We start from the raw sequence: 57,671 nt of genomic DNA, 5'->3' as shown, positions 1-57,671 counted from the left end.
CTGGTTGGGTGGAACACTTACGAACTTTGAAACAATTCAAAAGCGTATTAACCGCCTGAAGAGTCTTGAGAAGATGCAAGAAGACGGCACTTTCGAAGTACTACCTAAGAAAGAAGTTATGCTTCTTAAAAAAGAAATGGATCGCCTTGAAAGATTCCTTGGTGGTATTAAAGATATGAACGGCGTTCCAGACGCATTGTTCGTAATCGACCCTCGTAAAGAGCGTATCGCTATTGCCGAGGCTCGTAAGCTTAATATCCCAATCGTTGCGATCGTGGATACAAACTGTGATCCAGATGAGATCGACTATATTATCCCTGGTAACGACGATGCAATCCGCGCTGTGAAACTTCTTACTGCTAAAATGGCTGACGCTATTATCGAAGTTAGCAAAGTAGAAGAAGAAGCAGAAGTTGAAGCGGTAGAAACTGAAGAAACATCTGTATAAGAACACAAAGGGGTGATAAAGGGGAACTCAAACCCCTTTATCACCTTTTTTTAACCCAAAAGGGTATGATTACATATCATAATTCAAGGAGGAATTACTAATGGCAGTAACAGCTCAAATGGTAAAAGAATTGCGCGCACAAACTGGTGCGGGTATGATGGATTGTAAAAAAGCTCTAACAGAAAACGACGGTGATATGGACAAAGCGATCGATTGGCTTCGTGAGAAAGGTATTTCTAAAGCAGCTAAAAAAGCTGACCGCGTAGCAGCAGAAGGTCTTGCAACAATCGCAGTTGAAGGAAACAAAGCAGTAATCGCTGAAATCAACTCTGAAACTGACTTCGTTGCAAAAAACGAGAGCTTCACTTCACTAATCAATGATATTTCTCAACACCTTCTTAAAGCTACTCCTGAGTCTGTTGACGCAGCTCTTGAAAGCAAAATGGAAAACGGACAAACAGTTACTGAATTCCTAAACGAAAAGATTGCTAAAATCGGTGAGAAAATCTCTCTTCGTCGCTTCCAAATCGTTGAGAAAACTGATGCAGACGCATTCGGTGCTTACCTTCACATGGGTGGACGTATTGGTGTTCTAACACTTCTTGAAGGAACAACAGACGAAGAAGTAGCAAAAGACGTAGCAATGCACACAGCTGCAGTTAACCCTCGTTTCGTATCTCGTGACGCTGTTCCAGCTGAAGAAGTTGAGCGCGAGCGCGAAGTACTTAAGCAACAAGCTCTTAATGAAGGAAAGCCTGAGAAAATTGTTGAGAAGATGGTAGAAGGTCGCATCAACAAGTTCTTCGAAGAAATCTCTCTTGTCGATCAGCCGTTTGTTAAAGACACTGATCAAAAAGTTGGAAAGTATGTTGAATCTAAAGGCGCTACTGTTAAAGGCTTTATCCGTTATGAAGTTGGAGAAGGCATGGAAAAGCGTGAAGACAACTTCGCCGATGAAGTTATGTCTCAAGTGAAGAAGTAAAACAATGATAGGGAACACGTTGTGTTCCCTATTTTTCAAGAACAAATAATGATTACATGCTGGAGGGTTAAAATGAGCGGAGCCAAGTATGAACGCGTTGTGTTAAAATTAAGCGGAGAAGCATTGTCTGGTGGAGAAGGTCAAGGTATTTCACCAACAATTGTTCAGTCTATTGCATCACAAGTGAAAGAAATTCATGAAATGGGTGTTGAAGTAGCCGTTGTTGTTGGTGGTGGAAACATCTGGCGTGGTAAAGTAGGCAGTGAGATGGGAATGGACCGAGCTACAGCTGATTATATGGGCATGCTTGCAACAGTTATGAACTCACTTGCAATGCAGGATAGCCTTGAAAGCATTGGGGTTGAAACGCGTGTTCAAACTTCAATTGAAATGAGGCAGGTAGCAGAACCTTACATCCGCCGTAAAGCAATTCGACACCTGGAGAAAAAACGCGTTGTTATTTTTGCTGCAGGAACGGGTAACCCTTACTTCTCAACAGATACGACGGCAGCACTTCGTGCGGCTGAAATTGAAGCTGACGTTATTTTGATGGCGAAGAATAACGTAGACGGAGTATACACAGCAGATCCATCAATCGATGCAACAGCGAAGAAGTATGATACGCTTTCATACCTTGATGTACTTAAGGAAGGTCTAGCAGTTATGGATTCCACTGCTTCTTCACTTTGTATGGATAATGATATCCCGCTCGTTGTCTTCTCAATTATGGAAGAAGGTAACATTAAACGTGCCGTTCAAGGCGAAGAAATCGGAACAGTTGTAAAAGGGAGAGATTAAGAATGCCAAAAGAAATTTTGAAAAATGCTGAAGAACGTATGCAGAACGGAATAACAAGCTTTAAGAAAGAGTTAGCTACATTAAGAGCTGGAAGAGCAAACGCTTCTCTTCTAGATAAAATTCAAGTAGACTACTACGGCGCACCAACTCCTGTTAACCAGCTTGCTGGTATTACAGTGCCGGAAGCTCGTATGCTTTTAATTCAACCATACGATAAGTCATCTGTAGGCGATATCGAGAAAGCAATCCTTAAATCAGATCTTGGCCTAACACCTTCAAACGATGGTAACGTGATTCGTCTTACAATTCCAGCTCTTACGGAAGAGCGTCGTAAAGATCTAGTGAAGCTCGTTAAGAAGTACGCTGAGGAAAGCAAGGTTGTTATCCGTAACATCCGTCGCGATGCTAATGATGATCTTAAGAAGAAAGAAAAAGATGGCGATATTACAGAGGACGAACTTCGTCGTGGCAATGATGATGTACAGAAGCTAACGGATAAATTTGTAGCTGAAGCGGATGCCATTGCAGCAGATAAAGAAAAAGAAATCATGGCAGTCTAATTCAATAACATGTAAAATAAGATAATAAAAGGACCCTCTTTTCCCACAGGGGGTTTTTTTGTTAAGTAAGCGACACAATGGAGGATTTGCAATGCTTGGGAAGTTCTCGAACTGGATGAGAAAGAATGAAGATGAGGAACATTTTGAAATAAACACATCTGCTAATATCCCAGGACATATTGCGATCATTATGGATGGCAATGGACGCTGGGCGAAGAAGCGAGGTCTCCCGCGTGTGGCTGGCCATCGTGAAGGTGTGAAAGTCGTTAAGAAGATTGTAAGAAAAGCTAACGATCTTGGGGTAAATTACCTAACGCTTTATGCCTTTTCAACAGAAAATTGGAAGCGGCCGAAAGAGGAAGTAGACTTTTTAATGAAACTCCCTGAACAGTTTCTGCTTAGTCATCTGCCAGAGTTAATCGAGCAGAATGTACAAGTTAGAATAATGGGAGAACGAGAGCAGCTACCCCCCCACACGTTCAAAGCCATTAGCAAGGCAGTTAAAGACACGAAAGACAATACCGGACTCATTCTTAATTTTGCGCTGAACTATGGAAGTCGACACGAAATGAAAATGGCGATGCAAAGGTTATTAAGTGACGTTAGAAAGGGGATACTGACTGAGGAAGATATTACTGAAGAGAGGATTTCTTCGTATTTACTCAGTAGTCAATACCCTGATCCTGACCTATTAATACGGACAAGCGGCGAAATTCGCTTAAGTAACTTTATGCTCTGGCAACTAGCTTATACTGAACTGTGGTTTACTGAAGTGCTGTGGCCAGATTTTACAGAACATCATTTTCTTGAGGCCGTACAGGAGTATCAGCGACGAGGAAGACGTTACGGTGGGGTGTAAGTGTAGGAGGACATTGACGTAATGAAACAACGTGTTATTACGGGTGTGATTTTTGGCGCCCTATTGTTAGGTATGATCATTTTAGGAGACTGGCCGTTCATTATTCTCATGGCACTTGTAGCTACAATTGGCATGATAGAACTGCTGTTAATGAAGAAAATTACTTTAGTTTCACTTCCAGGATTACTTGCCATTACAGGAACCTGGGTTCTAGTAATGCCTGATGCTTGGATTGCTTCTCTTACATCATCTGTCTTTACTAAAATTGATTTGTTATTCTTTGGTTTGCTCATTTTGCTAGCTATGACTGTTCTTACTAAGAACAAATATAGCTTTGATGAAAGTTCATTTATCATGATGGCATCCCTTTATGTTGGTCTAGGTTTCTATTATTTTACCGCCACCCGTTATTTAGGAGATACCGATTTGAGTGGTATGGTGCACCTGTTTTTTATCATTTTTCTAATTTGGGCATCTGATTCAGGTGCGTACTTTGTGGGACGCTCTTTAGGAAAGAAGAAACTTTGGCCCCATATATCTCCTAATAAGACGGTAGAAGGTGCAATCGGCGGAGTTGTGATGGCTTTAGTGGTAGGTGTTGTTTTTCAACTAATCTACCCTGTTTATGAATCAATGATTATTGTCATTGTCGTATCTGTTCTAACGTCTGTTTTTGGTCAGATTGGTGACCTCGTTGAATCTGCTTTTAAACGCCACTATGGTGTGAAAGATTCTGGCAGCATTTTACCTGGACACGGAGGGATCCTTGATCGATTTGATAGTCTTATTTTCGTTCTCCCCCTTCTTCATTTACTTAACTTAGTTTAAAACTAAGTGGATTGGAGGAACAGGTCGATTGAAGAAAATCAGCTTACTAGGAGCATCTGGTTCCATAGGAATCCAGACTCTTGATATTGTGAGAATGCACCCTGACTTGTTTTCCCTAGTTGCCGTTTCGGTAGGAAAAAACGTTGAAAAAGCCGTTGAAATTGTAGAAGAATTTCACCCAAAGTTACTATCGGTTCAGCATAGGGAAGATGCGGAATCACTAAGAAGAATTATTTCAAGAAAAACAAAGATTGTTTATGGCGAAGAAGGTTTGTTAGAAGTAGCCTGTCATCCTGATACAACAGTCCTTGTTAACGCCATTTTAGGTAGCATTGGTCTTTCGCCAACACTTTCTGCTATAGAACAAGGCAAAACCATCGCAATTGCTAACAAAGAAACACTCGTTACAGCAGGCCACTTAGTAACTGATGCTGCAAAGCGACATGGATCAGCATTAATTCCTGTAGACAGTGAACATTCAGCTCTTTTTCAATGCTTGAATGGAGAAAAGCAAGATCAAATGGAGCGGTTGATTTTAACAGCTTCTGGTGGTAGTTTTCGCGATAAAAAACGTGATGAGTTGGTAGGCGTAAGCGTTCATGATGCGCTAAATCATCCTAACTGGTCAATGGGAGCAAAAATTACAATTGATTCAGCAACGATGATGAATAAAGGCCTTGAAGTGATTGAAGCACATTGGTTATTTGGAACCCCATATGATCAGATTGATGTTCTTCTTCACAAAGAAAGTATTATCCACTCAATGGTAGAGTACATAGACGGTAGTGTTATGGCCCATCTAGGTACTCCGGATATGCGAATTCCGATTCAATATGCACTAAGCTATCCTGATCGACTTGAAATCAGAAATGCAAAACGGTTAAACTTATGGGAAGTTGGCAAGCTCCACTTTGAGAAAGTGGATTTCAACCGATTTCGTGCGTTAAAACTTGCCTACGAAGCCGGCCGAATTGGTGGTTCATTACCTGCTGTCCTTAATGCAGCGAATGAGACTGCTGTTGCAGCATTTCTCGAGGGTAAAATTGATTTCTTAACGATCGAAGAACTCGTAGAACAAGCGATGGAGAACCATACTAGCATTCAACATGCTTCGCTTGACGATATTCTTGAAATTGATTCAGAAACAAGATTGCGAGTTCAGTCATTAATTAAATAAAGGTGGTACGTGGGTATGAATACTGTGATTTCGATCATTATCATATTCGGAGCGCTTGTCTTTTTCCATGAATTGGGTCATTTGCTCCTAGCAAAGCGCGCAGGAATCCTGTGCCGAGAATTCGCAATAGGCTTCGGACCAAAGTTATTTACAATCAAGAAAGGCGAAACGGTTTATACAATTCGATTATTGCCTCTCGGTGGCTTTGTTCGCATGGCTGGAGAAGATCCGGAAATGATCGAACTGAAACCCGGACAGCGTGTCGGGCTTTTGTTCAATAACGCTAATAAAGTTGAGAAGATTGTTATCAATCAAAAATCAGCTTACACAAATTTAAAAGAAGTAACAGTAGAAGAAGCAGATTTAGAGCGCGGACTTTATATTAAAGGCTATGAAGGTGAAGATGAGCCAGCAGTGACGTATGAGATCGATGAAATTTCTCACTATGTGATGGATGGATCTGAATTTCAAATCGCACCAATTGATCGTCAGTTTGGTTCGAAGTCACTCTGGGATCGCTTCTTAGCTATTTTTGCTGGACCAGTCATGAACTTCTTATTGGCAATCGTTATTTTCATTGCTCTAGGCCTTTTACAAGGAACGCCAACAAACCAGGTTAGTGAGGTTGTTGAGGGCAGCCCGGCTGAACAAGCTGGAATGATGAATGGTGATGTCATTACTGAAATTAATGGCACTGAAATAACGAGCTGGGACAAAATGACGTCAATTATCCAAGATAATGCGAACAACCAGCTTGGATTTAAAGTGGATCGAGAAGGAGAAGCCGTTACGCTATCGATAACACCTGAGAAACAGGAGCTTACAGAAAATCAATCTGTTGGTAGAATTGGTGTTGCTCCTTCATATGAAGTGAATTTCTTAGATTCAATCGCATTTGGATTTACATCCACTATAGAATTCTCAAAAGCGATTTTTGTTGGTTTAGGGCAATTGGTTACAGGTCAGCTTTCGATTGATGCGTTCAGTGGGCCTGTTGGGATCTACAGTTATACAGAAGAAGCTGCATCTGGTGGATTTTATGTTCTAATGAGATGGGCAGCCTTCTTAAGTATTAACCTTGGTATCTTTAACTTGCTCCCGCTACCTGCACTCGACGGAGGAAGACTTCTGTTTATAGGTGTTGAAGCATTAAGAGGTAAGCCAATTGATCCACAAAAAGAAAGTCTTGTTCACTTTATAGGGTTTTCGTTCCTCATGTTACTCATGCTTGTCGTAACATGGAATGATATCCAACGCTTCTTTCTATAAGGAGCAAAACCCGTTTTGAAGAATGAAATGAGGTGCAGATTATGAAACAATCTAAATACTTTAATCCAACCCTTCGAGACAATCCAGCTGATGCAGAAATTAAAAGTCATCAGCTCCTTGTCCGAGCGGGTTTTATCCGTCAAAATGCGTCAGGCATTTATTCATATTTACCGCTTGGTAAAAAAGTATTATCAAAAATTGAACAAGTCATTAGAAAAGAGTTAGATGAAGCAGGGGCTCAAGAGTTGTTAATGCCTGCCATTCAGCCAGCTGAGCTTTGGCAAGAAACAGGTCGTTGGGACGTGTATGGTCCAGAATTAATGAGGCTAAAAGATCGTCACGGGCGTCCATTTGCCCTTGGTGCTACTCATGAGGAGCTTATAACAAGCCTTGTGCGAGATGAACTAAGTTCTTATAAACAATTACCTGTGACGCTGTATCAAATCCAGACGAAGTATCGTGATGAACGACGTCCTCGTTTTGGGTTGTTACGCGGAAGAGAGTTTATTATGAAGGATGCTTACTCTTTTCATTCTTCAGAAGAGCAGCTCGATGATGCATACAAACTTATGCACAAGACTTATAGCAAAATTTTCACTTCACTTGGACTGGACTTTAGGCCAGTCGTTGCGGATTCAGGTGCAATAGGTGGGAAAGATACAGAAGAGTTTATGGCTCTTTCCAGTGTAGGTGAAGATACAATTGCGTATAGCGACTCTTCTGACTACGCTGCTAATATTGAAATGGCAGAAGTTCACGTTCAATACGAGAAGTCGGATGAAGAAGAGTTACCATTTGCAAAAGGTGAGGTTGAAACGAGTTTAGATCATCAAATTCATACAACTGTTATGAAAGTTGAAGATGAAATGATTGCTGTCCTTGTAAGAGGGGATCATGAGCTAAACGAGATTAAGGTGAAAAACCTTTACGGTACGAATATGGTTGAGGTTCAGAACGAAGAAGTAGATTTAAAAGAGTTCAAGGGTACGGTTATTGCAGATACTGCAGTTAAGGCTATAGCGAATGGATCAATCATTGGTGCATATGCCTATCACAATGTAAATCCTGACCGTGACCTTTCTATTGAACGTTACGAAGATCTTCGCTTTATTCAAGAAGGAGATCCTTCACCAGATGGAAACGGTACAATCGTATTCGCTGAAGGTATTGAGATTGGACAAGTGTTCAAGCTCGGTCAAACGTATAGTGAAACGATGGGAGCCAAGTTCCTAGACGAAGGTGGTAAAGCTCAGCCACTAATCATGGGTTGTTATGGTATCGGTGTATCAAGAACGCTAGCTGCTATTGCGGAGCAAAATGCCGATGACAACGGTTTACGTTGGCCACTTGCTGTCACGCCGTATCACGTTCATCTTATTACGATTAATGTGAAGGATGCCGATCAAAGTGACTTATCTGATCGTCTTTATGACTCACTTAAAGATGAACATGACGTGCTCTACGATGATCGCAAAGAACGCGCTGGTGTGAAGTTTAAAGATGCTGATTTGATTGGATTACCATTACGCGTTGTTGTTGGTAAGAAAGCAAATGAAGGTATTGTAGAAGTAAAGCGCAGAGATACAGGGGAATCAATTGAAGTGCCTGTAGATAACTTGAACTCGACACTTCAGCAACTTTTAGAACAAATGAACTAAAATTGTGGATAGGTGCCAGTGGTACCTTCCACCTTTTTTTTTCGTTCATGTATTGGTTAAGAAGGAGGTAGAATTGCATGGACCAGGATTTAACGATAAGAAAAGAACGTCTTCAGCTGCTCCTTCAGCAAATATCATTTCCAGATAAGTTTGAGGAATATTTTAAAGAGGGCTATATTTCAAAGCTAACTGTTTATAAAGAGACGAGAAAATGGCATTTTGATTTTCACCTTCCTGATGTTCTTCCGTTTCATGTGTATGAGCTTTTTCAAAGCCGAATAGTTGACGGATTACGTCACATTGCTTCCGTTTCTTACACGATTTCAACTGATGGTGGAGGAACAGAGGAGCTTGCAGCTGCTTATTGGGAAAATGTTGTTGAACTCATGCAGGATCATTCCGCATCGCTTACGGCACTTTTGAAAAATCAAGCACCTAAAATCAGCGGAAATAAACTGATTGTTACCGTGCGTAATGAAACGGAAGCTGCTATTGCGAAACGGAAGCTTTCTGGACCGCTTACAGACTGTTACGTCGCAGCTGGGTTTCCGAAATATATGCTTGAGGTTGAAGTAAAAGAATCTAAGCAGGATTATCAAAAGTTTGTGGAGCAGAAGCAACAAGAAGATCAGTCTAAGATGATGGAAGCGTTGATTGAGAAACAAAAAGCGGATAATGCTTCAAGTAAAGGTCAAATCCCTGACTCACTTGTTATTGGTTATAAAATTAAAGAAGATCCTGTTCCAATTGAAACGATTCAAGATGAAGAGCGCCGCATTGCTGTTCAAGGATATGTTTTCCACGCGGAAACAAAAGAGTTACGAAGTGGTCGTACGCTACTCACTTTCAAAATTACGGATTATACAGATTCCATTCTTGTGAAAATGTTCTCTCGTGATAAAGAAGATGTGCCGATTCTTGAAGCCGTTCGTAAAGGTATCTGGGTTAAAGTGAGGGGCGGCATTCAGAACGATACGTTTGTTCGAGATCTCGTTATGATAGGAAATGATTTAACAGAGATTAAACCAGACCTTAGAATTGATGAAGCTCCTGAAGATGAGAAAAGGATTGAACTGCATGCTCATACGCAGATGAGTCAAATGGATTCAGTTAGCACCGCTGGAAGTTTAATTGCTCAAGCTGCTAAGTGGGGGCATCCTGCCATTGCAATCACAGATCATAACGTTGTTCAATCGTTCCCTGATGCGTACGCTGCAGGCCAGAAAAACGGTATTAAAGTGATCTACGGACTTGAAGCGGATCTCGTCGATGATGGTGTACCTATGGCGTATAACGAAGCAGATCGAGATCTTGAAACAGGAACCTACATCGTATTTGACGTTGAGACGACAGGACTATCAGCTGTTTATAATAAAATCATTGAGCTTGCTGCTGTAAAAATGAAGGATGGCGAAATCGTTGATAAATTCGAACGGTTTGCGAATCCTCACCATGCTCTATCATCGACTACCATTGAGCTTACGGGTATTACAGATGATATGGTAATGAATGCGCCAGAAATCGATGATGTTATTAAAGATTTCTACGAATTTATCGGTGATGATATTCTTGTTGCTCATAACGCCAGCTTTGATATGGGCTTTCTAAATGTTGGATTACGTAAAATTGGTGTAGGTGAGGCAACCAACCCTGTTATTGATACGTTGGAACTCGCGCGTTTTCTTTATCCAGAAATGCGAAACCATCGATTAAATACGTTATGTAAAAAGTTTGATATTAATTTAACTCAGCACCATAGAGCCATTTACGATGCTGAAGCAACTGGCTATCTTTTATGGAAGCTTGTGAAAGATGCGCTTGAACGTGAAATTACAAATCACAACATGTTAAATGATAATATGGGTCAGACTGGTTTCCAACGTACTCGACCATCGCATGCTATTATTCTTGCGAAAAATGATGTTGGTTTAAAAAACCTATTCAAACTTGTTTCTCTTTCACATATAGATTATTTCTATCGTACGGCTCGTATACCAAGGTCAAAGCTCGAGAAATACCGGGAAGGATTACTCATCGGTTCAGGCTGCGATAAAGGTGAAGTATTCGAAGGCATGATGCAAAAGTCGCCAGAAGAAGTAGAAGAAATTGCGAAATTCTATGATTACTTGGAAGTGCAGCCGCCACAGAACTACATGCATCTAATTGAAAGGGAGTTAGTGCAAGATGAAATGGCTCTAAGAGAAATCATCGGAAAGATCGTGAAGCTTGGTGAGAAACTCGATAAACCGATTGTTGCGACAGGTAACGTTCATTACCTTGAACCTGAAGATCACATTTACCGTAAAATACTGATTAAGGCTCAGGCAGGTAATCCTTTGAATCGCCAAACGCTCCCACAAGTTCATTTCCGTACAACAAATGAAATGCTGGATTGCTTCCATTTCTTAGGTTCAGATAAGGCCAAAGAAATTGTCGTGCATCATCCTCAGAAAGTAACAGACTTAATCGATGACATTAAACCGATTAAAGATGATTTATTTACGCCTAGAATTGAAGGCGCAGATGAGGAAATGAGAGAAATGAGCTACAACATGGCTCGGAGTATTTATGGAGATGAATTGCCGACTATCGTTGAAGAACGACTTGAAAAAGAGCTTAAAAGTATTATTGGACATGGCTTTGCCGTTATTTATTTGATTTCCCATAAACTTGTTAAGAAATCCCTTAATGACGGCTATCTAGTAGGATCGCGTGGTTCAGTAGGTTCATCTTTCGTCGCAACAATGACGGAGATTACCGAAGTTAACCCTCTCCCACCGCATTATGTTTGTCCATCTTGTAAGAAGTCAGAGTTCTTTAATGACGGATCAGTGGGATCTGGATTTGATCTTCCAGACAAATCATGCGAAGACTGTGGTGTTGCATTGATTAAAGATGGTCACGATATTCCATTTGAGACGTTCCTTGGCTTTAAAGGGGACAAAGTTCCAGATATCGATTTGAACTTCTCAGGAGAATATCAACCTCGTGCTCATAACTATACAAAAGAGCTTTTTGGTGAAGATAACGTATTTCGTGCAGGTACGATCGGAACTGTAGCTGAAAAAACAGCTTATGGATATGTGAAAGGTTATATGGGAGATCATGACCTTCATTATCGCGGGGCGGAAATTGATCGTCTTGTATCAGGATGTACTGGTGTTAAACGAACGTCAGGACAGCATCCTGGTGGTATTATCGTTGTACCTGACTATATGGACATATACGACTTTTCACCAATACAGTTCCCGGCAGATGACAAAACATCAGCATGGAAAACAACGCACTTCGATTTCCATTCAATCCATGATAATCTACTTAAACTAGATATTCTTGGACACGATGATCCAACAGTCATTCGTATGCTGCAAGATTTAAGTGGAATTGATCCAAAAACGATTCCAACCGATGATGAGGGTGTAATGAAGCTCTTTAGTGGAACAGATTCTCTTGGTGTTTCACAGGATCAAATCATGTGTAAGACAGGAACTTACGGCATCCCGGAATTTGGTACCCGTTTCGTTCGTCAAATGCTTGAAGACACAAAGCCAAGCACATTCTCAGAACTTGTTCAGATCTCAGGTCTTTCACACGGAACTGATGTATGGCTCGGAAACGCACAAGAGTTAATTCAAGCAGGGACGTGTAACCTTAGTGAAGTAATCGGTTGTCGTGATGACATTATGGTTTACTTAATCTACAAAGGTCTTGAGCCATCACTTGCTTTTAAAATCATGGAGTTTGTGCGTAAAGGGAAAGGGCTACAAGAAGAATGGGTAGCTGAGATGAAGAAGCATGATGTACCTGATTGGTATATTGACTCTTGTTTAAAAATTAAGTACATGTTCCCTAAAGCTCACGCTGCGGCATATGTGTTGATGGCCGTTCGTATTGCATACTTCAAAGTGCATCATCCGATTCTTTTCTACGCTGCATATTTTACGGTAAGAGCTGATGACTTTGATATCGACACAATGTCGAAAGGGTCGAATCCGATTCGAGCAAAAATCGAGGAAATCAATGAAAAAGGATTAGATGCTTCTCCGAAAGAGAAGAACCTTCTGACTGTTATGGAGATTGCGCTAGAAATGTCAGAGCGCGGTTACCGTATGCAGAAGGTAGACTTGTATCGATCTAAAGCGGCAGAGTTCGTTGTTGATGGAGATACGCTCATTCCACCTTTTAACTCCCTACCTGGAGTTGGAACGAATGCTGCACTTAATATCGTTAGCGCAAAAGACGGTGGTGAATTCCTTTCTAAGGAAGATCTACAGCAACGTAGTAAGATCTCGAAGACTGTTCTTGAGTATCTTGATGACCATGGCTGTCTTGAAGGCTTACCAGATGCGAACCAGCTCAGTTTGTTCTAGAGGAGCACGTTCTCTTCTCTGTTGAATTGGTGATATGAGTATGGTATAGTAATTGTGGAAATACTAGTGAATAAACACGCGACGGAAGAGTGGGGCTAACCCACTCTTTCGTTTTCGATTGGGACCCTGCTGTACAGGATCAGAAAGGAGGACAACCAATGACTGAAAATGTAATTACGGTAACTGAAGAACTAGTAAAACCAATAGTAGATGAAATGAACCTGGAACTCGTAGATATAGAATTTACGCAGGAAGGAAAGAACTGGTTTCTCCGTGTCTATATCGATTCTCCTCAGGGCGTTGATATCGAGGAGTGCGGTACAATAAGCGAAAAATTAAGCGAACAGCTTGATAAAAATGACCCAATTACGCAACCTTACTTCCTTGAAGTCTCCTCACCTGGTGCTGAGCGCCCGCTTAAAAAGCGGATTGACTTTGAAAAAGCAGTAGGTAAACATGTCTATATGACAACCTACGAACCCATTAATGGGGAAAAAAGCTTTGAAGGTAAGCTTTCCGACTTCAATGGTGAAACGGTTGTCATTGAACAGAAAGTGAAAACGAGAATTAAGAAGGTTGAATTACCTTTTGAAAAAGTTGCAAGCGCAAGGCTTGCTGTTGTTTTTTAGTTAAAGGGGAGAATGAAAATGAAGAGTAGTGATTTATTAGATGCGCTGACCGTTCTTGAAAAGGAAAAGGGCATTAGCAAGGATATTATTGTTGAGGCGATCGAAGCTGCGCTTATCTCTGCATATAAGCGAAATTTTCATCAGGCTCAAAATGTTAGAGTTGACTTCAATCAAGATACAGGCTCAATTCGCGTATTTGCTCGTAAAGACGTTGTGGAAGAAGTTGAAGATGTTCGTCTTGAGATCTCTCTTGATGACGCAAAGGACATCGATCCACAATATGAATTAGAGGATATCGTCGAGATTGAAGTTACACCTCGTAATTTTGGTCGAATTGCAGCTCAAACAGCTAAACAAGTTGTTACCCAGCGCGTACGAGAAGCTGAAAGAGGCATTATTTTTAGTGAATTTATTGATCGTGAAGACGATATCATGACTGGAATTGTGCAGCGTCAAGATCATCGTTTTATTTACGTTGACCTTGGTCGTATTGAAGCTCTCCTCCCAGCAGGCGAACAAATGCCGAATGAAACGTATCACTCACATGACCGCATCAAGGTTTATGTTACAAAGGTTGAGAAAACAACTAAAGGACCACAGGTGATGGTTTCACGTACTCATCCTGGTCTTCTTAAGCGTTTATTTGAACTTGAAGTGCCTGAAATTTTTGACGGTACAGTAGAAGTGAAATCCATATCTCGTGAAGCTGGTGATCGTTCAAAGATTGCCGTTCATGCAGAAGATCCTGAAGTAGATCCAGTTGGATCATGTGTTGGACAGCGCGGACAGCGTGTACAAGCCATTGTGAATGAGCTAAAAGGCGAGAAGATCGATATTGTAAGCTGGTCTGAAGACATCGTCGAATATGTGGCTAATGCGCTTAGTCCTTCAAAAGTACTTAAGGTAAATGTTGATGAAGAAAATAAAATGACTCAGGTTATCGTACCTGATTATCAGCTTTCACTTGCCATTGGGAAGCGTGGCCAAAATGCACGTCTTGCAGCAAAGCTGACAGGCTGGAAGATCGATATTAAGAGTCAATCAGAAGCGGAAGAGCAAGGAATCTACAGTCCTGACGAAGCACCGCTTTTTGAAGAGAACGAATCAGAAGACTCTGAGCTAGATTAAGCAACGGAAAGATCAAGAGAGGTGTCCATCGTGCAAAAACGTAAAATTCCGATGAGGAAATGTGTCGCCTGTCAGGAAATGAAGCCAAAGAAGGAGCTCGTTCGTATCGTTCGATCACCTGAAGGTGTTATATCGATCGACGAAACGGGTAAAAAGAATGGAAGAGGAGCTTACCTTTGCAATAGTGAAGAGTGCTTCGCGCTTGCCAAGAAGAGAAATTCATTAGCGGCTCATCTTAAAACAGAAGTGACAGAAGATATCTATGCTGACCTACAAGAATCGCGGTCAACTTAAATGAAGAGTAAGAATTGGGAGTCACTTCTAGGACTTGCTCAACGCGCTGGTAAAGTCGTATCTGGAGAAGAACTTGTCGTAAAAGAAATTCAACGCAAGAGTGCCAGATTGGTTTTAATAGCGAATGATGCATCTGACAACACAAGAAAGAAAATTACTGATAAAGCAACTACTTATAAAGTCCCTGTATGTACCGTTACAGGACGATATGAACTTGGCCATGCGATAGGGAAAGTTCAGCGAGTCACGATAGCCGTTACTGACGCAGGTTTTGCGAAGAAACTCTTTGCGATTCTCGATCAATAACTCGGGGGTGATCGTTTGAGTAAGATGCGAATTCATGAATATGCAAAAGAACATAATACAACTAGTAAGGATGTTATCGAAAAGTTAAAAAGCATGAATATTACGGTGAATAACCATATGTCTGTGATTGACGATCAGACAGTTGATAAGCTTAAAAACAATTCGAAACAATCCAAAAAGGGAAGCGACAAAAACAGTATGGAAAATAAAAATAACCGAAACAACCCAAAAGCAAATGCAAATCCAAAAAGTAAAAGTGCACCAAATAACCGCCGTGGCGGCCGACGTCCTAACCGTCGTGGTAAAGGACAGCCTCCTAAAAACACGGCTGCTCCAAGAAGACTGCCTTCAAAAGTAACATTTATGGGCTCATTAACTGTAGGGCAGCTTGCTGAGAAGCTTGGTAAAGATGCTTCAGAACTAATCAAGAAATTAATGGGTCTTGGCGTAATGGCTACTATTAACCAAGAACTTGATAAAGACACAATGGAACTCATCTGTGATGACTACGGCGTGAAGGTCGAAGAAGAAGAACCATTCGAAGTAACAGACCTTGATAACTACACAAGCGAAGACAAGGAAGAGAAGCTTGTTGAGCGCCCTGCAGTTGTTACAATTATGGGTCACGTTGACCATGGTAAAACAACTCTACTTGATGGTATCCGTGATACGAAAGTAACTCAAGGTGAAGCTGGCGGTATTACTCAGCACATCGGTGCTTATCAAATCGAAGAGAAGAATAAGAAGATTACGTTCCTTGATACACCTGGACACGCTGCCTTTACAACGATGCGTGCACGTGGTGCGAAAGTAACGGATATTACTATTCTTGTTGTTGCAGCTGATGATGGTGTTATGCCTCAAACAGTTGAAGCAATTAACCATGCGAAAGCGGCTGAGGTGCCAATTATCGTTGCCGTTAATAAGATGGATAAAGAAGGTGCAAATCCTGACCGTGTTATGCAGGAACTAACTGAGTACGAACTCGTTTCTGAAGCATGGGGCGGAGATACAATTTTCGTGAACCTTTCTGCGATCAAGCGCGAAGGAATCGACGAACTTCTTGAAACAATTCTTCTTATTTCTGAAGTAGAAGAATTTAAAGCAAATCCGGATAAGCTTGCAACAGGTACAGTTATTGAAGCTCAGCTTGATAAAGGCCGTGGCCCGGTAGCGACGCTTCTAGTTCAAGAAGGTACACTTAAAGTAGGTGACCCGGTAGTAGTAGGAAATACATTTGGCCGTGTTCGTGCCATGGTTAACGACCTTGGTAACCGTGTAGAAACAGCAGCGCCTTCAACCCCTGTTGAAGTAACAGGACTAAGTGATGTTCCACACGCTGGAGATCGTTTCGTAGCATTTGAAGACGAGAAAACAGCTCGTCAAGTTGGGGAAGCACGTAACCAACAAAAAATTGAAGCACAGCGTAAAGAGTCTTCAAAAATGAATCTAGACGATCTATTTGAAAAAATTCAACAGGGCGATGTGAAGGATATTAACGTTATCGTTAAAGCTGATGTACAAGGTTCAGTTGAAGCACTTGCTGGCTCACTTAGTAAGATTGAAGTAGAAGGTGTGAAGATTAATATTATTCACACAGCCGTTGGTGCAATTACAGAATCAGATATTATTCTTGCTTCAGCATCTAACGCAATCATCATTGGATTTAACGTACGTCCAGATACGAATGCGAAGAAAGTAGCTGAATCAGAACAAGTGGAGATTCGTTTACACCGCGTAATCTACACTGCAATTGATGAAATTGAATCTGCAATGAAAGGGATGCTTGACCCTGTCTATGAAGAGAAAGTTATTGGTCAAGCTGAAGTTCGTGAAACATTTAAAGTATCCAAAGTGGGTACAATTGCAGGTTCTTACGTAACAGAAGGTAAGATCACAAGAAATTCTGGAGTTCGTGTTATTCGTGACGGCATTGTAGTCTTTGAAGGCGATGTAGATACCCTGAAACGCTTTAAAGATGATGCGAAGGAAGTTGCGAAAGGGTACGAGTGCGGAATCACACTTGCTAAGTTCAATGATGTGAAAGAAGGAGACATTATTGAAGCTTACATCATGGAGGAAGTTAAGCCTAAGTGATTGGATATGTAGAATGTGAATGCATCATTTATGATGCGCAATCTCTGAAAGAAAAAAGGTCAGTGCTTCAGTCGGTTATTAGCCGGCTGAAGCATTATAATCTGGCCGTTTCTGAGCTTGATAGTCAGGATCTGTGGCAGCATACGGTAATAGGTATCGTCACAACCGCTTCAAGTAAGACGGCCTGCGAGCGTGAGCTTCAGCGTGCCGTCTCATTGATTGATTCACGTCCTGATATCGAGCTCACTCGAGCAACTTATGAATGGCTTTAGGAAAGAAACGAGGTGTAACGATGAGTAATGTTCGCGCAAATCGTGTTGGTGAACAGATGAAGAAAGAACTTGGTGATATAATCAGCAGGAAAATCAAAGATCCGCGCGTAGGTTTCGTTACGGTAACAGCTGTTGAAGTTACGAATGATCTACAGCAAGCAACAGTATTTATTACTGTACTCGGTGATGAAGAGAAGAAAGAAGCTACCCTAAACGGTCTTGCGAAAGCGACTGGATTTATCCGTTCAGAAATTGGGAAACGAATTCGTCTTCGTAAAACACCGGAAATTTACTTTGAATTCGATGAATCGATTGATTATGGTAACAAAATCGAGCGACTTCTTGCAGATTTAAATCAATCGGATGAGTAATGATGAAGGGATAGACAGGAATGTCTATCCCTTCTCTATGTCATCAGAGCGAAAGGAGGAAAAGAATGAACGGCATATTACCATTAAAAAAACCGGCTGGCATGACGTCTCATGATTGTGTCGCTATTACAAGAAAACTTTTGCGGACGAAGAAAGTTGGTCACACCGGAACGTTAGATCCTGACGTTACAGGTGTTCTTCCATTATGTATTGGAAGAGCAACAAAAGTGGCGCAGTACATGACCGATTTCTCAAAAACGTATGAAGCAGTAATAACACTAGGGTTTTCAACCACTACAGAAGATGCTTCTGGAGAAAAGGTCGAGGAGAAATATGTAGACAAATTGCCAACTGCTAACGAAATAGAGCAAGCACTTAGGGCGTTTAGAGGGGATATTGAACAAGTTCCCCCTATGTATTCCGCTGTGAAAATTAACGGTAAGAAACTATACGAGTATGCCTTTAAGGGAGAAGTTGTTGAGCGTCCTTCTAGAAAAGCGACAATTCATGAGCTTGAGTTGATTGGTGAGGTTACTCACGAAGAAGGGACAGTTTCAATTCCTGTTCGTGTAACGTGTAGTAAAGGGACATATATCCGAACACTAGCGGTTGATATCGGCGAAAAGCTTGGTTTTCCAGCTCATATGTCTTACTTAATTCGTACCGCTTCCGGCCCCTTTAAACTAGAAGAATGTTTGACATTTGATGAGATTAAACAGATGATAGAAGATGAAACGCTATCTCTGTTCCCAATGGAATACGCTCTTTCCGCAATGCCGTCTTTAACCGTAGAACGTGAACTTGAAGAAAAGCTTCAAAATGGAGCTGTACTTCCTCAAGTGGATGAGATGACAGAGGATCGACTTGTTATGTACAATAAGGACGGAGAAGCAATTGCAATCTATCAAAAACATCCTGAGAAACCTGGCTTAATGAAGCCTGAGAAAGTGTTTTCGAGATGAAGTTAGAAGGTGAAACCGTTGAAGACAATTTATTTATCTCATCCTCATAAGATGGAAGCAGACAACCCGTCTGTCATGGCACTCGGTTATTTCGATGGCATTCATCGTGGCCATCAGAAAGTCATTTCTACTGCAAAGGAAATTGCAGTAGAAAAGGGAGTAGACGCCTCTGTGATGACGTTCTACCCACACCCATCCGTTGTATTAGGGCGATCAACGCCACAAACAGAAGCGATTACACCTTTGGATGATAAAATAGATCTAATTGAACAGCTTGGCATTGATGTGCTTTACATTGTAAAGTTTGACCCAACGATAGCAGGGTTAACACCACAGCAGTTCGTAGATGACTACATTATTGCCCTATCAGTTGTACATGTTGTAGCTGGTTTTGACTTTACATACGGTAGTAAAGGAAGAGGGACGATGGATTCATTGCCATTTCATGCTCGAAACAAGTTTAATCAAACGATCGTTGATAAAGTTTCAAAACATGATGAGAAAGTTAGTTCTACATTAATTCGTTCTTATATTCGTGAAGGAGCTGTCGAGAACATTAAAGGTGTTCTTGGACGGCACTACACTGTGAAGGGAACGGTTGTACAAGGCGATCAGCGAGGGCGTACGATCGGCTTCCCAACAGCGAATGTTGATCTAAAAGGGGATTACATTGTTCCATTAACAGGTGTATACGCTGTTCGGATGAAAGCGGAGGATTCTTGGATGAATGGTGTTTGTAATATAGGGTATAAACCTACATTTTATGATGATAAACCTGAGCATCCATCTCTAGAGGTCCATGTTTTTGACTATGAAGGAAATTTGTATGGGCAAGAAGTAATGGTAGAATTCCACAAAAAAATTCGTGGGGAAGTTAAATTTCCTTCTGTTGATGCCTTAATTCAACAAATTAATCAAGACTCAGAAGAGGCAAGAAGAATACTTACTTAGTTTCCTCTTGCATTTTGGTAAGAAAACCTGTAATCTAATATTCGTACGGAAAGTACACAACCTATACTGGGCAATCGAGTCACCGACGTTTGCGCGGTACCAGGGGATTAGAAATTAAGGAGGTGAAACGGATGGCAATCACACAAGAGCGTAAGCAAGAACTTATCACTAAGTTCAAAACTCACGAGAATGATACTGGTTCTCCAGAGGTTCAAATCGCTGTCCTTACTGAGGAAATCAACAATTTGAACGATCATCTACGTTTCCACAAGAAAGACCACCACTCTCGTCGCGGTCTTCTTAAGATGGTTGGTAAACGCCGTAATCTTTTAACGTATCTTCGTAACAAAGACGTTACTCGTTACCGCGAACTAATCAAAGAACTTGGTCTACGTCGATAATGATTCAGAAAAGCGGGATAATTCCCGCTTTTTTATTAGGTTAAAATACATAGATTTCTTCCTTTCTTTTTAGATATAAAAAGGTTAGGGTATAATAAAAGAAATGATTTTATTGGATGAGAGGAGTTCTCACATTAATGGCACAGGACAAGCAAGTGTTTTCAATTGATTGGGCTGGTCGTGAATTGTCAGTTGAAATTGGTCAACTGGCAAAGCAGGCGAGCGGTGCGGCTTTGATTCGCTACGGCGATACAGCCGTATTAGCAACGGTTACAGGTTCAAAAGAGCCTAAAGACCTTCCGTTTTTCCCACTAACGGTTAACTATGAAGAACGATTATATGCAGTAGGTAAAATTCCTGGAGGCTTCATCAAGCGTGAAGGACGTCCAAGTGAAAAGGCAATCCTAGCGAGCCGTCTTATTGATCGCCCGATTCGTCCTTTATTCCCTGACGGCTTCCGCAACGAAGTACAGGTAGTAAGTACAGTCATGAGCGTTGATCAAAACTGTTCCTCAGAGATGGCAGCTATGTTCGGTTCATCTCTAGCACTAGGTATTAGTGATCTTCCATTTGATGGACCGATTGCTGGTGTTATTGTAGGACGTATCGACGGTGAATTTGTTGTGAATCCAAACGTTGATCAGCTTGAACAAAGTGATATTCACTTGACGGTAGCTGGAACGAAAGAAGCCATTAACATGGTTGAAGCAGGTGCTGAAGAAGTTCCTGAAGAAGCAATGCTTGAAGGTATTCTTTATGGACATCAGGAAATTAAGCGTCTAATTGCATTCCAAGAGCAAATTATTGAAGCAACTGGTAAAGAAAAGCGCGAAGTATCGCTTAAGAAAGCCAACGAAACGCTTGAAGCAGAACTTAGCGAGCAGTACTTATCTGACGTTAAAGAAGCTGTAAAGGTGATTGAGAAGCATGCAAGACAGGAAGCTATTGATGCTGTAATGACGCGTGCAACAGAAGCATATGAAGAAAGCGAAGAATATAGTGCTGATGAAGTGAAATCAATTCTGAATAGCTTCGTGAAGCAGGAAGTTCGTCGTTTAATTCTGAAAGATAAAGTACGACCTGATGGACGTGGCGTTGATGAAATTCGCCCGCTTGATTCTGAAGTCGGTATTTTATCAAGAACACATGGTTCGGGTCTGTTCACTCGTGGACAAACTCAGGCGCTAAGCATTTGTACGCTAGGAGCACTTGGGGATGTTCAAATCCTTGATGGTCTAGGTACAGAGGAATCAAAGCGTTTTATGCATCACTATAACTTCCCTAAATTCAGTGTAGGTGAAACTGGCCCTATGCGTGGACCTGGTCGTCGTGAGATTGGTCACGGTGCTCTTGGTGAACGTGCTCTTGAGCAAGTTATCCCAACTGAGAAAGATTTCCCTTATACAATTCGTCTTGTATCTGAAGTGCTTGAATCGAATGGTTCGACTTCACAGGCAAGCATCTGTGCAAGTACGCTTGCGATGATGGATGCGGGTGTGCCGATTACAGCACCGGTTGCAGGTATTGCTATGGGACTTGTAAGCGATGGAGAAGATGTTACAGTTCTTACTGACATTCAAGGCATGGAAGATGCTCTTGGTGATATGGACTTTAAAGTAGCTGGAACGAAGCAAGGTATAACAGCTCTTCAAATGGATATTAAAATATCTGGAATTAACGAAGATATCCTTCGCCAGGCTCTTGAACAGGCGAAAAATGGACGTCTCGCAATTCTTGAAAACATGATGAGCGCTATTAATGAGCCTCGTACTGAGCTTTCTGCTTATGCTCCTAAGATCCTTACAATGTCAATTAAACCAGACAAAATTCGCGATGTTATCGGACCAAGCGGAAAAATGATCAATAAAATTATTGAAGAGACTGGCGTTAAAATTGATATCGAACAAGATGGATCAGTCTTCATCTCTTCTACTGAACAAGAGATGAACGCAAAAGCTAAGAAAATCATCGAAGATCTTGTGCGTGAAGTTGAAGTTGGGACAACATACCTTGGTAAAGTTAAGCGAGTTGAAAAGTTCGGTGCATTTGTTGAACTATTCGCTGGCAAGGAAGGTCTTGTTCACATTTCTGAACTTGCAGAAGAACGAACTAACAAAGTTGAAGATGTGGTTTCGATCGGTGATGAGATCATGGTTAAAGTTAAAGAAATTGATAGGCAAGGACGCGTTAACCTTTCTCGTAAAGAGCTATTGAAAGAGCAGCGTGAGCGTGAAGAACAAAGTCAAAATAACTAAAGAATCCGGCTGAGCCGGGTTCTTTTTTTCGTCTAATATAAAAAGGAGGCTGTAAATTTCCGCTCCAGGATGCTCGCTTTCCGCGGGGCGGGCGGTGAGCCTCCTCGTCGCTAACGCTCCTGCGGGGTCTCACCTGTCCCGCTAGTCCCGCAGGAGTCGAGCATCCTTCCGCTCCAATTAGCGAAGTGTGGTTTATATTCAATAATTGTTTTAAAAGCAATAATTTTTTAGAAAAGAGCCATTAAAAAAGAAAAGAGACTATAAAATAGTGTAGGACGAAAGAGTAGCTTATAATGAAAGATTATTCACTCGCGTTCGTTCTATAGCTTGACTTAAGCACATACCCTTTGTACAAAAGGGGGCAATTCAATGAAGAAATCCTGGATCCATTTAATTGTTTTTGTCATGATTTTAGCGGTTGCAGCAGGTTCACTTCAGAACCCCTATACATCAATGTACTTAGGAAATTTAAAAGAAGAGGCTGCTATAACGGTAAATGGAAGTCCGTTATATAGTGAAATAAACGAAGCAAAATCGAAACTTGATATACTTCCTGTTAATGCCACGATTGATCGTGTATGGAAAGGGATACCTGGTTATAATGGTATCGTGATTGATGCAAAAGCTTCCTATGAGAAAATGAAAGGAAAGTCGTTTAACGAAGAGATGCTTGTAAGAAAAGAAGTTGAGCCAGATATCCAGTTAGATGAACTAGAACCTACAGCAGTGTATAAAGGCAATCCAAATAAAGCGATGGTCGCTTTAATGATAAATGTTGCGTGGGGAGAAGAGTATTTACCAGATATGCTACAGGTGTTAAAGAAAAACAATGTTCACGCAACGTTTTTCTTAGATGGATCATGGTCTAAGAAAAATTCAGATATGGTACGTATGCTTGATGAAGAGGGACACGAAATAGGAAACCACGCCTATTCTCATCCTGATTTAAAGCAATTAAGCGATGCATCGATTCGAAAAGAGTTAGAAGATACAAACAAAGTTATTGAAGCGACAATTGATAAAAAGCCAGTTGTTTTTGCGCCACCAAGCGGTAGCTATGCGAACAATGCAGTTCAGATTGCTGACAGTCTTGGCATGCAAACAGTTCTCTGGTCGGTTGATACCGTTGATTGGAAGAAGCCCTCTCCACACGTTCTAACGGATCGCGTATTGCAAAAGGTACACGCTGGGGCATTAATTTTGATGCATCCGACAGACCCAACTGAAAAAAGTTTAGACGCGATCATTCGTGGTGTTAAAAAGCGTGGATTTCAGCTCGGTACTGTCTCACAGGTGTTAGATTCTAAACGAATTGAGAAAAGACCATAGAATTGTTTCCTATCTTTATTAATGATATAGTGATTTTGGAAGATTAAGATAGAAATGGTAACGATACAGGAGGAAAAGGCTTGATAAATAAAGTTACTTGCAAAAATGGTGTTAGGGTAGTGTTAGAAAATATACCAACAGTTCGATCGGTCGCGATCGGAATCTGGATTGGAACTGGTTCACGTTTTGAACCAAAAGAATTAAATGGTGTTTCACATTTCCTTGAGCATATGTTTTTCAAAGGAACTGAAAAGCGGAGTGCAAAAGAAATAGCTGAATCATTCGATAGTATTGGTGGTCAAGTTAATGCGTTTACATCAAAAGAATATACATGTTACTATGCGAAAGTTCTTGATGAGCACGCAGATTATGCGCTTGATGTTTTGACAGACATGTTTTTCCAATCAACGTTTGAAGCTGGAGAGCTTGCGAAAGAGAAGAACGTTGTTCATGAGGAAATCAAAATGTATGAAGATACGCCAGATGACATCGTTCACGATATGTTAAGTCAGGCAAGTTATGGTGATCACGAATTAGCAATGCCAATTCTCGGTACAGAAGACACGTTAAAAGGATTTTCTGGAGATACGCTTCGAGACTATATGCAAAGTCACTATACACCTGACAATATTGTCGTATCGATTGCAGGAAACATCGATGAATCTTTCTTGAAAAAAGTAGAAGCTGCTTTTGAACATTGGGAAACACCTGCAGGAAAGCCTAATGGTACTTCGCCACTTTTCCATTCAAGACACCTTGCTCGTAAAAAAGAAACAGAGCAAGCTCATCTTTGTCTCGGATACGAAGGACTTCCATTTGGTACAGACGATATTTACAGCTTAATTGTTATGAATAACGTTCTTGGTGGAAGTATGAGTAGCCGCCTCTTTCAGGACGTAAGAGAGGATCAGGGACTTGCTTATTCCGTGTTCTCGTATCATTCTGCTTATCAAGATAGCGGATTGCTTACGATATATGCAGGAACAGCACAGAACCAGCTTGACCGTCTATATGAAACGATTCAGAAGACATTGAGAGATTTTAAGAAAGACGGCATAACGTCTAAAGAGCTCAACAATTGCAAGGAGCAGCTGAAAGGGAACTTGATGCTAAGCCTTGAGAGTACAAACAGCCGGATGAGCCGTAACGGTAAAAATGAATTATTGCTAAATCAACATCGTACGCTTGACGATATTATTACGAATATCGAAAGTGTGAATCATGAGAATGTTAACAACATGATTCAGTCTATGTTTACAGACGACTTCTCTTGTTCGTTGATTAGTCCGAACGGTGAACTACCTACTGGTATGAAATAAAAGCGAAAACCCGTCTCTTTTGTAGAGGCGGGTTTTTTGTGTCTCGATAATTCATGTCTTCCTTCCAATCGTGATTCATAGACTAAACTATATAAACGTGATTGTAAGGAGGAGTTTGATGAGATTAAGTCAACTAAGTGGGAAAGAATTAATTGATATTGAGAGAGGGCAGAAGCTAGGTGTCCTAGGTCAAACAGATCTATTATTTGATGAAAAAACAGGTTTGTTAAAAGCTCTAATAATTCCAAAGTCCTCCTGGATGGGTTTAAAACGTAGAGAACAAGATATTTCAATACCATGGCATCACATCGAAACAATTGGAAGAGATATGATTATCGTTCAGAATAATAAAAAGGATTAAATTGGAGTTCATTCTAAATTCACCAAGCGGGTATTCACCACATAGAATGTTGAGAAATTACATTAATCCCCGTAGTAAGACGTGGAAAAGGAAAGGGGAGGAACGATGCTAACGAATCAACACATCGCCATCATTGGCGGTGATGCCCGCCAGCTTGAAATTATTCGAAAGTTGACCGAACTGAATGCGGACTTATACCTAATAGGGTTTGATCAGCTTGATCACGGATTCACTGGAGCAACGAAATGTACAATGGATGAAGTAAAGCTTTCAACACTCAATGCGATTATCCTTCCAGTGGGTGGAACGACGATTGAAGGGGAAGTAGATACGATATTTTCTAATGAAAAAGTTATGCTTACGGCAGATCAACTTAAACAAACTCCTTCCCACTGTACAATTTATAGTGGAATTAGTAACAGTTGTTTGAATCAGATGGTTAAGGAAGCGTCGAGGACGTTAGTTTGCCTATTTGAACGAGATGATGTTGCAATTTATAATTCCATCCCGACGGTAGAAGGAACTGTCATGATGGTTATTCAGCATACCGATATTACAATTCATCAATCAAACATTGCAGTACTTGGTCTAGGGAGAGTTGGAATGTCAGTAGCAAGGACATTTGCAGCCCTTGGTGCGAACGTCAGCGTAGGAGTAAGAAAGCCCGAACATATTGCTAGAATTACAGAAATGGGATTAAAGCCGTTTTATTTATCAGATCTCGTAGATAACGTATCAGATCTGGATGTTTGTATTAATACAATACCCGCTCAAATTGTAACATCACAAGTGATTGCGAAAATGCCTTCTCATACGCTTGTGATCGACCTTGCTTCGAAGCCTGGAGGAACGGATTTTCGATATGCAGAAAAACGAGGAATTAAGGCTCTTCTCGCACCGGGTCTTCCTGGGATCGTTGCTCCTAAAACAGCAGGGAAAATTATTGCGAATGTCTTAACTCAGCTGTTAATTGAGCAGTCTCACAAGGGAAAGGAGAACAATCCATGAGTTTGAAAGGGAAGCATATTGGTTTTGGTTTAACAGGTTCTCATTGTACGTATGACGCCGTTGTCCCTCAAATTGAAGAACTCGTTCAATCTGGAGCTAAAGTCACTCCGTTTGTGTCACATACTGTTATGAATACGACTACTAGGTTTGGTGTAGGCGAAGATTGGATTGCTCGAATTGAAGAAATTACAGGCAATCCTTGCGTGAATTCAATTGTGAAGGCAGAACCATTTGGTCCGAAAACTCCTCTTGATTGTATGGTGATTGCGCCAATAACAGGTAATTCGATAAGTAAGTTTGCGAATGCAATGACTGATTCTCCTGTTTTAATGGGAGCAAAAGCAACGTTAAGAAATGAGAAACCAGTCGTTCTTGGTATATCGACGAATGATGGCCTGGGTTTAAATGGCACAAATATTTTAAGATTGATGTCAACTAAAAATATTTATTTTATTCCATTTGGGCAGGATGATCCTGTTAAAAAGCCGAACTCCCTTGTCGCTCGAATGCCATCATTGAAAGAAACAATTGATATGGCAATTCAAGGAAAACAAATTCAACCCGTATTAGTCGAAAGGTATTTAGATTAGCCAATTGATTTTTCTTTCTTTAGAATAGGTTTATGATAAAATAGAGAATAAAATCACTAAGTAGGAGGAGAAACCTCGGTTTCTCCTTCTGTTGTGATGGATTTAGGAATGGACTATGGGAGGAGAATAAGAAATGAGCGGGAACCAATATCATGTAGCAGTAGTTGGAGCAACAGGCGCAGTCGGACAACAAATGATTCAAACACTAGAGGAACGGGATTTTCCGATATCGACCTTAACGCTCCTTTCGTCATCACGATCAGCAGGTAAGAAAGTTATGTTCAAAGGGCAAGAGTTAACAGTAAAGGAAGCAACACCTGAAGCTTTTGAAGGGGTGCAGCTTGCCTTATTTAGTGCTGGAGGTAGTGTTTCGAAAGAATTAGCTCCTGAAGCTGTTAAACGCGGCGCTATCGTTGTTGATAATACAAGTGCATTTCGTATGAATCCTGAAGTTCCACTTGTCGTACCAGAAGTGAACGAAAGCGACTTAAATGATCATAAAGGCATTATTGCAAATCCAAACTGTTCAACCATTCAGATGGTGGCAGCACTTGAACCACTTAAGCAAACATATGGCCTTCATAAAATTATTGTTTCTACTTATCAAGCCGTTTCAGGTGCAGGAGCGAATGCTGTTACAGAGATGAAAGAACAGTCAAAAGCTGCATTGAATGGTGAAGAGTACACGCCAGAAATTCTTCCGGTCAAGGGAGATAAGAAGCATTACCCAATAGCGTTTAATGCAATTCCTCAAATCGATGTATTTGAAGAGAACGGATTTACTTATGAAGAAATGAAGATGATAAATGAAACGAAGAAAATTATGCATGATGCTGAGCTACATGTTGCGGCAACTTGCGTACGTCTCCCGATTGAAACAGGTCACGCTGAGTCTGTGTACGTAGAGATTGGCCGTGACGATGTGACTGTTGAAGATGTGAAAGAGCTTATGAAAAACGCTAGTGGAGTAACATTGAAGGACGACCCTTCTAATCAAGTTTATCCTATGCCACTTGATGCTGTAGGAAAATCAGATGTTTTTGTGGGTCGTATTCGAAAAGACCTTAATCAAAAAAATGGCTTCCATATGTGGATTGTCTCTGATAATCTACTGAAGGGGGCAGCATGGAATTCTGTTCAAATCGCCGAAAGTTTGGCAGCCCTCAATATATTGAAATAGACATAAGAAGGTGTTCTGAATGAAAGTCATCGTGCAGAAGTTTGGCGGAACTTCATTAAAAAGTGAAGACGGCAGACTTAGAGCTGTTAACCATATTAAAGAAGCAGTCAGCGATGGATATAAAGTTGTTGTCGTAGTATCAGCGATGGGTCGAAAAGGTGATCCGTATGCAACGGATACTTTGCTTGGATTAATTGGTGATCGAAATCGGAAAGTAACGTCAAGAGAATATGATCTCTTAGTTTCCTGTGGAGAAAGCATTTCTTCTGTCGTTTTTTCAAATTTGCTCCTTACAGAAGGACTTAAAGCGACAGCCTATACAGGCGGGCAGGCAGGGTTCATGACGACTGCTGAACATAGCAAAGCAAGAATTCTTGAAATGAAATCCGAGCGTTTAATGGAAGAGCTTAAGACTATGGATGTTGTCGTTGTAACTGGCTTCCAGGGTGTTACGAAGGATGGCGATGTAACAACACTTGGTCGCGGAGGCAGCGATACGTCAGCAGCAGCACTTGGTGCTGCACTTACAGCTGATATGGTCGATATTTTCACAGATGTGGAAGGAATTATGACAGCTGATCCTAGAATAGTTGAAAAAGCTCGTCCCCTTTCCATCGTAACTTATAATGAAGTTTGCAATATGGCTTATCAAGGTGCAAAGGTGATTCACCCACGCGCTGTTGAAATAGCAATGCAAGCGAAGATTCCGATGCGCATTCGATCAACCTACTCGTCATCCACAGGTACGCTAGTTACTTCTGCAACTGGTAAGATCACAGGGGAACAAGTTATAGATCGTGTGATAACGGGTATTGCCCATGTTAGTGGCGTAACACAAATTAAGGTGTTCGCTAAAGAAGGACAATATGATCTTCAGTCCAGAGTTTTTAAAGCGATGGCACGAGAAGGGATTAGCGTTGACTTTATTAACATTAGCCTTACTGGGGTTGTCTACACAGTAATGGAAGAAATGACAGAACGAGCAGTGCTGACATTAAATGAAATGGGATACGATCCAGAAATTATTCAAGATTGCGCGAAAGTATCTGCAGTTGGAGCGGGCATGAGTGGTGTACCTGGTGTCACTGCGAAAATTGTTGAGTCGCTTGCTCGAGAAAACATTGATATTCTTCAGTCAGCTGATTCTCATACAACTATCTGGGTTCTAGTCAGACAGCATGATTTGTCGGCGGCAGTTAACGCGCTCCACGATGTATTCCATTTACATCTTGCCCCTGGGCAGGAATTAGAAGAGATGAAGGATCAGCTTCAAGCTGAAGGCAAGGAGTGAAAGAAATGAACTTTGGAAAAGTATTAACAGCAATGGTCACTCCCTTCGACCGAAAAGGGTATATTGACTTTACAAAAACAGAACAATTGATTAATTATTTAGTGAAGAATGGAACTGATGGACTTGTTGTTGCAGGAACAACAGGTGAATCTCCAACGCTTTCGTCAGAAGAAAAGGTAGCCCTTTTCAAACATTCAGTTGAAATAGCAGATGGCAGAGTGCCAATTATCGCTGGAACAGGTAGTAACAATACACATGCATCAATAGAGTTAACGAAGAAGGCAGAAGCTGTCGGTGTGGATGCGATCATGATCGTAGCACCATATTACAGTAAGCCTTCGCAAAAGGGTCTTTATGAGCACTACAAGGCGATCGCTGAATCAACAAAGCTTCCTGTTATGATTTATAACATTCCAGGTCGATCTGTTGTGAACATGACAGCTGAAACAATTGTAGAACTTTCTAAAATCGATAACATCGTTTCCGTGAAAGAAGCGAGTGGAGATCTTGATCAAATTACTGAGATCATCAGTCAAACAGAAGAATCCTTCTCTGTTTATAGCGGAGATGACGGATTAACATTGCCGATTATGTCAATCGGTGGAGATGGCGTTATTTCTGTAGCTTCACACGTTCTTGGAAACGAAATGCAGGAAATGATCGCTGCTTACGAAGCTGGAGAAGTGAAGAAAGCAACATCAATCCATCATCAGATTTTACCGATTATGAATGAACTCTTTAAAGCACCAAGCCCATCACCAGTGAAAACAGCCCTTCAGTTAAAAGGAATGGATGTTGGTAGTGTTCGACTTCCAATGATTCCACTTACAGCTGAGGAGCGTTCTTCACTAGCTGCTGCGCTAACGAAATAACAACTTGCAGGACGCCTATGGCGTCCTTTTTCTTTTGATATTTGTTGAGCATTTGTAATGAATGGTAAAACAATGTCTCGTTCATACTACTACTACCAGAGTAAGGAAGGGGACATTAGTATGAATAATGAGTATCGAAATGAAAACCCAAATCCAGGTCAGGAGCCTGATAAAAAGGATGACCAGAAATCATCGCTTGTTGATAAAATACAGCAGCTTGGTCAAACAAATGTGCCGAGCATGGATCATTCAAACATTCATTGTTTAACAATTATCGGTCAAATTGAAGGACATGTTCAGCTTCCCCCACAGAATAAAACAACGAAGTATGAGCATTTGATTCCACAAATCGTAGCAATTGAGCAGAATCCTAAGATAGAAGGAGTCCTTATTCTTCTAAACACAGTAGGAGGAGATGTCGAAGCAGGTCTTGCTATTTCAGAGATGATTGCTTCCCTTTCAAAACCATCTGTGTCAATCGTACTTGGCGGTGGCCACTCCATCGGCGTTCCAATTGCTGTTGCTGCGAATTATTCTTTTGTTGCTGAAACAGCTACGATGACGATCCATCCTGTTCGATTAACTGGACTTGTAATTGGCGTCCCACAAACGTTTGAGTACTTAGATAAAATGCAAGAGCGGGTAGTGAGTTTTGTGACAAGGCATTCAAATATTACAGAAGATAAATTTAAAGAGCTAATGTTCTCAAGAGGAAACCTTACAAGAGATATTGGAACGAACGTAGTCGGGGATGATGCCGTCAGTTACGGACTAATCAATGAAGTAGGTGCAGTTGGTCCAGCGATGAAGAAGCTCAATGAACTAATTGATGAATACAAAGGGAAAAAGGAAGGAGATCTTGTGCAATGATTCTCTACACGATCCTTCCACATGAAGCGGTTTTTCCACCTGAGCAATCCGTTTATGATCAACAAAACATTATTGAATGGAATGGTGTAGAACTTCTTGTTGAAAGAACTTCCCTGACCGAATGTAGAGTTGTCCAGGTTCTAAGTACAAACCCTCAGGACTATTTAAATGAAGCAACGCAGCCTGGACAAATGCTTACTTTATCAACCTCTCCTTTGAAATAGAGCCTATAGGACCACGGCAAGATGTGGTATACTAGGAATAGATTGGTGAACGAAAAGCAGCCGGAAATGGCTGCTTTTTCTTACCAGCTATGGCTTGTATAGAGGTGAGAATATGGCAAAGCGAAAAAGAAGGAAAACAACAAAGAAACAGGCCGCTTGGCAATCTCAAGTTAAAATTGAATTTATCGGTTTGACCGTTCTAGCGTTTACCGTTTTAGGCGTTTTAAAGATGGGAGTTGTCGGTCGAGCAATCTATCATATGTTTCGTTTTTTTGCAGGCGAATGGTTTGGGCTTATTGTCGCTGGACTCGTTCTATTTGCGGGCTATTTGATAGTGAAAAGAAAACTGCCACCATTTTGGACAAGACGTCTTGCCGGTTTTTATTTATTAGGAACTTCGTTTTTACTATTAAGTCACGTTGGCTTATTTGAAACCTTATCTCGAGAAGGGGAATGGGGTAGTGCATCGGTTATTGCTAATACATATGAACTCTTCCGAATGGATGTAACCAATCCATCAGAATCTAGCCCGCTTGGCGGTGGCATGATCGGTGCTTTATTATTTGCATTTAGCTATCGTTTATTTGATGCAACTGGTACTCAGTTAATGTCTTTTCTTTTGATTCTTCTATCATTTGTCTTAATCACAGGTAAATCATTTAGTGATGTACTTGGAAAGATCGTCGAATGGATCAAAGGATTTGTCTCTAATACTTTTGCTGAAGCAAAAGCTTTATTCGCAGAAAGCAAAAATGCAAGAAGAGAAAAGAGAGAGCAGCGAGCAGCTCTAAGGGAACAAGAGGAAACAATGGAACCAACTGAAACCTACGATGTGTCGACGCAACAGAGTGTGCAAGAAGAGGAACCTTTCGAACCAGAAATTCGTACGTTTACAGAAAGTGCCTATAGATCTGAACCTGAGGTAGCTCAAGATAAGCAGGAAGAGCCGAAGAGTGAAGCTACCTCTGAAGCAGCGGATGGAACACCTATTCAATCGTTAACGGTTGGCGAACTAGAAAACAAAGATTACCGTCTGCCGTCACTTTCATTGCTTCAGCCTCCTAAGAAGATTTCACAAGATAATGAGCGACAGCAGATTTCAGCTAATGCAAGAAAACTCGAGAAAACTTTTGAAAGTTTCGGAGTGAAAGCAAAAGTAATGAAGGTTCATCTTGGACCAGCCGTAACGAAATACGAGGTATATCCAGATACAGGTGTGAAGGTAAGTAAGATTGTTAACCTTACTGATGACTTGGCCCTTGCTCTTGCTGCAAGAGATCTCCGAATTGAAGCACCGATTCCGGGTAAATCGGCAATTGGTATTGAAGTTCCAAACTCAGAAGTTGCGATGGTTACTTTGAGAGAAGTACTTGAGTCGAAAGAGTACCAATCTCATGAATCTAGAGTAGCTATTGGGTTTGGAAGAGATATATCAGGCGAAGCCGTCGTATCTGATTTATCCAAAATGCCTCACTTGCTTGTCGCGGGGGCGACAGGAAGTGGTAAAAGTGTGTGCATAAATGGAATCATTGCAAGTATTATGATGAAAGCTAAACCACATGAAGTGAAAATGATGATGATTGATCCTAAGATGGTAGAACTTAATGTCTACAATGGTATTCCTCATCTTCTAGCACCAGTGGTAACGGATCCGAAGAAAGCATCACAAGCTTTGAAAAAGGTCGTTAGTGAAATGGAACGTCGGTATGAGCTTTTTTCTCATACTGGTACACGTAATATCGAGGGGTATAATAATTACATTAAGCGTCAAAATGAAACGTCTGAAGCAAAGCAACCGACGCTACCTTATATTGTCGTGATTGTTGATGAGCTAGCTGATTTAATGATGGTTGCGTCAAGTGACGTGGAAGATGCTATCACAAGACTTGCGCAAATGGCACGTGCGGCGGGTATCCATTTAATTATCGCTACTCAGCGACCGTCTGTTGATGTTATTACTGGGGTTATTAAAGCCAATATCCCTTCTCGAATTGCATTTAGTGTTTCATCCATGACCGATTCCAGAACCATCCTTGATATGGGTGGGGCAGAGAAATTGCTCGGTAAAGGAGATATGCTTTTCTTACCTGTTGGTGCGAATAAGCCGAAGCGTGTTCAGGGTGCTTTCTTATCTGATGAGGAAGTCGAAGAGCTAGTGGACTTTGTTATTGCTCAACAAAAAGCGCAATACCAAGAAGAAATGATTCCAACAGATAAACCTGAAGAAGAGCAACCTGAAGTAGATGACGATCTTTACGATGATGCTGTCCAACTTATTACTGAAATGCAAACAGCATCTGTATCCATGCTTCAACGTCGTTTTCGAGTTGGTTACACACGAGCAGCAAGGCTGATCGATGCGATGGAAGCTAGGGGAATCGTTGGACCGTATGAAGGCAGTAAGCCACGCGAAGTGTTAATAAGTAAAGAAGAAGAAGCACAATCTAGCTAGATTGTGCTTCTTTTTTTATGGGCTTTTTTAACTTTTTGGACTTCGAAACAGTTTTTATATAAAACCTCACTTAGGTAATTGGAGCGGGAAGTAGCTCCCTTTCATAGCTAAAGTAACAATAATTTCACGTAATGTATTGAACGATTTAAAATATTGGTAATCGAGTTTTTTTTCAAAAAACTATTCCTTTATCTCCTTGAAAATGGTATAGTTATGTCGAAATATGACTTATTATCACAATTATTTCAAGCGTATTACATACTCCCGCCTTTATATTTTTAGGAGTTATGAGAACGCAACCAAACAAAGCACAGCTCGATAGAGAGAGAAGAGCAAGCGGCGTTAAAAAACATTAGGGGGATTACTATGAAGAAGAAGTACGGTTTTATGTTGTCGGCTGTATTAGCTGCCGGTACACTTTTGTCTGCTTGTGGAACGAATGATTCAACAAACGAAAGTTCTGGAGGCGGCGGTACCGAGGATAAAAGCAGCGATTTTAAAGTTGCGATGGTAACTGATACTGGCGGTGTTGATGATAAATCATTTAACCAATCTGCTTGGGAAGGTCTTCAGCAGTTTGGGAAAGATAATGGACTTGAAGAAGATAAAGGCTTTAAATATGTTCAATCAACTGCAGCAAGTGACTACCAACCGAACCTTTCAGGTTTGATTCGCGAGGATTATAACTTGATTTTCGGAATTGGGTTCTTAATGCAGCAAGATATTCAAACAATTGCTACACAGAAGCCAGAAGCTCAGCTTGCACTAGTTGACAGCGTAGCTGTTAACGAAAATGATGAGCCACTTGAAAACGTAGCAAGTATTACATTTAAAGAGCACCAGGGGTCATTCCTTGTTGGTGTTATTGCAGGAATGCAGTCTGAATCCAACAAAGTTGGCTTCATCGGTGGGGTTAACTCTGAACTTATTAAAAAGTTCGAAAGTGGATTTAAAGCTGGAGTGAAATCTGTTAACCCTGATGCTGAGATCTTTACTCAGTATGCGGATGATTTTAACGCTGCAGAAAAAGGTCAGCAGATTGCTGCAACTCTTTACGATAAAGGCGCAGACATCATCTATCACGCTGCTGGCGGAACTGGTAATGGTGTGTTCACAGAAGCTAAGAACCGTGCAAAGAACGGTGAAAAAGTTTGGGTTATCGGGGTAGACCGTGATCAGCATGAAGAAGGTATGCCGGAGAACGTTACACTAACGTCTATGGTTAAGCGAGTGGATACTGCTGTCATTGAAGTATCCAAGCAAACTGTTGATGGAAACTTCCCTGGTGGACAAGTTACTGAATTTGGTCTTGAAGAAGACGGCGTTGGAATTGCTGAAACACAGGAAAACGTATCAGAAGAAGCATTGAGTAAAGTTGAAGAGTATAAAGAGAAAATCCAGAGTGGCGAGTTGGAAGTTCCTAGTACGGACGAAGAATTCGAGGAATTTGAAGGCTCTTTATAAGAGATTTTAGAGCTGAACAACCTCTTGGAAATCTCACCTATATTACAGCCAAATACGGGACAAAGGCTAGTTAATGAACTAGCCTTTGTTTCATGTTTTGGATAAGGGAGTGACATCTGTATGGAGTATGTAATTGAAATGAGAAATATCCGCAAGGAATTCCCTGGCATTGTCGCAAATGATAACATTACTCTTCAGCTACAAAAAGGAGAGATTCATGCTCTTCTAGGTGAAAATGGTGCGGGTAAGTCAACGCTTATGAATGTGTTATTTGGTCTATATCAGCCTGAGCAAGGTGAAATTCATGTTCGCGGTCAAAAAGTAAATATAACAGATCCAAACATTGCAAACGAACTTGGGATTGGTATGGTTCATCAACATTTTATGTTAGTAGAAAAGTTTACAGTTACTGAAAATATCATTCTTGGAAATGAACCAACGACCAAAGGACAAGTTAACCTTAAAACGGCGGCTAAAGAAGTGGAATCGATTTCCAAGCAGTACGGCCTTTCAGTTGATCCTAACGCAAAGATTGAAGATATTTCAGTTGGGATGCAGCAGCGAGTTGAAATATTAAAAACGCTTTATCGTGGTGCTGATATTTTGATCTTTGATGAGCCAACGGCTGTGCTTACGCCTCAAGAGATCAAAGAATTGATTGCGATTATGAAGAAGCTAATTGCAGAAGGTAAGTCGATTATTTTAATAACTCATAAATTAAAAGAGATTATGGAAGTAAGTGACCGCTGTACCGTAATACGCCGCGGTGTTGGAATTGGAACTGTGGATGTCGCCAATACGAACGAAGATGAACTAGCTTCCATGATGGTTGGAAGAGAAGTGAACTTTTCAATACAGAAAAAGCCTTCTGAGCCTACGACAGATACGCTTGAGATAAAAAATCTTGTAGTCGAAGACGCAAGAAAAGTACCTGCTGTTAATGGAATGGATTTGTCTGTTCGTGCTGGAGAAATTGTGGGCATTGCAGGTGTAGATGGAAATGGACAGTCTGAGTTAATTGAAGCTATCACTGGACTACGAAAATCAAAATCCGGCAGCGTCATGCTTAATGGAAAAGATGTTACGAATTGGAAACCGCGTCGCGTAACAGAGGGCGGTATTGGACATATTCCGCAGGATCGCCATAAGCATGGCCTTGTATTGGATTTTTCTATTGGTGAAAATATGGTCCTTCAGACCTATTATAAAAGACCTTTTTCGAGGAATGGAATCTTAAGTATCCCTACGATTATGGAAAAAGCAAAGTCTTTAATTAAAGAATATGACGTCAGAACACCAAGCGAATCAACACCAGCACGAGCTTTATCCGGAGGAAATCAGCAAAAAGCAATTATTGCACGTGAAATTGATCGTAGTCCAAATCTCCTAATTGCAGCACAGCCTACACGTGGGCTTGATGTTGGAGCAATTGAATTCATCCACTCAAAGTTGGTGGAGGAGAGAGATAAAGGGAAAGCTGTCCTCTTAATCTCTTTTGAACTCGAAGAAATTATGAACGTGAGTGACCGTATTGCTGTTATATACGAAGGGAAAATCGTTGCCATCGTTAAGCCTGAAGAAACAACAGAGCAGGAGCTTGGCCTCTTAATGGCAGGCGCAAACCGCAAAAAGGCTGGTGAGACTTCATGAAGTTATTAAAAGGAAAGTGGTCTGCTATCACTGTACCAGTGCTATCAGTAGCGCTTGGGTTACTTGTTGGTGGTATGATCATGCTTGTGAGTGGATACAATCCAATCGTTGCTTATGCAGCGTTATTTAACGGTATTTTCTCTAACTCATATGTCCTTGGTGAAACAGTTCGTCAAATGACACCGCTTATTCTTTCAGGTCTTGCGGTAGCATTTGCATTTCGTACAGGGCTTTTTAATATCGGTGTAGAAGGACAGTTGCTTGTCGGCTGGCTCGCATCAGTTTATGTCGGTCTACAATTCGAAGGCTTAAGTCCACTAGTTCACATTCCATTAGCAATTCTTGCAGCTGGAGTGGCAGGGGCGATGTGGGCATTTGTTCCAGGTTTCTTAAAAGCAAAGTACCATGTACATGAAGTTATTACGACGATTATGATGAACTATGTTGCATTACACGTTGTAAATGCTATTATTCGTACGTATTTGCTAGCACCAGGAGAACGTACCGACCAGATTAATCAATCAGCATCTCTTCAATCTTCATTTCTACAAACGGTTACAGATTTTTCTCGTCTTCATTACGGATTCGTTGTCGCAATTATTGGAGCAATTATTATGTGGTTCTTGCTTTGGAAAACAACGACGGGATATGAACTTCGCTCAGTAGGGTTTAATAAATATGCATCCGAGTATGCCGGCATTAACGTTCAACGAAACATTATTCTGTCTATGGTCATCTCGGGTGCATTTGCTGGTGCAGCTGGGGCAATGGAAGGCCTTGGAACATATGGGTATATGACTGTTATGGCAGATTTCACTGGCGTCGGTTTTGATGGGATTGCCGTAGCTCTTCTAGGAGCAAACAGTGCGTTTGGTGTTGTCCTAGCATCAGCCTTATTCGGTGGATTAAAAATTGGAGCCCTCAATATGCAGTCCGTAGCACAAGTACCTACACAGCTAGTTGAAATCGTAATAGCTATGATTATTTTCTTTGTCGCATCAAGTTACTTGATTCACTGGATCAGCAACAGAGTGAACAAAAGGGGGAAAATTTAATGGATTTCATGCAGATTCTTCAGCTCGTCATTCCTGCTGCTATTTTCTCAGCAGCTCCCCTGATTTTCACTGCTCTTGGTGGAGTATTCAGTGAACGGTCAGGCGTGGTTAATATCGGACTTGAAGGTCTTATGCTCATGGGAGCCTTCACTGGTGCGTTATTTACAATTCTCGGTGAGCAGTGGGGGATGGGGGCAGCTTCACCTTGGTTTTCTCTCATCGTGGCTATTATTATAGGTATGCTATTTTCACTCCTGCACGCTGTTGCAAGTATTTCGTTCAAAGCGGACCAAGTTGTAAGTGGTGTAGCACTGAACTTCCTTGCAGCTGGTCTTGCGATTTTCCTTGTGAAGAAAATTTTTGACGCAGGTCAAACACCAATTATTCAAGAGCGTATTTACAAAACAGACGTGCCTTTCCTAAGTGATATTCCATTTATCGGTCCGTTGTTTTTCTCGAGTGCTTACTATACGTCGTATATCGCAATTGCTCTTGCTTTTGTCGTATGGTGGATTCTTTTCAAAACGCCATTTGGTCTTCGTCTCCGTTCAGTAGGTGAGCATCCAATGGCAGCAGACACGATGGGGATCAACGTTACCAAAATGCGCTATGTAGCAGTTATGCTGAGCGGTGGTTTTGCTGGACTGGGTGGAGCGGTCTATGCCACGTCGATTGCAGGTAACTTTAGTCATGCAACGATTTCTGGTCAAGGATTCATGGCATTAGCTGCGATGATTTTCGGGAAGTGGCATCCACTAGGTGCGATGGGTGCAGCCTTGTTCTTTGGTCTTGCTCAGTCTCTGAGTATTACTGGTCAACAGATTCCTGGACTGAAAGAAATTCCAGAAGTCTATCTCCTCATATCACCTTACGTTTTAACAATTCTTGCGCTTGCAGGACTTGTCGGACGAGCGGATGCACCTAAGGCAATTGGGCAACCGTATGAAAAAGGAAAACGATAGAAATGTAGCTCTCCGTGAAAACGGGGGGTTTTTTCTTTAGGGGTAATTGCTTACACTATTACACATACTATGGTATAAAGGGGATAAGTTACGCTTTCCTCTATTGGTAGTTAATGGATATTAAAAAGGAGTGAGGTCAATGGCTATTATCCCTCATGAGAAAACCTCTTGCGGCGGTTTGACGCTACATAGGATACAGACGGATAAATATAAGACAACAACAGTAGTAATGCAGTTTAAAGCTAAATTAACGAAAGATACGGTTACTGAGCGAGCACTTTTACCTTATGTTCTTCAGAGTGGAACGGCACAGTATGGATCTTCTAAAGCCGTGAGAACAGAACTTGAGAAATTGTATGGAGCAACGCTTGGTGTGGATCTTGCTAAAAAAGGTGATTTTCATATTATGACGTTCCGAATGGATTTTGCTAATGAGAAGTTCTTATCGGAAGATGATCCGCTTTTTAAGAAAGCTCTAACGTTACTTGCGGATGTTGTCATGAATCCTAAGACGGGGAACTCTGGATTTGATTCTTCGATTGTAGAAAAAGAAAAGCGAACAATGAAGCAGCGAATTGAATCGATCTATGATGATAAAATGAGATATTCTAATATGAGGCTAACTCAGGAAATGTTTCCTGATGAGCCGTTTGGCTTACATGTTTTTGGAGAGAGTGACCAGGTGGATCAGATTACATCACAATCGCTTTATGATTACTACAAAAAGGTTTGTGCAGAAGATGAAGTTGATCTATATTTTGTAGGTAATTTAGAAGGCATTGAAGTCGAAAACATCGTTAAAGAATTATTTCCATTTGACGAACGAAGCAGTAGAGAGTCTGAGACAACTGTGAAGGCATCGCTTGATGTTGAAGAGAAGGAAGTACAAGAATCTCAGGAAATCAAGCAAGGTAAGCTTCACATGGGCTTTCGCACCGGTGTTGGATATGCTGATGATGAATATTATGCTCTTCAAGTTTTCAACGGCATGTTCGGTGGCTTCTCTCATTCTAAGCTATTCCGAAATGTTCGTGAGAAAGAGAGCCTTGCTTATTATGCAGCTTCACGTTATGAAAGCCATAAAGGTTTAATTATCGTGATGTCAGGAATTGAATTTAAGAACTATTCCAAAACTGTAGAGATAATTAAAGAACAGCTCACTGCAATGAGGAATGGTGACTTCAATGAAGAAGAAATGAAGCAAACCAAAACCATGATTCGTAATCAGTTACTTGAAACAGTCGATGATGCGAAGGGTATGGTAGAACTTCTATACCATGGTGTTGTATCAAGAAAGCTTCGGAGTATCGAAGAGTGGCTCGACGGCGTTGAAGCTGTGACGAAAGAAGATATTCTAGCTGTTGCTGATAAGGTTAAGCTTGATACCGTATACTTCTTAAAAGGGGAGGAAGCTTAATCATGAAAACTATCCCATTTAATCAACTACAAGAAACACTTTATCATCAAACGATGGACAATGGACTTGATGTTTATGTTCTTCCAAAGAAAGGGTTTAACAAAACATACGCAACGTTCACAACGAAATACGGTTCGGTTGATAACCATTTCGTACCGTTGAATGGTTCCGAGAACGTTCAAGTTCCAGATGGCATTGCTCATTTCCTTGAGCACAAGCTGTTTGAAAAAGAAGACCGTGACGTATTCCAAGATTTCAGTAAGCAGGGTGCTTCATCCAATGCCTTTACGTCTTTTACTCGAACGGCATATTTGTTTTCTACAACACAGAATGTGATGCAAAACCTTGAGACGCTTGTAAACTTTGTACAGGACCCATATTTTAGTGACAAAAGTGTCGAGAAAGAAAAAGGAATTATCGGCCAGGAAATTGAGATGTATAATGATAATTCAGATTGGCGTGCGTATTTTGGTGTGATTGAAAACATGTTCCATCATCACCCAGTTAAGATTGATATTGCGGGTACAGTAGAATCCATCGCTAAAATTACAAAAGAATCTTTATATACGTGTTATGAAACGTTCTACCATCCTTCGAACATGGTGCTCTTTGTTGTTGGAGCTGTAGAACCAAATGAAATTATGTCATTTGTTGAGAAAAATCAGGCTGCAAAATCGTATAAAGATCAGCCCCCAATTGAGCGTTTCTTTGATGAAGAACCTAAAAAGGTTGCCGAGAAGAAAAGGGTTCTACCAATGTCTGTTCAAGTGGCTAAATGTCTTGTTGGATTTAAAGAGCCGAATCCAGGCCGTCAAGGTGAAGAACTACTTAAGCATGAGTTATCCATTAATCTCGCACTTGACTTAATGTTTGGTCAGAGCTCAGAGAATTATGAAACATTATATAACGAAGGCTTAATTGATCAGAGCTTTTCATACGATTTTACAGAAGAAGAGAAGTTTGGTTTCTCGATCCTTGGAAGCAACACAAGCTCACCAGATGAGCTCGCTGATCGGTTGTACAGTATGATTCAATCGTTCAAAAATAGAGCTGTAGACGAAGAGCAGCTTGAGCGAATTCGTAAAAAGAAAATCGGAAGCTTCTTGAGAGCGTTAAATTCACCAGAATTTATTGCAAATCAATTTACGCGTTACCGGTTCAATCAAATGGATTTGTTTGAAGTAGTACCTGTTCTTGAGGCTTTAACAGCTAAAGATGTTGAAAAAGCTGTGAAGGAACACTTCGCTGAAGAATGCTTCACGGTGTGCCAGGTGGTTCCGAAGGCGTAAAAGCACCCTATCGGGTGCTTTTTTCTTTTTGGCTATGTTAGCTCATATTGTTGATTTCTCGATTTTTGGCTCATTCGAGTGAAACCTCAGTTTCACTCGCCTTTCAGCTCTCCTGAAAGGTCGCCCTGTGGTGCCCATTCGCCTGAGTAAATGAATTTGCTCGAAGCGAATGGGCACCACAGGGCGTAAATGAGCCAAAAATCAACATTGGTCATTAACATAGCCTTCTTTTTAGAAAGGAGATTAATGCGTGAAAAACATTCTAATAACAGGAGCAAGTGGAGGAATTGGAAAGGCTGTCGCAGAGCAGTTTCTCAGTAAAGACCATAAGATCTTTGCACATTATCACTCCAATATGAAAAGTATTACAGCTCTTAAACATAAGAATCCTGAAGCATCCATCATACCAGTTAAAGCTGATTTATCTTGTTCGAATGGGATAGAGGCTTTGATCAATGAAGTGCCAGAAGTCGATACGCTCATTCTAAACGCAGGAAACAGTTTTAACGGGTTATTAACAGATATGACTGATCAAGAAATCGATGAAATGATTCATCTTCACCTCACTTCCTCTATAAAGCTTGCAAGACACTATACGAAGAACATGGTGCAGAAAAAGAGCGGTTCGATTATCGTTGTTTCTTCTGTTTTTGGCATATCTGGCGCTTCATGTGAAGTTGTGTATTCTTCTGTTAAAGGTGGATTAAACGCGTTTGTTAAAGGGCTTGCGAAGGAGCTAGGACCAAGTGGCATTCGTGTTAATGCAGTCGCTCCAGGCTACATCTCAACAGCAATGAATGCCTCGCTTATGGAGGAGGATGAAAGAGCTTTGCTTGACGAAATCCCATTAGGAAGACCTGGTAAACCGCATGAAGTCGCTTCACTCATTTCATTTCTTGATTCAGATCAAGCGGCGTACATAACTGGACAAATCATTACAGTTGACGGTGCATGGCAGTAAATCAATGCATAAAGTCCTCCTTTTCGACGCAACATATAGGTGATGAATTGATAAAGGAGGGACATAGATGTCTGTACTAGATAATTTTGATACGTGGAAAGAATTTTTGCACGATCGTTTAGATCAGGGGCAGCAGCAAGGGCTTTCTCAAGAAGTTGTCTCAGATGTTGCTTTTCAAATTGGCGGATACCTTGCTGATGGCGTTAAAGCAAAGAACGAACAAGAACAAATTCTTGCTGACTTATGGCATGTAGCGAGTGAAGAAGAACAGCACGCTATCGCTAACATGATGGTTAAGCTTGTCCAAAACGAAAAATAAATTAAGCAATGAAGGAGAAGGGTGTGAGAACATCCTTCTTTTTGTATGGATTTGGACAAAACTCAAAGAAAAGTACACAAAATCCGTATTCATCTCTTTTATACTAATTGAAAATCATTTATGATTAAAGAAACATAGGAAATTTGTGGCTGAGGGAGTTGGCATATGGACAAAAAGGAATGGTACCTTGAATACGAGATTCATAAGAACAGACCTGGTCTTCTTGGAGACGTTGCATCTCTTTTAGGAATGCTAGGTATTAATATTATTACAATCAATGGTGTTGATGATATGAGACGTGGACTTTTGCTTCTTGTCGATGATGTTGAGCAAATTGAGCGACTGGAATCTATTCTTAACACAATGGATAATATTACGGTTACGAAAATGAGAGAACCTAAGTTGAGAGACCGTCTAGCTGTGCGTCATGGTAGATACATACAGCGGGATGCAGATGATAAAAAAACATTTCGTTTCATTCGCGATGAACTCGGTCTTCTTGTTGACTTCCTCGCAGAAATATTTAAACAGGACGGTCATAAGTTGGTTGGGATTCGCGGGATGCCACGGGTAGGAAAGACAGAATCAATTGTCGCTTCAAGCGTATGTGCGAATAAGAGGTGGGTTTTCTTATCTTCAACAATGTTAAAACAAACCGTACGAACCCAGATTGCGGACGATGAATTGAATAGTGATCACATCTTTCTTATCGACGGAATTGTTTCAGCAAGAAGAGCGTCTGAGAAGCACTGGCAAGTACTTCGGGATATTATGAGGCTGCCTGCGACGAAAGTTGTTGAACATCCTGATATATTTGTTCAAGAAACAGAGTATACGATGAACGATTTTGATTATATAATTGAATTGCGAGACGATCCGGAACAAGAAATTACATATCAAGTGATTGAAAATCAGAATTCTGGGTTTTCGAGCTTAGACTTTAACTAATTGGTAGGTGTTTTTCATTGACAGAGCTAGGTCAACGATTGAAAGAGGCTCGAAATGATAAGGGATTATCAATCGAGGAAGTTCAATCCATTACTAAGATTCAAAAACGCTATCTTCATGCAATAGAAGAAGGAAATTACGAACTGCTTCCAGGTAATTTTTATACGCGTGCATTTATTAAAAACTATGCGGAAGCAGTTGGCCTCGGCGGAGAAGAATTACTAGAAGAATATGCTTCTGAAATTCCTAAAGCCAGTACAGATGTGCCAGAGAACTTGCCTCCAAGAAAAATGAGGCGGCCGACATCACCAAGCAAAACAGCTTCGAAGTGGTCATCCGTCTTTCCATCAGTTCTTGTCGTGCTCGTACTTGTCGGTGTTGCAGCTATCATTTGGTTTGTCGTGCAAAATGGTGACGAGAAAACAAACCAGACTGCTACGACAAATCAAGTAGAAGAACAGGTATCAAGCGATGAAAATAGTAGTAACGCGCCTTCATCTGATGAAGTGTCAAATTCAGAAAAGCCTGAAGAACCAGCTGATCAGCCTAAGGAAGAAGCTAAAGACCAATCTTCAGATGAAGAGGAAAATTCTGAAGAAAAGCCTGAGGAGGAACCTGAAGAGGAACCAGAACCTGAAATGGCTATTAAGAAAGTGGACGGCAATTCTTCAAGCTCAACTTATGAATTATCGAACACAGATAAGTATGAGGTGAAGTTAGAAGCTAAAGGCGGTAGCTGGGTTGCTTTAACAGGTGCTAGTGACAAGAGATATGTGTACAAGAGTCTTAAAAAAGGTGAAAAGGTCACACATGACTTAACGAGTGAATCTTCAGCGTCATTACGACTAGGGAGCTCACCGAACGTTTCAGTGTTTGTAAATGGAGAAAAGATTGACATTCCAACTGAACCTGTTGTTCAGAATGTTACATTGAATTTTAAAAAATCAGAGTAAGGTAGTAGGGTCATCTTCGTTAGATGACCCTTTTTCTTTCGACTAATCAATGGAGAAGTTTTCCTTTCTGCATGAAAGAAACAATGATAGAATAGAATACGATTTAAGGGGTTGCTTATCCAATACGTTCAGCTACCCTTACAGGTTAAATGACATTTAGGAGGAACATACGTGAATTTGCCTAATAAAATTACAGTATCTCGCATTTTTCTGATACCCGTATTTCTCATTTTTTTATTAGCTCCACTCCCTTTAGGAGAAACGGAAATTGCTGGTACCGTTTTATTGAATTCTCAGTTGATCGCTACAGCCATTTTTATTTTCGCTTCTGTGACGGATTGGATTGATGGGTACATAGCAAGGAAACATAATCTTGTCACCAATCTCGGTAAATTCCTTGATCCACTTGCAGACAAGCTTCTAGTAACGTCAGCTTTTGTATCGCTTGTGGAACTTGGGGCAGCACCTGCCTGGTTAGTTGTTCTGATTTTAAGCCGTGAATTTGCTGTAACTGGTCTTAGACTTGTTGCATCTTCTGAAGGAGAAGTGCTTGCAGCAAGCAATCTTGGTAAGTTGAAAACATGGATTCAAATCGTTGCTATTATTGCCCTTTTAATTGAGAACGTGCCATTTGAAGCAGTAGGTTTTCCATTTGCAACAATCTCATTATGGGCAGCACTTATTATTACCGTATACTCAGGATGGGATTATTTCTATAAAAATCGGGAAGTACTCCTAAAATCACGCTAAACACCTAAGGAACAGATTATTCTGTTCCTTTTTGAAACCTTTGAAGTCATCACTAATCGTCCGTTTCATTCGTACTATATTTAAACGGACATGAGGCGCTTTCTTATACGGAATAGCCATTCCAATGTATAATGGAAGTAGAAGAATGATGATCAAGCTAATAAATCTGGTTTCTAATCAGGTTTCTAAAGGAAGGGATGAGTACGTATGAATGCAGAAATTATCGGAATCGGTTCAGAGTTATTGCTCGGACAAATCGCTAACACAAATGCACAATTTATTTCTACCCGACTGGCTGATCTTGGCATAAATGTTTTTTATCACACCGCAGTAGGAGACAATAGTGATCGCTTGAAACAAGTGATCGAAATAGCAGAGTCACGTGCAGACTTGTTAATTTTCACTGGCGGGCTTGGCCCAACGAAAGATGACCTTACAAAGGAAACCATTGCTGAAACGCTTAATAAAAAGCTTGTCTACAACGAAGAAGCGATGGAGACCATTCAAGCGTATTATACGAAAACAGGGGCTCCTATGTCAGAGAACAACCGTAAACAGGCGCTAGTCTTAGAAGGTGCAGAGGTATTGCGAAATGACAATGGCATGGCTCCTGGGATGGCTTTAACAGAGAACAATCGAACGTATATGCTGTTTCCAGGGCCTCCGAAAGAACTTTACCCAATGTTCACCAACTATGCTGAGCCATACTTACTTAGCCAGATGAAGCAGGGTGACACGATTGTCTCTCGCGTGCTTCGTTTCTTTGGCATTGGTGAATCCAGGCTTGAGGCGGATCTTGAAGACTTAATTGATCAACAAACGAATCCTACCATTGCTCCGCTAGCAGGCGACTGGGAAGTAACGCTTCGCCTGACAGCAAAATCAGACTCGAAAGCAGAAGCTGAGAAGCTTATTGATGAAACGGAAGAGAAAATCAAAAAGCGTGTTGGGAAGTTTTTATATGGGTACGACCAAACTTCTCTTGCAAAAGAAACATTTGCTACTCTTGAAAAACGCAATTGGACAATTTCATCTGCAGAGAGCCTTACCGGCGGACTGTTTAGTCAACAAATAACGGATCTTCCTGGAGCCTCTTCTCTTTTTTACGGTGGGGTGGTGTGTTACTCTAACGAAGTAAAGCGAGAGATCGGCGTATCAAACGAAACGCTCGAAGCATACGGTGCCGTAAGCGAAGAGTGTGCGATTGAACTTGCAAGAAGCGTTAGAGCGAGATATAACACCGATGTCGGCATCAGTTTCACTGGAGTAGCAGGGCCAGATCCTAGCGAAGGAAAGGAACCTGGTACAGTGTTTGTTGGAGTAGTTTCACCTCTAGGCGAGAAAGTCATTTCGCTTCATCTTGCCGGAAACAGAGATGCTATCCGTAAACGAACTGCGAAACATGGATTGAATACACTATTGAATTTAGAAAGGTGAATTACGTAGGTATGAAGAATTTTGAAGACTTTGCTTTATCAAACGAAGTAAGAAAAGCTGTGCTTGAACTTGGTTTTAAGGAACCGACTCCTATCCAGGAAAAAGCACTTGAACCAATACTAGAAGGAAGAGATATCATTGGTCAGGCGCAGACCGGAACAGGAAAAACGGCTGCCTTTGGGATCCCTATTATTGAAAAAGTGAAGAAAGTTGGCGGCCCTGAAGCGATCATTCTTACCCCAACACGAGAACTTGCAATGCAGGTTGCGATTGAACTTCAGAAGCTTTCAAAGCATAAGGGTCTTAATGTTCTTGCTGTATATGGTGGAGAACCGATTTATCATCAGATTCGTGCATTGAAGAAAGGTGTTCACATCGTAGTGGGGACACCGGGACGTATGCTTGATCATTTAAAGCGCAAGACGCTACGAACAGATAATGTGCATACCGCTGTTCTTGATGAGGCGGATGAAATGCTCGACATGGGCTTTATTGATGATATAGAACTAATTTTCAAGCAGTTACCTGTTCAGCGCCAATCATTGCTTTTTTCTGCAACAATTCCAGCCCCAATTCGTAAGCTTTCAGGAAAGTACTTAAAAAATCCTCTTACGATTTCTGTTTCAAAAGGTGATGTAACTGCAGATACTGTGGAGCAAGTGTATTATCGAACGTTTGAAAGTGATAAGTTTGATACACTTTGTCGTGTGATTGAGAATGAGGAAATTCGTTTAGGAATCATCTTTACGAAAACGAAAAAGGGCGCCTCTCAGCTAACGGAATCGCTAAAGAAACGTGGCTACCGTGGTGAAGAACTTCATGGAGACCTTACGCAACAGCAGCGTTCAAAAGTGATGAATCTCTTTAGACGTTCCCAAATTAATTTCCTTGTTGCGACTGATATAGCTGCAAGAGGAATTGACGTTGCTCACGTCAGTCACGTGATAAACTATGATATCCCTGAAGATCCTGAGCGTTATGTTCACCGTATAGGTCGTACAGGTCGCGCAGGAAACAAAGGTATTGCATTAACTCTAGTAACACCGAAAGACATGCGTTTTCTTCAGTCGATTGAATCCAAGATTAAATTGAATCTTTCTGCTGAACCACTTCAGGATGAATCAGTAGATCTTGAAAACATTGTTAAATCAGTTGAAAAGCAATTGGTAAATCAAAAGCAGGACTCATCAGCTCGAGAAACGTCTGAGCTTCTTCTTGCTAAATATGATGCCCATTCGCTTGTGCAAGCGTTGCTTGAAAATGCGATTCAGGAAAAACAAAATACCACGCCTTCCGAATATAACTTCGGTGAAACAGGTGGACAGAATGGCATGGTTCGTTTCTTCCTAAATGTAGGACGTAACATTGACCTACATCCTAAGAAGCTCCTTAGCGAGCTCTCAGTGATGGCTGGAGTAGATAGTGATTCTGTTGGACGAATTGATATCTTTGAGAAGTTCTCATTCTTTGAAGTTCACGAAGATGTAGCTCCATTCGTATATGAAGCGCTTCGTGCAGGTGGAATTGATGGTAAATCGATCCATTTAGAACCGGCCAAACCCCAAAAAAGCAGAGTGTAAAAATGAAGCGATCAGCTCTATACTTGGAGCTGATCGTTCTTCATGAGAATTATATTCGCTTTAAGACGAAAGAGAATCGAAAAGTCAAGAGGAGATCAACGATAAAAAGACGAATAAATGTTCGGTTTTCTATTGGCAAATCGATAAAAAAGAGATATGATAGTGATAGTTTAATAACGAGGAGGAATTTATTCGTGAGTGATCGCAAAGCTGCCTTAGATATGGCATTAAGACAAATAGAAAAGCAATTCGGAAAAGGTTCCATTATGAAACTTGGCGAACAAGCTGAGCAAAGGGTCTCGACTGTTTCCACTGGATCGCTAGCACTCGATATTGCTCTCGGTGTAGGAGGATATCCAAGAGGACGCGTTATCGAAGTATACGGTCCGGAATCTTCAGGTAAAACAACTGTTGCTCTTCACGCTATCGCAGAAGTACAACGAAACGGCGGCCAAGCCGCATTTATAGATGCTGAACATGCACTTGATCCAGTTTATGCAGAAAAACTCGGTGTTAATATCGATGAGCTACTACTTTCCCAACCAGATACAGGAGAACAAGCCCTAGAAATTGCCGAAGCACTTGTACGAAGCGGTGCAGTTGATATGGTCGTTGTTGACTCCGTAGCTGCCCTAGTACCAAAGGCAGAAATCGAAGGTGAAATGGGAGATGCTCACGTTGGTTTGCAGGCGCGTCTAATGTCCCAAGCGCTTCGTAAGCTTTCAGGTGCAATTAACAAGTCCAAAACAACCGCGGTCTTTATTAACCAGATTCGTGAAAAGGTTGGGGTTATGTTCGGAAATCAACGATTAGTTGCTTAGTTTTTTCTCTTTAGATACAAATTTCCATCTCAAATAATAGTGAAATGGAGAAAAAAATGCCGGTTAAAATTGGGGATAGAACATTTAAAAATATTGAACAATGGCAAGTAAACTTTATAAAGGAACATTATCAACTTAAACTTACTGAAATTGCCACAGCGATTAACATTGATTACAGAAGAGTTGGGGAAATTATTAATCTTTTAGGGTTACAAAGGGAAAGGCATTGGAAAATCTATTTGCCTAAAACCGATGAAGTTCTAGAGGAATTGAAAAATCCTTATCTATCTCATGTAGAGATTGCCGAAAAATATGGTGTTTCTGACGCTTGTGTTGCTAAACGAAGAAAAGAACTTGATGTTAGCGTGAGAAAGAAAAATTATGACACGTTAATTGAGCAACAAGTTGAGATGATTTTAATTGAGTTAGACCTTGCTTATCACAAACAAAAAAGAATTGACAAATGGTCAATTGATTTTTATTTAGGTAGAAAGTATTGCTTAGATGTAAATGGATCATGGTCTCACTCTCTCCCAATAGTGATAGATCGTGATAAAAGAAAAACGGCATTTTTAAACTCACAAGGTTATTATTATTTAGCTATTAATGAAATTGAGTTAGGAAATTTGGATATTGTTAAAGAAAAAATTAAGGAGTTTACTATGGGTTTCCCTTGCTAGTGATAGCAAGTTAAAAAACCTTGTGAACCTTATTGCCTAAGGGTGTGGCATTAATATGCTGCTAACGGTGAAGCCCTCCATTGTATGGGTAATACCGTGCCAAGCCTTTAAATAGGAAGGTGTAGAGACTACCGAAAAGAACTCTAAATCGAGTTAACTTAGTAGGGTACGGCAGAAGATAGGCTGCTGCTGGAAGTGCAAGGCTCTCAATTTATTGAGATGAAGAGATAGTCCACACTATAGAAATGGAAAATCTATAGATTACGCCAGAAACAACTCCAGGAGGACGTGCACTTAAATTCTATTCCTCTGTTAGATTAGAAGTGCGTCGTGCTGAAACTCTTAAACAAGGTAACGATATGGTTGGTAACAAGACTCGTATTAAAGTTGTAAAGAACAAGGTTGCTCCACCATTTAAGCAAGCTGAAGTTGATATAATGTACGGTGAAGGTATTTCGAAGCAGGGTGAAATTCTTGATATTGGTTCAAATCTTGAGATCGTTCAAAAGAGCGGTTCATGGTTCTCATTTGAAGGCGAACGTCTTGGACAGGGTCGTGAAAATGCGAAACAATTCTTGAAAGAAAACCCGGCTATTGAAGCTGAAATTGAATCACGCGTACGTGCTCATCATAATCTTGACGCAGATAAGCAAGTGGAAGAAACTGCATCAGGCAACGATACGCTTCTTCCTGAAGATAAGTAAGATATGCAGAGATAGTCGGTCATTTAGACCGGCTTTTTCTCTCATTACATAGATTTTATTATGCAAAACACGTTCGTAATCAAGTAAACCAATCCTATCATTTCCATGATCAGGCAGTAAGATGTCAGTTATTAGTAATGAATAATCGATAACTTAGGTGCGAAAAAAAGAGCAATAATGAGCAATCTGAAGCAATTTTGACTCTATGTGCTCTCTTGACAACCTTTACGCTGAAAGATACAATATTAATTGTATAATTATAATTTTCTAGTAAGATTATACTTTACTCTTAACAAGTGACATGTGCTGGATTGAAATCTTGCAAATGGTACAAAGAACTAACATGACAGTAAACCAACAAGTTGATAGCAGGAGGAGGTGAGTTCGATGGATATAGTGATCATCATCTCCACTATGCTGGTCTCTGCAGTAGTCGGAGCAGTTGTTGGATTTCTTGTTCGCAAAACGATTGCTGAAGCGAAAATCTCCAGTGCAGAAATGGAAGCGCAACGGATTATCAAAGAAGGTAAAAACGACGCGGAAGCTTTGAAAAAGGAAGCTATGCTTGAAGCGAAGGACGAGAATCATAATCTTCGTGTTGAAGCTGAGCGTGAAATTCGTGAACGCAGAAATGAGTTACAAAAACAAGAGAATCGTTTGGTACAAAAAGAAGAGGTCCTTGATCGCAAAAGTGAGACTCTTGACAAAAAAGAGGATTCCCTCGAAAGAAGAGAGGACTCTCTCACCAAAAAACAACGACAAATTGAAGAGATGGAAGGCAAAGTGGAGGAGTTGCTACAAGAACAGCAACAAGAACTTCAGCGGATTTCCGGTCTTACAAGGGAAGAAGCGAAGCAAATCATCTTCCGTGAAAGCGAGCATGAGCTTGAATTAGCGCAGATGGTGAAAGAGCGTGAAAATCATGCGAAAGAAGAAGCTGATAAGAAAGCGAGAGAAGTATTGTCGCTTGCGATTCAGCGCTGTGCTGCGGATCATGTTGCAGAAACGACGGTTTCCGTTGTTAACCTGCCAAATGATGAGATGAAAGGTCGAATTATTGGCCGTGAAGGTCGAAACATTCGAACTCTTGAAACGCTGACGGGGATTGACTTAATTATCGACGATACACCTGAGGCAGTTATTCTGTCCGGTTTTGATCCGATACGAAGAGAAATCGCTCGTAACGCCCTGGATAAACTCGTTCAAGATGGAAGAATACACCCTGCTCGAATTGAAGAAATGGTTGAGAAATCACGCAGGGAAGTAGACGAATACATCCGCGAAGTTGGAGAGCAATCCACATTTGAAATTGGAGTTCACGGACTCCACCCGGATCTCATTAAGATTCTGGGACGATTGAAATTCCGTACAAGTTATGGACAGAATGTACTGAAGCATTCCATGGAAGTTGCCTATTTAACAGGATTAATGGCAGCAGAGCTTGGGGAAGACGTACAGCTTGCTAGACGTGCGGGTCTCCTACATGATCTTGGTAAAGCAATTGACCATGAAGTGGAAGGAAGCCACGTTGAAATTGGAGTAGAGCTAGCAACGAAGTACAAAGAGCACCCTGTTGTGATTAATGCAATCGCATCTCACCATGGTGATACAGAAGCTACATCTGTTATTTCAACTCTTGTGGCAGCAGCCGATGCATTGTCAGCTGCACGTCCGGGAGCACGCCGTGAGACGCTTGAGACGTATATTCGCCGTCTAGAGAAGCTGGAAGAGATTTCAGAGTCGTTTGAAGGCGTTGAGAAGTCATTTGCTATACAAGCAGGTCGTGAAATCAGAATTATGGTTAAGCCTGACCTTGTAGATGACGTTTCATCCTACCGTCTTGCACGTGAGATTACAAAGAAAATTGAAAATGAACTGGACTACCCTGGGCACATTAAAGTCACGGTAATTCGTGAAACAAGGGCAGTTGAGTATGCAAAATAAAGCGATGCCGCGTGCATCGCTTTATTTAATTGGCTTTTATATAAAAGAGACACACTTCAAAGTTGATTGGAGCGGAAGGTGTTCGACTCCTGCGGGATGAGCGGGACAGGTGAGACCCCACAGAGGCGCCTAAAGCGCTCCGAGGAGGCTCACCGCCCGCCTCGCGGAAAGCGAGCATCCTGGAGTGGAAATCAACCACTACTCTTATAGCAAAAGCAAATGTTTACCAAAACAGCAATTTAACTTTATCTATTACTTAATATCAATGCTTTCTTTTGATAAACTGAAAGAACGAAATAAGAGATTGGAGTATCATTATGAAAATACTATTTATTGGAGATGTTGTAGGCTCCCCAGGACGTAATATGATTTCGACTTACCTACCTCGTTTAAAAAGAAAGTACAAGCCTACATTTACAATTGTAAATGGTGAGAACGCGGCAAGTGGGCGTGGCATTACTGAGAAAATTTATCGAGGCTTCCTAGAAGCTGGTGCTCAAGTGATTACGATGGGAAATCACACTTGGGATAATCGTGAAATCTTTGAATTTATCGATCGCGCTCCTAAGCTCGTTAGACCAGCGAATTTTCCTCCAGGTACTCCTGGGAATGGGTCAACGATTGTGAATATAAACGGAGTCGAAGTTGGTGTAATCAACCTTCAAGGAAGAACGTTTCTTCCAGCAATTGATGATCCTTTCACCAAGGCAGATGAGCTTATTGAAGAGATGAGAGAACGGACGCCGGTTATCTTCGTTGATTTCCATGCTGAAACAACAAGTGAGAAGCAGGCAATGGGGTGGTACCTTGATGGTAGAGTAACGGCGGTTGTAGGAACACACACTCATGTTCAAACAGCGGATGAACGAATTTTACCTGGGGGCACAGGCTATTTAACAGATGTAGGCATGACTGGCCCGTATGATGGTATTCTCGGAATGGAACGCGAAGCAGTTATTAAGAAATTTCTGACAACGATGCCTGTAAGGTTTGAAGTGACAAAAGGTCGGGAACAACTTAGTGGGGTCATTTTAACATTAGATCCAAAAACTGGTAAGGCTACTAAGATTGAAAGAATAGCGATCAATGAGGATCGTCCATTCTATGATTAGGTTTTGAATGTTTTGAAATTTTGACGGAGACAGCAGGAATACAAGCTTCTTACAAGGAATATAGTCTAGAGTGGTAATGGATGATCAAATTAAGGAGGGGCTATAAAAATGGATATATTAAAAGTTTCAGCAAAATCCAATCCTAATTCTGTAGCTGGTGCACTAGCTGGCGTCCTTCGGGAACGCGGTAATGCTGAAATTCAAGCGATTGGAGCAGGTGCATTGAACCAGGCAGTGAAAGCAGTAGCCATCGCAAGAGGGTTTGTAGCACCCAGTGGCGTTGACCTCATTTGTATCCCTGCTTTCACCGATATTTTGATCGATGGTGAAGAGCGTACCGCAATTAAGCTAATTGTAGAGCCTCGCTAAATAGTTCCGTCAAGAAAACCTGTTTGTTTTTACAAACAGGTTTTTTATACTTTGATATGATTAATAGGTATGTGCTATACACGAATTGGACAAACATAGGAGGCTCACGATGAATATACATGACGCGCACTGCGATGTACTTTGTAAAATGTGGTTGGACCCTTCTCTTTCATTTGAGAACGGGGATGGTCTTCACACGAACCTTAATCAAATGAGAAAAGCGGGGGCTAAACTTCAACTGTTTGCGATCTATGTACCTGAGAGCGTACCGGATGGAGCTAAATTTGACTGTGCGTTAGAGATGGTCGATATTTTCCATGAAAAAGTGATCAAACCTTATGACGATGTTGTACCAGTTTATTCGAAAGAAGATGCTGAGAATATTCCCGATGGAAAGATAGGTGCCATGCTAACACTAGAAGGTTGCGATGCGATTGGAAAAGAAGCGGGAAGATTAAAAACACTCTTACGTCTTGGTGTTCGATCAGTCGGCCTTACATGGAATTATGGCAATGCAACAGCTGATGGCATTCTTGAGTCCAGGGGAGCAGGTCTTTCTGACTTTGGTAGAAGCATTGTGGATTTACATAATCAGCATCGAATCTGGACAGATGTGTCACACTTATCTGTTCGAGCATTTTGGGATGTGATCGATCAGGGACGCTATGTTATTGCTTCTCACTCAAATGCAAAAGCGATTTGCACACATCCACGAAATCTAGATAATCAGCAGCTGACAGCATTAATTGAAAAAGATTCTTTTATAGGTGTTACGTTTGTGCCTAAATTTCTACGAAATGATAGAAATGCAAGCGTATCAGATATTATTCATCATATTGAGCATATATGTAGTCTTGGTGGAACATCAAATATCGGACTGGGATCCGATTTTGATGGAATTAAAGAGGTGCCAGCAGGACTAGAGTGCTATGAGGATTATTCACGTCTCATTGAAGAGCTGAATCGGTATTATAGTAAAGAACAAGTCGATGGATTTTTAGGGAAAAACCTCATTACACGAATGCCCTGATAAGTAAGAATTTAGGTTTTGTCGAATGAATGAGCAGGGAATCATAATCCTATTTCGAACTAGTAATATAAGCAAGCGGTTTCAGGTACTAGATTAGAAAGGGTGGGGCGATATGATCGAACAACTTTCATGGAAAGTTGGTGGACAGCAGGGTGAGGGAATTGAGAGTACAGGTGAAATATTCGCGATTGCGTTAAATCGTTTGGGATACTATCTATATGGTTACAGGCATTTTTCGTCCCGTATTAAAGGCGGGCATACGAATAATAAGATACGTGTGAGTACGAAAGAAGTACGCTCTGTTTCTGATGATCTTGACATGCTGATCGCGTTTGATCAGGAGACAATTGATGTGAATGCTCATGAACTGCATAGCGGAGGCATTATTATTGGTGACGCTAAGTTCAAGCCTGTTAAACCAGAAGGTTGTAAGGCAGAGCTTGTTAGCATTCCTTTTTCGGAGATCGCAACGGAACTTGGCACATCACTTATGAAAAACATGGTTGCTATTGGTGCAACAAGTGCAGCTTTAGGAGTCGACACTGCTACTTATCAGGCTGTGGTAGAAGAGATATTTGGTCGAAAAGGGGAAAAAGTTGTTACGAACAATATGGAGGCGATTCAGCGTGGAGCGGACGCTTTTATCCAATCTGCGGGAAAAGGTGTTCAAACGCTATCTCTTAAAAAAGCCGATGGAAAGAATCGTATGTTCATGATTGGAAATGATGCGATAGCACTAGGAGCCTTAGCGGGTGGTGCAAGGTTGATGGCAGCTTATCCCATTACACCTGCTTCAGAAATTATGGAGTACCTGATCAAGAAGCTCCCAGAGTTTGGTGGTACTGTTATACAGACTGAGGATGAGATTGCTGCTGCAACTATGGCGATTGGGTCGAATTATGCGGGAGTTAGAACACTAACGGCTTCAGCAGGTCCAGGACTTTCTTTGATGATGGAGGCAATCGGATTATCCGGCATTACTGAAACACCGCTCGTAATTGTAGATACACAGCGGGGTGGACCGAGTACAGGTCTTCCAACGAAGCAGGAGCAGTCTGATTTACTTGCCATGATTTACGGAACTCATGGGGAGATTCCTAAAATTGTAATAGCTCCTAGCACAGTTGAAGAAGCGTTCTATGATGCGATTGAAGCTTTCAATCTTGCAGAAGAATATCAATGTCCTGTTATCTTGCTTTCGGATCTACAGCTTTCACTCGGTAAGCAAACGGTTGAACCACTTGACTATCATAAAATAAACATTAGAAGAGGGAAGCTGAATGATCAAGAGCTTCCTGAACGAGAAGACAAATCCTATTTCAAACGGTTTGAAGTAACGGATGATGGCGTATCGAACCGCGTTATTCCAGGTACAAAGAATGGGATCTTTCATGTAACTGGAGTTGAACACGATGAGACAGGAAAACCTTCTGAAGTTCCACAGAATCGTAAAGACCAAATGGAGAAGCGGTTGAGGAAAATTAGCAATTTATCGTTTCCGTTCCCAATTTACAAGAGAGAGCAACATGAAGAGTCAGATGTGCTGTTGATTGGATTTAATTCAACAAGAGGAAGTATCGAAGAAGCGATCCCAAGGCTTGAAGAAGATGGCTTTAAAGTAAACCATGCACAAATTCGATTGGTTCATCCATTTCCAGCTGATGAGTTGTTACCGATGCTTAATCGTGCGAAGAAAGTAGTCGTTGTAGAACATAATGCAACAGGACAACTTGCTAGTCTTGTAAAAATGAATGCAGGTCACGGCGATAAGATTGAAAGTCTTCTTAAATATGACGGTAATCCATTCTTGCCAGGTGATATCCATCAACAATGCAAGGAGATGTTAGTAAATGGCCACATTTAAAGATTTTCGAAATCAGGTAAAACCTAACTGGTGCCCAGGCTGTGGTGATTTCTCGGTGCAAGCTGCTATTCAGCGCGCGGCTGCAAATGTTGGACTAGAGCCAGATGATCTTGCAGTTGTTTCAGGAATCGGATGTTCTGGACGGATCAGCGGCTATATCAATGCGTATGGATTTCATGGGATTCATGGTCGCTCCCTTCCAATTGCGCAAGGTGTGAAAATGGCTAACCGTGACTTAACTGTTATCGCTT

Annotated in this window: 52 protein-coding genes and 2 pseudogenes (2 of these 54 running past the window's edge); all 54 read left to right on the top strand. The window is 41.1% G+C overall.

Features of this window, described 5'->3' with window-relative positions:
* Window positions 1-448 carry the 3' portion of a 30S ribosomal protein S2 gene (rpsB, locus tag AB986_RS05255; protein WP_048309800.1) on the top strand. 284 nt of this gene lie to the left of the window's left edge, so the window shows 448 of its 732 coding nt (coding positions 285-732); its start codon lies beyond the left edge, outside the window; its stop codon occupies window positions 446-448.
* 100 nt (window positions 449-548) lie between these two features.
* Complete coding sequence (tsf, locus tag AB986_RS05250) at window positions 549-1,430, top strand: translation elongation factor Ts (protein ID WP_048309799.1); 882 nt, start codon at window positions 549-551, stop codon at window positions 1,428-1,430.
* A 72-nt stretch (window positions 1,431-1,502) separates the two neighbouring features.
* On the top strand, window positions 1,503-2,228 hold the full coding sequence (pyrH, locus tag AB986_RS05245; RefSeq protein ID WP_048309798.1) for a UMP kinase: 726 nt from the start codon (window positions 1,503-1,505) through the stop codon (window positions 2,226-2,228).
* A gap of 2 nt (window positions 2,229-2,230) precedes the next feature.
* Window positions 2,231-2,788: a ribosome recycling factor gene (gene frr, locus AB986_RS05240; RefSeq protein WP_048309797.1), complete on the top strand. Its 558-nt coding sequence runs from the start codon at window positions 2,231-2,233 to the stop codon at window positions 2,786-2,788.
* A gap of 91 nt (window positions 2,789-2,879) precedes the next feature.
* The gene (gene uppS, locus AB986_RS05235; protein WP_048309796.1) at window positions 2,880-3,647 is read left to right on the top strand and encodes an undecaprenyl pyrophosphate synthase; all 768 of its coding nucleotides are present in this window, start codon (window positions 2,880-2,882) and stop codon (window positions 3,645-3,647) included.
* Window positions 3,648-3,668: 21 nt separating this feature from the next.
* A complete protein-coding gene (locus tag AB986_RS05230) occupies window positions 3,669-4,475 on the top strand; it encodes a phosphatidate cytidylyltransferase (RefSeq protein WP_048309795.1) in 807 nt (268 codons plus the stop codon).
* 28 nt (window positions 4,476-4,503) lie between these two features.
* The gene (locus tag AB986_RS05225; RefSeq protein WP_048309794.1) at window positions 4,504-5,652 is read left to right on the top strand and encodes a 1-deoxy-D-xylulose-5-phosphate reductoisomerase; all 1,149 of its coding nucleotides are present in this window, start codon (window positions 4,504-4,506) and stop codon (window positions 5,650-5,652) included.
* Between the two features lie 15 nt (window positions 5,653-5,667).
* Window positions 5,668-6,921, top strand: a complete 1,254-nt coding sequence (gene rseP / locus AB986_RS05220) for an RIP metalloprotease RseP (protein ID WP_048309793.1) — start codon at window positions 5,668-5,670, stop codon at window positions 6,919-6,921.
* Between the two features lie 41 nt (window positions 6,922-6,962).
* Window positions 6,963-8,579, top strand: coding sequence for a proline--tRNA ligase (locus AB986_RS05215; protein WP_048309792.1), 1,617 nt, complete (start codon window positions 6,963-6,965; stop codon window positions 8,577-8,579).
* Window positions 8,580-8,656: 77 nt separating this feature from the next.
* Window positions 8,657-12,949, top strand: coding sequence for a PolC-type DNA polymerase III (locus AB986_RS05210; protein ID WP_048309791.1), 4,293 nt, complete (start codon window positions 8,657-8,659; stop codon window positions 12,947-12,949).
* 158 nt (window positions 12,950-13,107) lie between these two features.
* Window positions 13,108-13,578, top strand: a complete 471-nt coding sequence (rimP, locus tag AB986_RS05205; RefSeq protein ID WP_048309790.1) for a ribosome maturation factor RimP — start codon at window positions 13,108-13,110, stop codon at window positions 13,576-13,578.
* Between the two features lie 18 nt (window positions 13,579-13,596).
* A complete protein-coding gene (nusA, locus tag AB986_RS05200) occupies window positions 13,597-14,706 on the top strand; it encodes a transcription termination factor NusA (protein WP_048309789.1) in 1,110 nt (369 codons plus the stop codon).
* A 30-nt stretch (window positions 14,707-14,736) separates the two neighbouring features.
* Entirely contained in the window at window positions 14,737-15,000 is a 264-nt protein-coding gene (rnpM, locus tag AB986_RS05195) for an RNase P modulator RnpM (RefSeq protein WP_301551169.1), read from the top strand.
* Window positions 15,001-15,306, top strand: a complete 306-nt coding sequence (locus tag AB986_RS05190) for a YlxQ family RNA-binding protein (protein ID WP_048309788.1) — start codon at window positions 15,001-15,003, stop codon at window positions 15,304-15,306.
* A 15-nt stretch (window positions 15,307-15,321) separates the two neighbouring features.
* On the top strand, window positions 15,322-17,403 hold the full coding sequence (infB, locus tag AB986_RS05185; protein WP_048309787.1) for a translation initiation factor IF-2: 2,082 nt from the start codon (window positions 15,322-15,324) through the stop codon (window positions 17,401-17,403).
* The gene (locus tag AB986_RS05180; RefSeq protein ID WP_048309786.1) at window positions 17,400-17,675 is read left to right on the top strand and encodes a DUF503 domain-containing protein; all 276 of its coding nucleotides are present in this window, start codon (window positions 17,400-17,402) and stop codon (window positions 17,673-17,675) included. Before infB ends, AB986_RS05180 begins: the two co-directional genes overlap by 4 nt.
* Before the next feature lie 20 nt (window positions 17,676-17,695).
* A complete protein-coding gene (gene rbfA / locus AB986_RS05175; protein ID WP_048309785.1) occupies window positions 17,696-18,046 on the top strand; it encodes a 30S ribosome-binding factor RbfA in 351 nt (116 codons plus the stop codon).
* 65 nt (window positions 18,047-18,111) lie between these two features.
* Window positions 18,112-19,008, top strand: a complete 897-nt coding sequence (gene truB / locus AB986_RS22005) for a tRNA pseudouridine(55) synthase TruB (RefSeq protein ID WP_048309784.1) — start codon at window positions 18,112-18,114, stop codon at window positions 19,006-19,008.
* A gap of 18 nt (window positions 19,009-19,026) precedes the next feature.
* Window positions 19,027-19,959 carry a bifunctional riboflavin kinase/FAD synthetase gene (ribF, locus tag AB986_RS22000; protein WP_048309783.1) on the top strand — a complete coding sequence of 311 codons (933 nt, stop codon included), beginning with the start codon at window positions 19,027-19,029 and terminating at the stop codon, window positions 19,957-19,959.
* 131 nt (window positions 19,960-20,090) lie between these two features.
* On the top strand, window positions 20,091-20,360 hold the full coding sequence (gene rpsO, locus AB986_RS05160; RefSeq protein ID WP_048309782.1) for a 30S ribosomal protein S15: 270 nt from the start codon (window positions 20,091-20,093) through the stop codon (window positions 20,358-20,360).
* 137 nt (window positions 20,361-20,497) lie between these two features.
* The gene (locus AB986_RS05155) at window positions 20,498-22,615 is read left to right on the top strand and encodes a polyribonucleotide nucleotidyltransferase (protein WP_048309781.1); all 2,118 of its coding nucleotides are present in this window, start codon (window positions 20,498-20,500) and stop codon (window positions 22,613-22,615) included.
* A gap of 369 nt (window positions 22,616-22,984) precedes the next feature.
* On the top strand, window positions 22,985-23,944 hold the full coding sequence (locus tag AB986_RS05150; RefSeq protein WP_048309780.1) for a polysaccharide deacetylase family protein: 960 nt from the start codon (window positions 22,985-22,987) through the stop codon (window positions 23,942-23,944).
* An 80-nt stretch (window positions 23,945-24,024) separates the two neighbouring features.
* Window positions 24,025-25,263 (top strand): M16 family metallopeptidase, encoded by a 1,239-nt coding sequence (locus AB986_RS05145; protein WP_048309779.1) that lies wholly within the window; start codon window positions 24,025-24,027, stop codon window positions 25,261-25,263.
* 118 nt (window positions 25,264-25,381) lie between these two features.
* On the top strand, window positions 25,382-25,624 hold the full coding sequence (locus AB986_RS05140) for a YlmC/YmxH family sporulation protein (RefSeq protein WP_048309778.1): 243 nt from the start codon (window positions 25,382-25,384) through the stop codon (window positions 25,622-25,624).
* Between the two features lie 105 nt (window positions 25,625-25,729).
* Window positions 25,730-26,632 (top strand): dipicolinic acid synthetase subunit A, encoded by a 903-nt coding sequence (gene dpaA, locus AB986_RS05135; RefSeq protein ID WP_048309777.1) that lies wholly within the window; start codon window positions 25,730-25,732, stop codon window positions 26,630-26,632.
* Window positions 26,629-27,222, top strand: a complete 594-nt coding sequence (locus tag AB986_RS05130; RefSeq protein ID WP_048309776.1) for a dipicolinate synthase subunit B — start codon at window positions 26,629-26,631, stop codon at window positions 27,220-27,222. The genes dpaA and AB986_RS05130 overlap by 4 nt, the downstream gene beginning before the upstream one ends.
* Window positions 27,223-27,355: 133 nt before the next feature.
* Window positions 27,356-28,402 (top strand): aspartate-semialdehyde dehydrogenase, encoded by a 1,047-nt coding sequence (asd, locus tag AB986_RS05125; protein ID WP_048309775.1) that lies wholly within the window; start codon window positions 27,356-27,358, stop codon window positions 28,400-28,402.
* Between the two features lie 19 nt (window positions 28,403-28,421).
* On the top strand, window positions 28,422-29,693 hold the full coding sequence (dapG, locus tag AB986_RS05120; RefSeq protein ID WP_048309774.1) for an aspartate kinase: 1,272 nt from the start codon (window positions 28,422-28,424) through the stop codon (window positions 29,691-29,693).
* 5 nt (window positions 29,694-29,698) lie between these two features.
* Window positions 29,699-30,565, top strand: a complete 867-nt coding sequence (dapA, locus tag AB986_RS05115) for a 4-hydroxy-tetrahydrodipicolinate synthase (RefSeq protein ID WP_048309773.1) — start codon at window positions 29,699-29,701, stop codon at window positions 30,563-30,565.
* A 120-nt stretch (window positions 30,566-30,685) separates the two neighbouring features.
* On the top strand, window positions 30,686-31,435 hold the full coding sequence (locus tag AB986_RS05110; protein WP_048309772.1) for a ClpP family protease: 750 nt from the start codon (window positions 30,686-30,688) through the stop codon (window positions 31,433-31,435).
* Window positions 31,432-31,659: a YlzJ-like family protein gene (locus tag AB986_RS05105; RefSeq protein ID WP_048309771.1), complete on the top strand. Its 228-nt coding sequence runs from the start codon at window positions 31,432-31,434 to the stop codon at window positions 31,657-31,659. The genes AB986_RS05110 and AB986_RS05105 overlap by 4 nt, the downstream gene beginning before the upstream one ends.
* 112 nt (window positions 31,660-31,771) lie before the next feature.
* Window positions 31,772-34,111: a DNA translocase FtsK gene (locus AB986_RS05100; protein ID WP_048309770.1), complete on the top strand. Its 2,340-nt coding sequence runs from the start codon at window positions 31,772-31,774 to the stop codon at window positions 34,109-34,111.
* Window positions 34,112-34,477: 366 nt separating this feature from the next.
* Window positions 34,478-35,575, top strand: coding sequence for a BMP family lipoprotein (locus AB986_RS05095; protein ID WP_048309769.1), 1,098 nt, complete (start codon window positions 34,478-34,480; stop codon window positions 35,573-35,575).
* Between the two features lie 120 nt (window positions 35,576-35,695).
* Complete coding sequence (locus tag AB986_RS05090; protein WP_048309768.1) at window positions 35,696-37,225, top strand: ABC transporter ATP-binding protein; 1,530 nt, start codon at window positions 35,696-35,698, stop codon at window positions 37,223-37,225.
* Window positions 37,222-38,280, top strand: coding sequence for an ABC transporter permease (locus AB986_RS05085; protein ID WP_048309767.1), 1,059 nt, complete (start codon window positions 37,222-37,224; stop codon window positions 38,278-38,280). Before AB986_RS05090 ends, AB986_RS05085 begins: the two co-directional genes overlap by 4 nt.
* Entirely contained in the window at window positions 38,280-39,242 is a 963-nt protein-coding gene (locus AB986_RS05080) for an ABC transporter permease (RefSeq protein ID WP_048309766.1), read from the top strand. Before AB986_RS05085 ends, AB986_RS05080 begins: the two co-directional genes overlap by 1 nt.
* Window positions 39,243-39,381: 139 nt before the next feature.
* Complete coding sequence (gene yfmF / locus AB986_RS05075) at window positions 39,382-40,659, top strand: EF-P 5-aminopentanol modification-associated protein YfmF (RefSeq protein WP_048309765.1); 1,278 nt, start codon at window positions 39,382-39,384, stop codon at window positions 40,657-40,659.
* 2 nt (window positions 40,660-40,661) lie between these two features.
* Window positions 40,662-41,948 carry an EF-P 5-aminopentanol modification-associated protein YfmH gene (yfmH, locus tag AB986_RS05070; protein ID WP_048309764.1) on the top strand — a complete coding sequence of 429 codons (1,287 nt, stop codon included), beginning with the start codon at window positions 40,662-40,664 and terminating at the stop codon, window positions 41,946-41,948.
* A 250-nt stretch (window positions 41,949-42,198) separates the two neighbouring features.
* Entirely contained in the window at window positions 42,199-42,909 is a 711-nt protein-coding gene (gene ymfI / locus AB986_RS05065) for an elongation factor P 5-aminopentanone reductase (protein WP_048309763.1), read from the top strand.
* A 67-nt stretch (window positions 42,910-42,976) separates the two neighbouring features.
* The gene (locus tag AB986_RS05060; RefSeq protein ID WP_048309762.1) at window positions 42,977-43,228 is read left to right on the top strand and encodes a DUF3243 domain-containing protein; all 252 of its coding nucleotides are present in this window, start codon (window positions 42,977-42,979) and stop codon (window positions 43,226-43,228) included.
* A gap of 165 nt (window positions 43,229-43,393) precedes the next feature.
* Window positions 43,394-44,176, top strand: a complete 783-nt coding sequence (locus AB986_RS05055) for a YmfK family protein (RefSeq protein ID WP_048309761.1) — start codon at window positions 43,394-43,396, stop codon at window positions 44,174-44,176.
* Window positions 44,177-44,193: 17 nt separating this feature from the next.
* Window positions 44,194-45,129 (top strand): helix-turn-helix domain-containing protein, encoded by a 936-nt coding sequence (locus AB986_RS05050; RefSeq protein ID WP_048309760.1) that lies wholly within the window; start codon window positions 44,194-44,196, stop codon window positions 45,127-45,129.
* Between the two features lie 171 nt (window positions 45,130-45,300).
* Window positions 45,301-45,879, top strand: a complete 579-nt coding sequence (gene pgsA, locus AB986_RS05045) for a CDP-diacylglycerol--glycerol-3-phosphate 3-phosphatidyltransferase (protein ID WP_048309759.1) — start codon at window positions 45,301-45,303, stop codon at window positions 45,877-45,879.
* A gap of 207 nt (window positions 45,880-46,086) precedes the next feature.
* Window positions 46,087-47,316 (top strand): competence/damage-inducible protein A, encoded by a 1,230-nt coding sequence (locus AB986_RS05040; RefSeq protein ID WP_048309758.1) that lies wholly within the window; start codon window positions 46,087-46,089, stop codon window positions 47,314-47,316.
* A gap of 11 nt (window positions 47,317-47,327) precedes the next feature.
* Entirely contained in the window at window positions 47,328-48,896 is a 1,569-nt protein-coding gene (locus AB986_RS05035; RefSeq protein WP_048309757.1) for a DEAD/DEAH box helicase, read from the top strand.
* Window positions 48,897-49,090: 194 nt separating this feature from the next.
* Window positions 49,091-49,699, top strand: a pseudogene (recA, locus tag AB986_RS05030) (recombinase RecA); the annotation flags it as partial.
* A gap of 74 nt (window positions 49,700-49,773) precedes the next feature.
* Window positions 49,774-50,397: a PDDEXK family nuclease gene (locus AB986_RS05025; protein WP_048309756.1), complete on the top strand. Its 624-nt coding sequence runs from the start codon at window positions 49,774-49,776 to the stop codon at window positions 50,395-50,397.
* Between the two features lie 266 nt (window positions 50,398-50,663).
* Window positions 50,664-51,101, top strand: a pseudogene (locus tag AB986_RS05020) (recombinase RecA family protein); the annotation flags it as partial.
* Between the two features lie 387 nt (window positions 51,102-51,488).
* Complete coding sequence (rny, locus tag AB986_RS05015; RefSeq protein WP_048309755.1) at window positions 51,489-53,045, top strand: ribonuclease Y; 1,557 nt, start codon at window positions 51,489-51,491, stop codon at window positions 53,043-53,045.
* A gap of 317 nt (window positions 53,046-53,362) precedes the next feature.
* Window positions 53,363-54,157 carry a TIGR00282 family metallophosphoesterase gene (locus AB986_RS05010; RefSeq protein WP_048309754.1) on the top strand — a complete coding sequence of 265 codons (795 nt, stop codon included), beginning with the start codon at window positions 53,363-53,365 and terminating at the stop codon, window positions 54,155-54,157.
* A 108-nt stretch (window positions 54,158-54,265) separates the two neighbouring features.
* Window positions 54,266-54,526: a stage V sporulation protein SpoVS gene (gene spoVS / locus AB986_RS05005; protein ID WP_044391806.1), complete on the top strand. Its 261-nt coding sequence runs from the start codon at window positions 54,266-54,268 to the stop codon at window positions 54,524-54,526.
* Between the two features lie 109 nt (window positions 54,527-54,635).
* On the top strand, window positions 54,636-55,556 hold the full coding sequence (locus AB986_RS05000; RefSeq protein WP_048309753.1) for a dipeptidase: 921 nt from the start codon (window positions 54,636-54,638) through the stop codon (window positions 55,554-55,556).
* A 112-nt stretch (window positions 55,557-55,668) separates the two neighbouring features.
* The gene (locus tag AB986_RS04995) at window positions 55,669-57,420 is read left to right on the top strand and encodes a 2-oxoacid:acceptor oxidoreductase subunit alpha (protein ID WP_048309752.1); all 1,752 of its coding nucleotides are present in this window, start codon (window positions 55,669-55,671) and stop codon (window positions 57,418-57,420) included.
* Window positions 57,407-57,671: the 5' portion of a 2-oxoacid:ferredoxin oxidoreductase subunit beta gene (locus AB986_RS04990; RefSeq protein WP_048309751.1), read on the top strand. Its footprint extends 602 nt past the window's final position; only the first 265 of its 867 coding nucleotides appear in the window; the start codon lies at window positions 57,407-57,409; its stop codon lies off the right edge, out of view. Before AB986_RS04995 ends, AB986_RS04990 begins: the two co-directional genes overlap by 14 nt.

This window comes from Guptibacillus hwajinpoensis (assembly GCF_001039475.1).
Taxonomy (GTDB): domain Bacteria; phylum Bacillota; class Bacilli; order Bacillales; family Guptibacillaceae; genus Guptibacillus; species Guptibacillus hwajinpoensis.
This window is presented reverse-complemented; position numbering and strand designations above follow the sequence as displayed.

Bases quoted from the DNA above. Each gene is read 5' to 3' on its own strand.
- tsf (WP_048309799.1), top strand. From the start codon at position 549: ATGGCAGTAACAGCTCAAATGGTAAAAGAATTGCGCGCACAAACTGGT.
- pyrH (WP_048309798.1), top strand. From the start codon at position 1,503: ATGAGCGGAGCCAAGTATGAACGCGTTGTGTTAAAATTAAGCGGAGAA.
- frr (WP_048309797.1), top strand. From the start codon at position 2,231: ATGCCAAAAGAAATTTTGAAAAATGCTGAAGAACGTATGCAGAACGGA.
- uppS (WP_048309796.1), top strand. From the start codon at position 2,880: ATGCTTGGGAAGTTCTCGAACTGGATGAGAAAGAATGAAGATGAGGAA.
- AB986_RS05230 (WP_048309795.1), top strand. From the start codon at position 3,669: ATGAAACAACGTGTTATTACGGGTGTGATTTTTGGCGCCCTATTGTTA.
- rseP (WP_048309793.1), top strand. From the start codon at position 5,668: ATGAATACTGTGATTTCGATCATTATCATATTCGGAGCGCTTGTCTTT.
- AB986_RS05215 (WP_048309792.1), top strand. From the start codon at position 6,963: ATGAAACAATCTAAATACTTTAATCCAACCCTTCGAGACAATCCAGCT.
- AB986_RS05210 (WP_048309791.1), top strand. From the start codon at position 8,657: ATGGACCAGGATTTAACGATAAGAAAAGAACGTCTTCAGCTGCTCCTT.
- rimP (WP_048309790.1), top strand. From the start codon at position 13,108: ATGACTGAAAATGTAATTACGGTAACTGAAGAACTAGTAAAACCAATA.
- nusA (WP_048309789.1), top strand. From the start codon at position 13,597: ATGAAGAGTAGTGATTTATTAGATGCGCTGACCGTTCTTGAAAAGGAA.
- AB986_RS05190 (WP_048309788.1), top strand. From the start codon at position 15,001: ATGAAGAGTAAGAATTGGGAGTCACTTCTAGGACTTGCTCAACGCGCT.
- rbfA (WP_048309785.1), top strand. From the start codon at position 17,696: ATGAGTAATGTTCGCGCAAATCGTGTTGGTGAACAGATGAAGAAAGAA.
- truB (WP_048309784.1), top strand. From the start codon at position 18,112: ATGAACGGCATATTACCATTAAAAAAACCGGCTGGCATGACGTCTCAT.
- rpsO (WP_048309782.1), top strand. From the start codon at position 20,091: ATGGCAATCACACAAGAGCGTAAGCAAGAACTTATCACTAAGTTCAAA.
- AB986_RS05155 (WP_048309781.1), top strand. From the start codon at position 20,498: ATGGCACAGGACAAGCAAGTGTTTTCAATTGATTGGGCTGGTCGTGAA.
- AB986_RS05150 (WP_048309780.1), top strand. From the start codon at position 22,985: ATGAAGAAATCCTGGATCCATTTAATTGTTTTTGTCATGATTTTAGCG.
- AB986_RS05140 (WP_048309778.1), top strand. From the start codon at position 25,382: ATGAGATTAAGTCAACTAAGTGGGAAAGAATTAATTGATATTGAGAGA.
- dpaA (WP_048309777.1), top strand. From the start codon at position 25,730: ATGCTAACGAATCAACACATCGCCATCATTGGCGGTGATGCCCGCCAG.
- AB986_RS05130 (WP_048309776.1), top strand. From the start codon at position 26,629: ATGAGTTTGAAAGGGAAGCATATTGGTTTTGGTTTAACAGGTTCTCAT.
- asd (WP_048309775.1), top strand. From the start codon at position 27,356: ATGAGCGGGAACCAATATCATGTAGCAGTAGTTGGAGCAACAGGCGCA.
- dapG (WP_048309774.1), top strand. From the start codon at position 28,422: ATGAAAGTCATCGTGCAGAAGTTTGGCGGAACTTCATTAAAAAGTGAA.
- dapA (WP_048309773.1), top strand. From the start codon at position 29,699: ATGAACTTTGGAAAAGTATTAACAGCAATGGTCACTCCCTTCGACCGA.
- AB986_RS05110 (WP_048309772.1), top strand. From the start codon at position 30,686: ATGAATAATGAGTATCGAAATGAAAACCCAAATCCAGGTCAGGAGCCT.
- AB986_RS05105 (WP_048309771.1), top strand. From the start codon at position 31,432: ATGATTCTCTACACGATCCTTCCACATGAAGCGGTTTTTCCACCTGAG.
- AB986_RS05100 (WP_048309770.1), top strand. From the start codon at position 31,772: ATGGCAAAGCGAAAAAGAAGGAAAACAACAAAGAAACAGGCCGCTTGG.
- AB986_RS05095 (WP_048309769.1), top strand. From the start codon at position 34,478: ATGAAGAAGAAGTACGGTTTTATGTTGTCGGCTGTATTAGCTGCCGGT.
- AB986_RS05090 (WP_048309768.1), top strand. From the start codon at position 35,696: ATGGAGTATGTAATTGAAATGAGAAATATCCGCAAGGAATTCCCTGGC.
- AB986_RS05085 (WP_048309767.1), top strand. From the start codon at position 37,222: ATGAAGTTATTAAAAGGAAAGTGGTCTGCTATCACTGTACCAGTGCTA.
- AB986_RS05080 (WP_048309766.1), top strand. From the start codon at position 38,280: ATGGATTTCATGCAGATTCTTCAGCTCGTCATTCCTGCTGCTATTTTC.
- yfmF (WP_048309765.1), top strand. From the start codon at position 39,382: ATGGCTATTATCCCTCATGAGAAAACCTCTTGCGGCGGTTTGACGCTA.
- yfmH (WP_048309764.1), top strand. From the start codon at position 40,662: ATGAAAACTATCCCATTTAATCAACTACAAGAAACACTTTATCATCAA.
- AB986_RS05060 (WP_048309762.1), top strand. From the start codon at position 42,977: ATGTCTGTACTAGATAATTTTGATACGTGGAAAGAATTTTTGCACGAT.
- AB986_RS05055 (WP_048309761.1), top strand. From the start codon at position 43,394: ATGGACAAAAAGGAATGGTACCTTGAATACGAGATTCATAAGAACAGA.
- AB986_RS05040 (WP_048309758.1), top strand. From the start codon at position 46,087: ATGAATGCAGAAATTATCGGAATCGGTTCAGAGTTATTGCTCGGACAA.
- AB986_RS05035 (WP_048309757.1), top strand. From the start codon at position 47,328: ATGAAGAATTTTGAAGACTTTGCTTTATCAAACGAAGTAAGAAAAGCT.
- AB986_RS05025 (WP_048309756.1), top strand. From the start codon at position 49,774: ATGCCGGTTAAAATTGGGGATAGAACATTTAAAAATATTGAACAATGG.
- rny (WP_048309755.1), top strand. From the start codon at position 51,489: ATGGATATAGTGATCATCATCTCCACTATGCTGGTCTCTGCAGTAGTC.
- AB986_RS05010 (WP_048309754.1), top strand. From the start codon at position 53,363: ATGAAAATACTATTTATTGGAGATGTTGTAGGCTCCCCAGGACGTAAT.
- spoVS (WP_044391806.1), top strand. From the start codon at position 54,266: ATGGATATATTAAAAGTTTCAGCAAAATCCAATCCTAATTCTGTAGCT.
- AB986_RS05000 (WP_048309753.1), top strand. From the start codon at position 54,636: ATGAATATACATGACGCGCACTGCGATGTACTTTGTAAAATGTGGTTG.
- AB986_RS04995 (WP_048309752.1), top strand. From the start codon at position 55,669: ATGATCGAACAACTTTCATGGAAAGTTGGTGGACAGCAGGGTGAGGGA.